Below are 57,671 nucleotides of genomic sequence, written 5' to 3' on the forward strand. Positions count from 1 at the left end.
CCGACGCGCAATACTTCTTCGGTCTCGACAATCTCGGCCGCGATATCCTCTCGCGTCTGATCTATGGCACTCGCACGACGCTGTTCGTGGCGCTGGCGGCAACGATCATCTCCTTCTCGCTCGGCATCATCCTCAGCTTCACCGCTGCCGTCTCGCGTGGATTGATCGACACGATCTTTTCGCGGTTCAACGATCTGATGATGTCGATCCCGACGCTGATCTTCGCGCTGGTGGTGCTGGCCGTGCTGCCGCAGAACCTGATCGTGCTGATCCTCGTCATGGCCATCCTCGATTCCACCCGCGTCTATCGTCTCGGTCGGGCCGTGGCGCTCGATGTCGCGGTCATGGAGTTCGTGGAAGCCGCCAAGCTGCGCGGTGAAGGCAAGATCTGGATCATCTTCCGCGAGATCCTGCCGAATACGCTGTCGCCGCTGCTGGCGGAATTCGGGCTGCGCTTTGCCTTCTCGATCCTGTTCCTGTCCACCCTGTCCTTCCTCGGCCTCGGCATCCAGCCGCCTTCGGCCGATTGGGGCGGCATGGTCAAGGACAACAAGGATGGCATCATCTTCGGCATCTCCGCCGCTCTCGTGCCGGGCTCCGCCATCGCGGCGCTCGCTGTCTGTGTCAATCTGGTGGTCGACTGGCTCTTGAAGCGCACCTCCAGCCTCAAGGGAGGGCGTGGCGATGCCTGAGCTTCTTTCCGTTCGCGATCTCAAGATCGAGGCAACCAGCTATCCGCCGGGCGAACCGCCGAAACGCGTCACCATCGTCGACGGCGTGTCCTTCGATCTCCAAAAGGGCAAGGTGCTCGGCCTGATTGGCGAATCCGGCGCCGGCAAATCCACCATCGGCCTTTCCGCCCTCGCCTATGGCCGTGGCGGCGCCGAGATCACCGGCGGCCAAGTGCTGCTCGATGGAGTGGATATCCTGCCGCTCGGCAAATCCGGCATCCGCAAGATCCGCGGTGCCCGTGTCTGCTATGTCGCCCAATCGGCAGCGGCCGCGTTCAATCCGGCGCACCGGCTCGGCGATCAGGTGATCGAAGCCACCGTCAAGCACCGTCTAATGACGAAGGAAGAGGCCCGAAAGCGTGCGCTCTACCTCTTCCAGGTGTTGGGCCTGCCCAACCCGGAAACCTTCGGCGAGCGCTATCCGCATCAGGTCTCCGGCGGCCAGCTCCAGCGCGCCATGACCGCCATGGCGCTCTGCTCCAACCCCGAGCTGATCGTCTTCGACGAACCGACAACCGCGCTTGACGTCACCACGCAAATCGACGTGCTGGCGGCCATCAAGCACGCGATCGAGGAGACGCACACGGCAGCGCTCTACATCACGCACGACCTTGCCGTCGTCGCCCAGATCTCCGACGACATCATGGTGCTCAGATACGGCAAGACGGTGGAATATGGCACCGTCCAACAAATCATCGAAGAGCCGCGTCAGGATTATACCCGCGCGCTCGTCAATGTTCGTCAGGCGGCGCGAGAGGAGGCTGCTGATCAATCTGGATCCATTCTGAGAGTCGAGAATATCAGCGCGCAATACTCAAACGGTTTCAAGGTATTGCACGATGTTTCTCTACATGTCCCTAAGGGGCAGACGCTGGCCGTCGTCGGTGAATCCGGTTCCGGAAAATCGACGCTTGCCCGCGTCATCACCGGCCTGCTGCCGCCGAGCGACGGACAGATTTCCTTCGACGGCAAACCACTGACACCGGCCCTGAAGAACCGCTCGCGCGAGGAGCTACGGCGGATACAGCTGATCTATCAGATGGCCGATACCGCCATGAACCCCCGTCAGACCGTGCGCGATATCATCGGCCGGCCGCTGACCTTCTATGACGGCTTGCGCGGCTCTGCGAAGACGGCACGCGTGAAGGAATTGCTCGACCAGATCGAGATGGGCAACGGCTTCATCGACCGCTATCCGGCCGAGCTTTCCGGCGGCCAGAAGCAGCGTGTCGCCATCGCCCGCGCTCTTGCCGCCAAGCCGGAGCTCATCCTTTGCGACGAACCGACATCGGCACTCGATCCGCTGGTTGCCGAGGGTATCTTGAAGCTGCTGCTGAAGCTGCAGGAGGAGACGCATCTCTCCTATATCTTCATCACCCACGACATCGCCATCGTACGCGCCATCGCCGACAGTGTCGCCGTCATGCATCGCGGCAAGCTCGTTCGTTTCGGTCCGAAATCGCAAGCGCTGTCGCCGCCGTTCGATGACTATACGGATCTACTGTTGAAGTCGGTTCCGGAAATGGAAATCGGCTGGCTGGAGCGCGTTTTGACAACGCGCAAGATGGAGAGTGCGGGAAACTGAGGGCTCAGCGCGTGAGGCGGTTACCGAGTTCGCGGCCTAGCGTGCCGGCATTGCGCCCGACAATCATGCTCTGGTGATTGCCTGGAACGTCTACCCAGTCCGCATGAACAAGAAAGCGTCCCCAAATGGACTTCGGATCGCAGTCGACCGGAGAGCCTTGAAGACTGCGATAGAAGGTGAGCTCCCCGTCATAACGGCTTGGCTTGTAGACACCTTTCATCCGGAGAAGCTGTCTGGCCGCGGCGTCGTAAAGTGGGGGATAGTCCCCCATCCACTGCGGCGCCAGCTCCGGGTAGTAGGCGGTACATGGATCAGCATAGCGGAAAGAGAGGGGTTTCAGCTTTCTTGCCAGGTATTCTCTTCGCCCGATAGCCGGCAAGCTCGGCCTTGCCTGTGTTTGGCCGCCTGCCGGAGGGCCTGATTTTTTAAGGTTCTTCTTTCTGTTGCGCGCTCTTCGCCAGCGTTGCCACATGAACTTGGACCAGGTCGTCAGCGGCCACTCCTGCTCGCCAAACGGGGTATCGAGCATCCCGAGGAACGCAACCTCCTGCCCCTGCGCCCGCAGCGCACGCGCCAGTTCCAGAGCAAAGACACCGCCGAAGGAATAACCGAGCAATCGATAAGGCCCCTCGATCCCCGCCGACTGCAGCGCCCGCAGCGTGCTTTCAACCTCATCTTGCACGGTTGCCGGATGTTGACGATCGCGGTTGAAGGCCGTCAGGGCGACACCGAGGATCGGCCCCGGGAAGCTGATTTCCTTGATGAGCTGCTGCATTTCCAGAAAGCAGCTTGCTCCCCCGGCAAATACCAGCAAAGGCGCCACATGATTTTGCCCGTTCCGCAGCTCTATAATCTTGTGTGAGGCGGACAGGTCTTCGTGATGGGAAACTGCGAAGCCAAGAGCTTCGAGGGTGCGGTGACGATAGAAGATGTTGACATCCATCTCCTCTCCGGTTTCACCCCACCAGTGCTTTATGAAATTCAAGGCTCGGTTGACTGAAACAGCGTCGGGAATGTCTGCCGCGCGATCCAGATTGATCTTCGCTTCCTGGCGAAGCAGATCGTCAAGATAAGCAGGCCGGCTGGAATCTACATCCGCTCTCGTGGAGAAAAGCATTTAGGCACCCCAAATGTCAAAGCATGCGCCGCCGAACGATATGATAGACAGTATTCTTATAAAGTGATCATTAATATATTGCGTAAAGACGCGGCTTATTCTTCGGTTTTAAGAATTTTCACCGAAGGACAATCGAAACATAAAGTCATAGACGTCTCGGGCATTGCCATGACAAACGCTCCATCACGCAATCTGTGGTGCCCAAACCACACGTCATTGAGCCTCGAAATCTACCCTGGATCGCAGGCCCGTTCGACAATCGTCGGCATCAATACTCTGCCGGCACCGCATAGACTTCGGCGGAAGGGTCCGTGAGAAATGAGCGCACGGTGGGCGGCAGTTTGCGTGACGAGAGCGGCAGCGGCCCGCAACGCGACAGAAGTTCGCGCAGGTCGGGCTCGGCGCCAACATGCCGCCAGATCATCCGCGAAGCATAGGGTAGGTTTTCCTTTCGCCAGGAGACACCCATGGTCGTTCCGCGCAGATAGACCCGCTGGTGCTCGTCGAACGGCAAGAGGATTGTCTGCGACAACATGGAATTCGGACCGATCACACGCTCCGTAATGAAGATCCGGTTCCTATAAAACGCCGCTAAACCCACATATTTCGAAAATTGTTGGATGCCATTTCCAAGATCCCGGAGACGCTCCATGGACTTGACACGCACCAAGCCGCCCTGCTCGCTCAAGCGACTGCAGGAACACACGACCATCCCCGGCCAGGATGGGGAACGATGATAGGTCTGGAAATAGCCGAGATGGCGTCTGAGAGCCGTGAGATTTCCCGGAAAAGCCTTGAAAAGCTCGGAACCTTCGTTGGACCCGACTGACGGTCCCCGAAGCCGTTCGCGAAACAGTTTGGGTGCGAGAAGAAAATCCGCCGCATCTAGATCGAAATAGTTGGCAATGCGAGCGAGGTTATGGGCAGACGGCCTCGTTTCACCGTTGATGTATCGGTTGAATTGCTGCCGATTGATATCAATCGCACGGCAGACATGTGAAATGGAACGCTGCGTGGCACAGGCAATCTTCAGGTTCTCGACCAGGTGAGGCATCGCTAGCTCCGTCTTGATCACACTAGCGTAAACTCGCTTAAAAGTGCGTCAAGTCGCGAAATTGCTTGGATGAAGCCGACCTCTACGTTCCCTCCTAACAAAATTGAAAAAGGGAACTGCAATGACGCATCAAAAAGATCAACTTTCGGATCTGAAAATCGGCCGCCGCCGCTTTCTCGGCGGTGCAGCCGCCCTGGGCGCTTTGCCGGCCCTCACCTCCGGCTTGTTGATGCCACGCGACGCTCGCGCGCAGGCAGTGAAACATGGCGGCCATCTGAAGCTCGGCCTCAAGGGCGGCGCCACCAGCGATGAGCTCGATCCGGCGACTTACAGCGCATCTGTATTGTTCGTCATTGGCCGCCTCTGGGGCGATACGCTTGTCGAATCCGATCCCAAGACCGGCGCGCCTTTGCCGTCATTGGCGACTTCCTGGACGCCATCGGCGGACGCATCCGTCTGGACCTTCAAGATCCGGAACGACGTGCAGTTTCATGACGGCAGCAAGATGACCGTCGCCGACATCATCGCCACGCTGAAGCGGCATGCGGACAAGAATTCGCAATCAGGCGCTCTCGGGCTGATGGCTTCGATCACCGGTATCGAGGAAAAGGCAGGTGACCTTGTCCTGACGCTCTCTGAGGGCAATGCGGACCTACCTCTTCTTCTGACCGACTACCACCTGATCATCCAGCCGAAGGGTGGCGTCGAGAAGCCGGCGGCCGCTATCGGCACCGGTCCCTACATCCTGAAAAGCTTTGAACCCGGCGTTCGCGCTACCTTCGAGAAGAACCCACAGGATTGGCGCTCCGACCGCGGCTTTGTCGACAGCGTGGAAATACTCGTCATCAACGACAACACCGCCCGCATTGCAGCGCTTGCCTCCGGTCAGGTTCACTTCGTCAACAATGTCGATCCGAAGACGGTCCCGATGCTCAAGCGGGCACCGAAAGTCGATATCGTCCGCAACGCCGGCAAGGGCTTCTACTGCTTCCTGATGCATTGCGACACGGCGCCTTTCGACAATGCCGATCTTCGGCTCGCGCTGAAATATGCCATCGACCGACAGTCGATCCTCGACAAGGTGCTGGCCGGCTACGGAACGATCGGCAACGATTATCCGGTCAACTCCAACTACGCGCTTGCGCCGACCGATATCGAGCAGCGCCCGTATGATCCCGACAAGGCCGCGTTCCACTTCAAGAAATCGGGCCTCGACCGTCCCGTTCAGCTGCTCACGTCAGATGCAGCCTTTCCGGGCGCCGTGGATGCAGCGATCCTGTTTCAGGAGAGTGCGCGCAAGGCCGGAATCACGCTTGATGTAAAGCGCGAACCGGAAGACGGCTACTGGACCAACGTCTGGAACAAGCAGCCTTTCTGCGCCTCCTTCTGGGGCGGTCGCCCGACCCAGGATTCGCGCTATTCCACCTCCTATCTTTCGACCGCTGAGTGGAACGACACACGTTTCAAACGCCCTGACTTCGATAAGATGGTGCTGCAGGCAAGATCCGAACTCGACGAGGCGAAGCGCAAGGTGCTTTACCGGCAACTGGCCATGATGGTGCGGGACGACGGAGGCCTGATCCTGCCCGTCTTCAACGATTACATCATGGCCGCCTCGAAGACGCTGAAAGGATATGTCGACGACATCGGCAATGATATGTCCAATGGCTATATCGGCAGCCGCGTCTGGTTCGATGCTTAAACATCCCCGGGATAAATGATCATGGCAGACCGCAACTTCACTACTATCGAAAATCACTGGATCACCCTCAAGGACGGCACGCGGCTCGCCGCGCGTATCTGGATGCCGGATGGCGCAGACAGCGATCCCGTGCCCGCCGTCTTCGAATTCCTGCCCTATCGCAAGCGGGACGGAACCAGCCCTCGCGACGAATCCACCTACCCGGTCTTTGCCGCCGCCGGCATTGCCGGCGTGCGCGTCGACATCAGAGGCTCCGGTGAATCCGACGGCATCATCGATGGCGAATATACCGAACTCGAGCTTGCCAACGCCTGCGAGCTGATCGCCTGGATTGCAGCGCAGCCCTGGTCCAACGGCTCGGTCGGCATGATGGGCATCTCCTGGGGCGGCTTCAATTGCCTGCAGGTCGCCGCTTTGAAGCCGCCAGCGCTGAAGGCAGTCATATCGATCGCCTCCACCGTCGACCGCTACAACGACGATATCCATTACAAGAACGGTTGCCACCTCTCCGCCCAGCTTTCCTGGGCTGCGACCATGCTGGCCTATCAGTCCCGCGCGCCCGATCCAGCCATCGTCGGTGAGCGCTGGCGGGAGATGTGGCTGGAGCGCCTAGAGCAAGAGCCCTTCTTCATGGAGGAATGGCTTGAGCACCAGCGCCGCGACGACTTCTGGCGGCACGGCTCGATCTGCGAGAATTTCGCGGAGTTCGATATTCCGGCCATCGTCATCGCCGGCTGGGCCGACGGCTATCGCAATACGCCGCTGCTGGCTGTCGAGGGCCTCGGCGACAAGGCGAAGGCGCTGATCGGCCCCTGGGTTCACAAATATCCGCATTTCGCCTGGCCGAAGCCGCGCGCCGATTTTCATGGCGAGGCCATCGCCTGGTGGAACCGCTGGCTGCGCGGCGAGCAAAATGGCGCGGAAAACATGCCGTCAGTTCGCGCCTACATCCTTGACGCCATCAAACCCGCTAGGCGACGCGATTTCGATCCCGGCTTCTGGATCGCCAAGGAAGAATGGCAAAAGCCTGAGCTGCAGTGCTTCTATGTCGAGCAGTTCGGTACCCTGATGGAAGGCATGCCGATCCCGCATGCGCCGGAGCATCCCGTCTACTTGCGCTCGCCACTCGACACAGGCACGGCCTCGGGCGAATGGTTCACCCTGAAGCCGGACGCGGAACTGGCGATCGACCAACGTCTTGACGATGCCGGCTCCCTCACCTTCCAGACGGCGCCGCTTGCCGAGGATCACGACTATCTCGGCCGCCCGGTCATCACGCTAACGCTGCGGTGCGATGCCGACACTGCCAATCTCTGCGCGAGGCTAGTTGATATCCATCCGGACGGTACGGCGACGCGCGTCTCCTTTGGCGTACTCAATCTCGCTCATCGCAACAGCAATGCCGAACCAAAGCCGTTGAGCAAGGGCGAGCGAACCACAATCACGCTAACGCTTGATGCCTGCGGCTACCGTTTCCGCAAGGGCCATCGCATTCGCCTGTCCCTATCGACGTCCTACTGGCCAATGGTCCTGCCGCCACCGGAAAATCCGGGCCTGACAATCGATCTGGCTTCCATCGGCCTTGGCCTGCCAATGCTCGGCGCACATGAACTCATCGACATCAAGCAGCCTGATAATCCCGATCCGCTGCCGAAATACATCGAGCATGCGCCGGGATCGACGAAACGGCAGGTGGTCCGTGATCTCTCAGCGGGGCGTACTCGCTATGAAATTCAAGAGGATACGGGACTTTTTGAACATCCAGCTACAGGTCTTTCAACGCGGCAGATGCGTGAAGAGGTCTGGTCCATTGCACCGGATGACCCGCTCTCGATGACGGGTATCTCGATCTGGACCTGCGACATGAAACGCTCGGATTGGTTTGTCCGCACGGTCGCGACATCGGCCATATCCTGCACGGCAACAGACTGGATCATCAGCGCCTCGGTCATTGCCCATGAAGGCGAGACGCAGGTCTTTGAGAAGATCTTCGAGGAGAAGCGTATCCCCCGCGATCTGATGTAGATCATCGCGAACCTGCAAACCGGCTTGCCGCCGCACATATGGCGGCAAAGCCGGCGCGGGCTCCCTCGCTCATGTGCCTTGCCCGCAGCCAGGCGTGTACCATCTGCGGCTCCTCACGGAACCAGACCTCAACGCCCGCCTGCGCCAGCCGCGCCGCATAGTTGCGGCCGTCATCACGCAGCGGATCGAAATGGGCGACCGTGATGAACGTGGGCGGAAGGCCGGCAACAGAAGGCAAGGCAAGCGGCTCGGCAACGGGATTGCCTGACGGAGCCTGCAAGACGCTGCGGTAATAGCTGACATCGGCTGTTGTCAGCCCGGGTGCTTCCGCCATTTCCAAATATGAGCCGGAAACGAGATCGCCGCCGAGTGCCGGATAGATCAGGATCTGGCCGACAATTCCCGAAAGGCCCTCGGCCTTGGCTCGGATGGCCAATCCGGCCGCCAGATTGCCGCCGGCGCTATCGCCGATCAACACAATCTCTTTGCCCTCCGCGAGCAATTGTCTGAGGACACTGAAACAATCATCCGTCTGTGCCGGCCATCGATGATCCGGGGCAAGACGATAGTCGACCGAGACAAGTTCCGCCCCAACATGGTCGGCAATCTCGGCACAGATCGCATGATGGCTATCGAGCGAGCCGACGACGAAGCCGCCGCCGTGGAGATAGAGCAGGCAGGTCGCGGTGCGGGTCTCTGCCGGATGATACCGCCTGACGGGAATTGTCCCCGACACGACCTCGTCACTTATACGGATGCCATCCGGCAACGGCCGATCGAAGCGAGCGCATAACGCATCATACCATTGACGCTGCTGTTCTATCGAGGCTGAGACGGCATCCGGCGGATAGAAGGAGTCTCCAATCTCCATGAACTGCAAGATGCCTGCCTCGGTCGGCATGGGACGCTGCGGAGACTCCATTCGAAATCCTCATATGTGCGGATCCACTCGATAACATGGCTCCGCTTTCAAACGCTTATCTGCTTGCGGCTGCGGTCGTCACCGTACCGACATTGTGGATCGAGGGTGCGGCGATTGCTCAGAAACATAAAGCTTCAGGTAGAAGGCAACATTGTACACTTCCCGCCTTCCTGTCCATTTCACGCAGCAATTTCCACCGGGAAATGCAGGGTTAGGAACGCATTAAGCTTCTTGGAGCACTTACCGATGCGAAAATACTTGGTGTCGGCAGCAAGATCATTCCTGAAATCAAGTCGCTTTATCGATTTTACATCGTCCAAAACGCATCAATTCACGTCATGGAATTAGGAGACTTTCACATGAAAGCCATGTCATTGAATTTCGGCTTCGAAGCAACGGCTGTACTTACCGCGATCGATAAGTCGATGGCCATCATCGAGTTTGATATGTCCGGGAAAATCCTGACGGCGAACGCCAATTTTTGCCGCGCTTTCGGGTATGATCTGAAGGAAATCATCGGCCAGCATCATCGCATCTTCGTTGCGCCCGAGGAAGCGGCGGCGCCGGAGTATGCCCAATTCTGGGCAAAGATGGCACGAGGCGAATTCGACAGCCGCCAGTACAGACGCCTGGGCAAGGGCGGCAAGGAAATCTGGATAGAAGCTACATACAATCCAGTGCGCAGGGGCAAGAAATTCCATAAGGTTGTAAAGATCGCCGCCGATATCACCGCTGCCAAATTGAAGAGCATCGAGGACGCCGGCAAGCTCGACGCGCTATCGCGCTCGCAAGCCGTTATCGAGTTTACACCGGATGGCCGCATCCTTGGCGCCAACGAGAACTTTCTGCAAACCTTGGGCTACGAGCTGTCGGAAATCCAGGGCATGCACCACTCCCTGTTTTGCGACAAGGCCTATAGCAGCAGTAACGAATACCGCCAATTCTGGAGCAGGCTTGCCCAGGGCGAATTCATTGCCGACGAGTTCCTGCGCATCGGCAAGGGTGGCCGCAAGGTCTTCATCCAGGCATCGTACAATCCGATTTTCGATACGGATGGCCGGGTCTTCAAGATCGTGAAATTTGCGACAGACGTGACCGGCCGCGTCAACAACGTCGAAGCGCTCGGTGGCGCACTCGGACAGATGTCCGATGGTGATCTGACGCAGCATCTGGCAACACCGTTCATTCCGACACTCGAAAGATTGCGCACCGATTTCAATGGTGCAGTCGGCAAACTGCATGCGGCCATGCAATCCGTTGCGCGCGCCGCCGGCACGATTTCCTCGGGCACCCAGAGGATTCATCAAGCATCCGACGACATCGCCAAGCGCTCCGAGCAGCAGGCGGCTTCGGTGGAAGAGACGGCCGCCGCGCTGGAGGAGATCACCACCACCGTTGCCGACTCCAGTCAAAACGCCGATGCTGCCGGCAGGCTTGTACGGGAGACTCGGGAAAGTGCGGCCCATTCTGCAACCGTCGTGCGTCGCGCGATCGATGCCATGGGTCGGATAGAGACCTCCTCCCAGGAGATCACCAATATCGTCGGCGTGATCGATGAAATAGCCTTCCAGACCAATCTGCTCGCCCTGAATGCGGGCATAGAGGCTGCGCGTGCCGGCGATGCCGGCAAGGGCTTTGCCGTTGTTGCCCAGGAGGTGCGTGAACTTGCGCAGAGATCAGCGGTCGCCGCCAAGGAGATCAAGGATCTGATCGCGCTTTCAAGCGGCAATGTGCAGAGCGGCGTGGCTCTGGTTATGGAAACCGGCTCTGCCCTTGCGACAATCGAGTCCCAGGTTCAGAGCGTCGATGGCAATGTCTCGATGATCGTGGGTGTGGCCAAGGAACAGGCGGTAACCCTCAAGGAAGTCAGTAGCGCTGTTGGCGTGCTGGATCGGGGTACGCAGCAAACGACGGCTCTCGTGCAGGAATCAGCGGCGGCTGCGCTTGTCCTCGCGGCCGAGGCTGAAAATTTGTTCGAGCTGCTGAGCTTGTTTCAGTTGGAACGCCCTTCGGTGACGCAGGCACATTCCGACCTTGATGCCGCAGGAAGGCTGCCGCGCAGAGCAGTGGGATAACCTCGGCCTCTTACGGCCTCACCCGTTTCTGGCGACGGGAATGTTACGGATCATTTCCCGTGATACTGCTCGTCGGTCACGTGCTCCATCCAGTCGACGACCTTGCCGTCGAGATGTTCGTGGATGGCAATGTGCGTCACGGCCGTGGTCGGCGAAGCGCCGTGCCAGTGCCTTTCGCCCGGCTCGAACCAGACGACGTCGCCCGGACGGATTTCTTCGATCGGCCCGCCTTCGCGCTGAGCGAGCCCAAAGCCTGCCGTGACGATCAGTGTCTGGCCGCGCGGATGCGTATGCCACGCGGTGCGGGCGCCCGGTTCGAAGGTGACGCTGCTGGATGCGGCGCGCCGAGCTTCGTTTTCGGCAAACAATGGGTCGATACGCACAGTGCCGGTAAACCAGTCCGCAGGGCCCTTGCCCGATAGTTGCGAGCCGTTCCTCTTGATATCCATGGTCCACTCCTTTGTTGGGATGGGCCGCATGCTGCGGCGGTGAACCTGTAATCTAGTTTATATGCCGCCGCAGCATAGATGCCGAATGACGTTTGAAGCTATTTTTGAACAAGATGCCGATCTCGCCTCCGTCGGCTTCAGCGATGGAGGCGAGTTGATGACATCTACGACGCCATAAGCGAGCGGATGCTCCGGTCGGCCGATTGCAGAAGTTCGAATGCGGCATAGCGACGTTCGTGTTGCGTCTTGATAGGCCCGTCGGCCGGGACAAACACTTCTGCCAGCCTCGACATCGCCGCCATCGCCTCGGTCAGAGAGCCGTAGCGCTTGCCTGCCGTGGCACCAAGCATGGCAGCGCCGAGCAGAACAGGTTCTTCGGTATCGGTGACGGCGACCGGTCTATTGGTCGTATCGGCCAGAAGCTGGCGCACGAGGCCACTCTGGGCCGCACCACCGCTGGCGACGATGAGATCGCAGCCGATGCCATCCTGCGCCAGCTTTTCCAGCAACTGCCGCAAGCCATAGCCGATGCCGCAAAGGCCGGCGACGTAAAGTGCTACCAGATCGTCTATCGCTGTTTCCAGTGCCAGACCGGAGATAACAGCGCGAGCATCAGGGTCCGCATAGGGAGATCTGTTGCCGAGGAATTCCGGCACGACCTGAATGGATTTCGTAAGCGCAATCGCATCCGACGCATTCTTGCTGGCCGCAGTCGCCTGTCGGTCGAGCCAGGCAACAAGAGAGAGCCCTTCGGCCTCGGCCTTAGCACGCGCTTCGGCTGCTGCCGGATGCAGGGTGACGAGATGGTCAATTGCGGCTCCCGCCGCAGACTGCCCGCCCTCGGTCAACCAAAGGCCTGGCACCATCGCCGAATAATAAGGTCCCCAGACGCCATCGACGAAAACCGCCGTCTCGCTGGACGCCATCGAGCACGCCGAGGTGCCGAAGACATAAGCGAGTCTCTTTCTGATATCGGCGTTGCCGTCAGCATCCTGGCCACCCAAAGTGCCGACACCGCCGGCATGGGCATCGATCAGCGACGCACCAACGGGCGTGCCGGCAACCAGACCCAGATCGCGCGCGGCGGCTTCACTCAGCCCATCGGCCAAGGCGGCGCCGGGCTCGACGACTTCGGTGCCGATCCGCGCGAAACCTTCATCCGCCAGCTCTCCGAGGCCGATATCCCTGAAGTACTGAGCATCCCAACGCTTTTCATGCGCAAGATAGGTCCACTTGCAGGTCACCGTGCAGACCGATCTCTGCAATGAACCAGTGGCGCGCCATGTCAGATAATCGGCGAGGTCGAAGAAATGATCCGCCGCTGCGAAGGATTGCGGCAGGTTGCGCTTGAGCCAGAGGAGTTTCGGGGTCTCCATCTCCGGCGAGATGCGGCCGCCGACATAGCGCAGCACGGCGTGATCGCCGGCATTGATTTCCTCGGCTTCGCCGGCGGCGCGATGATCCATCCAGACGATGATGTTGCGTGCGGGATCGCCCGAGGGGCCGACGGCGATAGGCGCACCATCTGCCTTGACTGCCACCAGCGAGCATGTCGCATCGAAGCCGATGCCGGCAACGGCTGATGCCGCTATTCCAGCCGAAGCGACGGCTTCCTTGACGCTATCGCAAACGGCCTTCCAGATCTGCTCGCTGGACTGCTCGACGATGCTGCCGGCCTCGTGCCAGATGGTGATTGTACGCTTGGCCGATGCGAGCAGATGTCCGCTCGCGTCGAAGACGCCGGCGCGGGCACTGCCGGTCCCGACGTCAATGCCGATGAAATAAGATGCCGTCATCAGAGGTCCGTACTCAATGGCAGGATCACCAGATCCCGAATGACAATGTTGCGCGGCCTCGATAGCATGAACAACACAGCCTCCGCCACCTCGGATGCCTCCATCAGGCCGCCGGCGGCAATGGCCTCATCGAGCTTTGCCTGCGGCCAATCGCTGATGAGTGCGGTCACCACCGGCCCCGGTGCAACGGCGCCAACGCGGATGCCATGCTTGGCAACCTGGCGGCGGACGGTATGGACGAAGGCCTGAACAGCATGCTTCGAGGCTGTGTAGATCGGCTCCCAGACTACGGGAACGAGACCAGCAATCGAGCTGGTCATGATGATGTCGCCGGTCTTCCTCTCGACCATGTACGGCAGGACCATCCGCACCGAACGGAATGCCGCATTGATATTGAGATCCAGCATCCGATCCCAGGCGTCCGGATCGCCCTCCACCACTTCGCCGCCGATATAGGCACCGGCATTGGCGTGGAAGATGTCGAGCTTGCCGAATTTTCCCAGGATCTGCGGCATCATGGTGGCGACACTTGCGGGATTCAGAAGGTCAACGACGACCGGATGGGCATTCGGTCCGAGTTCGGCGCAGAGGCTTTTCAGAGTGTCTTCGGCCCTATCGACAAGGGCGACGCTGGCGCCCTCGTTCAGAAGCGATTTGGCGCATTCCAGGCCAATCCCGGAGGCGGCCCCGGTGATGGCGGCGACTTTACCGGTAAAATCCTGTCTCATATCAATCCTTACCTTGTGATGAAATCAGCCGCGCCCATGGGAAGCGCGAGAACGGCGGGCCAGCGAGTCGACAATCACGGCAATGGCAAGAACAGCGCCGGTGATCATGTAGCGAAGCGCCGATGACAGATCGAGCATGGTCAGACCGCTGGCGATCGACTGGATAACGATGATGCCAAGCAGCGCCGAATAGGCATTACCGCGACCGCCGAAGAGGCTGGTACCTCCGATGACGGCTGCGGCGATTGCATTCAGGTTGACATCGCCCGTGCCGGCCTGCTGGCTGGCAGATGCCAGCCGTGCCGCCGCCAGCACGCCGCCGAGGGCTGCAAACATGGCGCAGAGCACGAAGGCGCTCGTATAGATCATCCGCACATTGATGCCGGCGCGCCGCGCAGCTTCCCGGTTGCCACCTACAGCCGACATGGACCGGCCCCATTGGGTACGCGTCAACGCGTAATCCATGATGATAACGAGCACCACGAACAGGGCGAACATCCACGGAATGCCGCGATCCTGGTTGAGGTAGAAGGCGACGAACTCCAGCGCGACCGTGATGGCGACAGCCTTCGCAACGAGGCCGCCGACCGACGGGGTCGACAGGTTTGCCTGCTGACGACGGCGAACCATGCTAAAGCCGGTAAACAACATCACCGCGCCGGGAACAAGCGCCAGCACATAGGCAAGCGGTCGCGGAATGACCAGGAGCTGGCCGAAGTTCACGAGCCCCGAACCATAGGGCAGATTGATGGAGCCTGTGGCGCCGAGCAGATAGAGCTGCATGCCGAGCACCGCCAGAAGTCCCGCCAGCGTCGAAACGAAGCTCGGCATACCCAGACGATTGAAGAGCAAGGCGTAGATGATGCCGATCACGCCGCCGAAGACAAGCGCGGCCAGAATAGCGAGAGCCACAGGCCAGCCTTCGTTGACCCAGAGCATGCCGACCATGGCCGAGGCAAAGCCGCTGATCGAGCCCACGGACAGATCGATCTCGCCGACCATCAGCACACAGACGATGCCAAGCGAGATGATGCCGACAGTCGAGGCGTCAAACAGCAGATTAGCCAGATTGCTGCTGGAAAGGAATGTCGGATTGAGCGTGCCGAACACCGTCCAGATGATGACGAGGCCGACGACGACAGGCAATGAGCCGAGATCACCTGACCGCACCTTGTCGATGGATGAACGGATCGTTGCGGCAATGCCGGTATCATGACTGACGCGGACGTCGCTGCGGTCGAGCAATGCCGTCGGCTGCTTCGTATCCTGGTTCATAGCTGGCTCCCATCTCTTTGTTCTTGTTGAGCCTGAAGCCGCCCCGCACGCCGCGACACGGAATTTTCCGTGGCACCGGTGATGGCGCTAACAAGCTCCTGGTTCGATGTGTCGGGATAGAAAATGCCGTTGTTGCGGCCGAGGCGCAGCACGACGATACGGTCGGCAACGGCCCGCACATCCTCCATATTATGGCTGATCATGATCACGCCGAGCCCCTTGTCGCGGACGCGCTCGATGAGGTTCAGCACCTCCGCTGTCTGCGCCACGCCGAGTGCGGCTGTGGGCTCGTCCAACATGATGAGCTTCGGCTCCAGCAGCAGCGAGCGGGCAATCGCCACCGTCTGCCTCTGGCCGCCGGAAAGCGAGGCGATCGGGATGCGTACGCTGGGGATGCGGGCCGCAAGCTCATTGAGCAGCGTCCAGGCACGCACTTCCATCGCCGTTTCATCGAGCTTCAGCGGGCTGAGCTCCCGACCGAGAAAGATATTGGCGACCACATCGAGGTTCTCGCAGAGCGCCAGATCCTGAAAGACGGTGGCAATGCCGAGATCAAGCGCCGTGGCGGGATCGCTGAGCGTGACCGGCTCACCTGCAAATGTAATCGTGCCGGCGCTCGGCTGGTGGACGCCGGCCAAAACCTTGACGAGCGTCGACTTGCCGGCACCGTTGTCGCCGACAAGCGCCACGACTTCGCCGGCATGCACATCGAGGTTGATATCGGTCAGTGCCGAGACGGCGCCGAAGTGCTTGGAGACACCTCGCAGGCTGAGCACAGGTTCACCTGTGGGGCTTCTTTGATCGGAAGCGTCAATCATGGTTCGCCACCCTCTCGGTTCGGATTGCAATGAGATTTGGTTTGTTGCCGGCCGCCGAAGCGGCCGGACCCTGTCGAAGAGCTATGATCAGCCGCCGATACCGAGCTTCTTGCAGCCTTCAGCGTAGCGATCGGTGCAAAGCTGGGCCGGTGTCTGGATCGGCTTGCCGGCGACAGTCTTGTCGATGATCTCGGCCTTGAGATTGTCTGATGTGACAAGCGCCGGCGTGAAGAGCTTCGTTGGCGTATCGAAGAGTTTCGTGTCCGCCTTTGGCGTTTCGCCCGACAGTAATTCTATCGCGACATTGGCGGCAGCAGCGGCGACGATCTCGCTCGGCTTGGAGATCGTGTTGTACTGGTCGCCGGAAATGATGAGCTGCAGGCCGGCGATGGTGGCGTCATTGCCCGTGACCGGTGGCACCGGATCGAAGCCGGCCGCCTTGAAGGCCGCCACGGCTGCGCCGCCCGTGCCGTCATTGGCCGCGACCACGCCGAGGATCTTCTTGCCGAAGCGAGTGATCTGACCACTTGCCCATTGCTGTGCCTTCGGCGGCGCCCAATCCGGCGTGTCGAATTCCGCCAGCACGGGATAACCGCCCTCGGCGAGACCGGCATGGATGCCCTTTTTGATAAGACCGGCGGCGGCATCGGTCGGCGAGCCGTTGATCTCCAGCAGGCCGCCATCCCCAGCCTTGACGTTCTTTGCCTTCAGGTGATCGACTAGTGATTTCGCGATCATCTTGCCGATCTCTTCATTGTTGAAGGACACATAGTAATCGGCCGCAGCCGACGGGATCGGGCGGTCATAAGCGATGACGCGAACGCCCTGGCTCTGCGCCATCTTGACCAATGAGGCCGCTGCGGTGGAATCGACCGGGTCGAGCACGATGGCCTTGGCGCCCTGCGAGATCGCCGAGTTGAACTGCTGCTGCTGGCGCGAAGCATCACCATTGGCATTCTGGTAGATGACCTTGCAGCCGGCGCAGAGCTTCTTCATCTCCGCCTGGAAACCGGGGAAATCATGCTCTTCGTAACGCGTGGAACTCTGGTCGGGCATCAGGAAAGCGACGGTTGCGTCCGTCACCTTGGCGGATTGCGCGAAAGCGGATGTGCCGCTCATAAGCCCGACCGCAAGAGCGGCTGCGCCGGCAATTTTCAGTGCGAAATGGTTCATTGGAAATTCTCCGTTCCAAATGGTAATGGTTTCCCTCGATCATCACGGCTGTCCGCACGCGATGCTCTTGTTTGGCGTCCCCTGAGACGATCATCCGACCAGGGTGACGGCTACTTTTCGGACAAGCGTTCTCCTTCGGGCGACAGAGGTGCCCGCTCGCTTGGCCGGAATTGTTGTCTTTCCTCCCCTTCCTCCTTCGGTTAAGCGGCCTCCACCGCGCGCGCATGCTGTGCCAATAGTGATCTGAACCGCGAGGGCGCCATGCCCTTCTGATCCAGAAAACGGCGATTGAAATTCGAGATATTGTTGAAACCGGCGGCAAAGCAGATGTCGGTGATCGACATATCAGCCTTGCTCATCAGCAGATGGCAGGCAAAGTTGACCCGCAGGCGGTTGACATATTGCACCAGCGCCATGCCGGTATGGCGGCGAAAGCTGCGCGAAAAGGCGCTCGGGCTCTGGCCGGTCAACTCGGCAAGATCGCATTCGCTGAAAGGTTCGGTCAGATGCGCATTGATATAGGACAGCGCCTGATTGACGCCTGCTGACATGAAGCCGGAAGGGTCCGGCTGATAGCCCGCGCTGGCGAGCGAACGGGTGCCCTCGGCACTGCTCATCGCGTCGAGAATGTTCATGAAAAGCTCGATACGCCGAATGCCGGACGCCTGGACCAGCTCGCCGAGGATAGGCCCGACGACAGCTGCGGTTTCTGGTGTAAAAAGCGCGCCGCGGCGGCTGGTCTCCAGCATCTCGGCGCAGGCCGATAATTCCGGGAAGATCTTGCTGGCATCGGCAAAGAAGGATTCCGAAAATTGCAGGACACGGCAGCGCAAGGGAAGCGTCACACCGGCCGGGACGTTGCTCACCCAGTTATGCGGCAGGTTCGGCCCGGTCAGAATCAGATTGCCGGGTTCGAACTCACCGATGAAATCGCCAATGAAATATTGGCCTGTCGTGGCAACGACGTGATGGATTTCGTATTCGGGATGAAAATGCCAGCGGACCGTGCGGTAGGGATAGCCGTGCTCCCAGGCCTTGAAGGACTCGCCACTGCCGATCGCCACAACTTCCAAATCGGGGTTCATCAGCCAGCCTCCTTTCGTCCGTCCGCACGCTACCAAGGCTGCGGCGCCTCCTCCCAGAGGCCATCACGTCTTCCATGAGGTCAAATCTACGCCTTGCGGCAACCTGCCGCTACTACGCCTTGTACGCTCGACCGATACTTTTTTGACATGAAGGGCGGCTTATTTGGTCAAATGTGCAGTGCGGCATGGGCACTGCGATGCCGAAGCATTGATATCCGGCGCGGAGTGCAGAGATTTCTGCCGGGAGCCAAAAAGGGCCTACGACCGGTGTGCCGCTGGCCAGCCGCCAGCAACGGTTCGCCGGTTTCGTTATTTCTTCTTCCCTTGATCGTGATGCCACTTGATGGCGAAGTACATGCCGGTGCCTAGCACGACAACCTTGAACACAATGAAGACTATAGGGAACCAATCCACCATTTTGAATATTTCCAGGCTATGACTTGAGACTATCTATCGTGAGGGGCAGCGGCTCGAAACATCGTCGAATCCAACTTCCATCATGGAATTCCCATCCCCGCAGACCTTAGTTCGCTGAATGCGGCGTCTCTGCTTCCGGCAGGCGGACGAGCTTGCCCTCTTCGGCCTTGTAGAAATACTGGCTTGCGACCAGCCAGCCTTTGAGCGGCCGCAATGGTGGAATGCAGGTTGCCAGCATGAACGGCCCAGTCAGAACGAAATGGACCCAGATCGGCGCGGAAAAGGCGACTTCGAGCCACACACCGAGCAGCACGCTTGGAATGCAGGCAAAGCAAATGACGAAGAAAGCCGGCCCGTCAGCAGGATCGGCAAAGGAATAATCCAAGCCACACGCTTCGCATTCCTTGCGCAGGGTCAGGAAACCATCAAACAGACGCCCTTGACCGCAACGCGGGCAACGACATCTCAAGCCGGTCTGCAACGGGCTCAGCGGCGGATATTCGGTATCCATAGCAATCTCGCTTTCAAATGAAACCATTGATGCGATGCATTCAATGGCTGTATTGGTTACATTCAATATAGATACATTGAATGTAAGATGCGAGTCCATTCGCCAGAATGACGCAGCCTACTGTGAAGGCTCGGGCGGCAAAGCCGCGCTGAACCGAAATCCATTCATTGCGCATTCAATTTGTGCGCGGTGATAACTTACTGAGATCAGAAGAAGGAAGCCGCCATTTCCGGCGGACCTTCAAGGGCATGCGCCATGAAGTCCAACGCGACTTTCAATCTCTCGCGGCTGACCGGACCGCCGAGGCAGACGCGCACGGCCTCCGGCGCCGGTCCCGTAACCGTAAAGGCATCGCTTGCCACAACGCCGATACCAGAATTGCGCATATGGCTGCCGAAGGTCGAGCGCGTCCATCCTTTGGTCAAAGGCAGCCAGATGTTGAAACTGAGTGGATCGGCCCGATAGCTGCCGGACGGAAATATGCTTGCCACCATCTCCTGACGGGCGGCGGCTTCCGCGCGGATGAATCGCAGAATACCATCGGCCGTGCCATCCTCGATCCAACGGGTCGCCAGCGCCATATTGAGCGGCGAGGCCATGACATTGCCGGTGCGCATGGCGCTGACGAACGGCCACACCGATTTGGTATCGGGTACGACGACATAGGCAAGCCGAAGCCCGGCTCCGATGCATTTTGCAAGCCCGCCAATATGCCAGGTCAAATCCGGTGCAATCGCAGCAAAGGGCAGCGGTCCCTGCGCGAGGATGAAACCATAGGCATCGTCTTCTATGATCGGCACCCGATGTCGGCGGGCAACGGCGACAATCTCCTCGCGACGCTTCTCGGGAATGGTCAAGGTCAGCGGGTTTTGCAGTGTCGGATTGAGATAGAGCGCCTTCGGCTGCCGCCCTTTACAGGCTTCTTCAAAAGCTTCCGGCAGGATGCCCTCCTCATCCATCGCCACACCGGCAAGGTTCAGGCGAAGCTGGGCTGCGATCGAGCGCATGCCGGCGTAGGTGATATCCTCGCAAAGCACCACCTCGCCGGGCTTTGCAAGTATGCCGAAGATCGCAAGCAGGGTCGGATGAGCACCCGGCGTGACGAAAATGCGCTCCTGTGGCGGCGCCACTCCACGGCGGCCGAGCCAGGTGGCGGCAGCCTCCTTGTCCATCTCCGAGCCGCCGAAATCCTGATAGCGCAGCAACGATGTGAGATTGGCGGCTACCGCGGACATTCCCTCATGCATGCGCGCAACAAGGTCCGGATCAGTGAGATCAGGCGGCAAGTTCATCGAAAAATCGACGGCAGAAGCGCGACGCGGATCGGCAGCCATATCAAGAGAGAAGCCTCGACGCTCCCTGCCCGTGCCGCCGGCGACGAAGGTGCCGCGACCGACATGCGAATCCACCAGCCCGCGCTTCTGTGCCTCGACATAGCCGCGGGCGACAGTCGTGAAATCGATATTCAGGCGCTTGGCCAGTTCGCGCTGCGGCGGCAGCCTATCGCCCGCAGCCAGGACGCCGCTGCGCAAATCAATCTCGATCAGATCGGCGATGGCGATATAGCGCGGGTTTGTGGAGCGGCTAAGATCAGGGTGCCAATTCTTCATGTCTGCGCTCCGGAATCTGGTTCGGATGGGAACCGACCCAACCGACATTGATGGTACATTGTTGCATAACACATACGTTATGTAAAAATGGCGGCCGTCTCTCGATAGCCGAATGACCAAATGTCGCAGCGCTGTATCCAGATTCGGCTTCGAGAAGACGAAGCCGGGATTGAATGCATTGTGATCTACATTGAATGTATACCCGCAACGGACACGAAACAGCACGCCGGTCTAGTCGGCGTGCCGTGTTTCCAAGCGAAGCCGTCGTGAGGCATTGGCCTGACAATTATTGCCTCTGCGTGTCGGAGGCTTTCTCTTTTGCTCTATCATCGACGAGCTCGTACCACATGGCATTGAGGACGGCGAAAGCGGCGGCAAGCGGAAAGCCGAGAAGCCAGGCGAAGTACCACATGCGAAATCTCCTTGAAATCAGTAGGCGTGACCGCCCTTGTCGTTGACGGTCTTCGCGTCGACCTTGCCCCACAGCACGCGGTAGACCCAGGCGGTGTAAGCCAGGATTATCGGCAGGAAGATGATCGTGACGACGAGCATGATGAACAGCGTCATGTGGCTCGACGAAGAGTCCCAAACCGTCAGGCTGGATCGCGGATCGAGCGATGATGGCAAGAGGAAGGGGAACATCGACAAGCCAACTGTCGAGATGATGCCGAAGATCGCAAGCTTGCTGAACAGCAGCACCGTCACTTCGCGCCGGCCGAGCAGCGCAAGCAGGGCGGCGGCCGTGCCGACAAAGCCAAGGACCGGGGCAACGATCATCCAGGGATGCGCGCTGTAATTGGCAAGCCAGGCTCCCGGACTATGCTCGGCGGTTTTGAGCAGCGGGTTGGACGGTCCGGTCGCGTCGATGACGCTGGAGATGCGATAGCCGTCGATCCCAATCCAGAGAAACACGCCACCCAGCGCGAAGAGCACGATCACCACCAAGGCAGCGATACTGCCGTAACGGCGAGCACGTTCCGCGACAACACCATCCGTCTTGACCCGGAGCCAGGCAGCGCCATGCATGACCAACATCGCGACGGACAGAACACCACAAAGGAGAGCATAGGGGTTGAGAAGCGCGAAGAAGGACCCTTCGTAATAGATCCGCATATCGTCATCGAACCTGAAGGGAACCCCCTGGAGAACGTTGCCGACCGCCACGCCGAAGATCAGCGAGGGAACGAAGCCGCCGATGAACAATGCCCAGTCCCAGCCGGTTTTCCATGCGGCACTATCCCGCTTCGACCGATACTTGAAGGCGACCGGTCGCAGGATCAGAGCAAATAGGATGGCAAACATGGCGAGATAGAAGCCGGAGAAGGATACCGCGTAAAGCGGCGGCCAGGCAGCGAAGATGGCGCCGCCGCCAAGGATCAGCCAGACCTGGTTTCCTTCCCAGGTCGGGCCGATCGAGTTGATGGCAATGCGCCGCTCCGTATCCGTCCTTGCGACGAATGGGAGAAGCGTGCCGACGCCAAGGTCGAAACCATCGGTGACAGCAAAGCCGATCAGCAGCACGCCGAGAAGCAGCCACCAGATGATGCGCAGGGTCTCGTAGTCGATCAATTCATGCAGGATCATGATAGGTCACTCCGCAGCCGGAACGAGGTTTTCGGAGATCAGCTTGGCCTCCGGCTTGTCATCCGGATCGGGGCCTTTGCGGATCGCCTTGATCATCAGCGTCATCTCGATGACGATGAGGGCGGTATAAAGCGCGGCAAAACCGAGAATGGTCAGAAGCACGGTGCCGGCGCCGAGATTGGAGACCGCAGCCGCCGTCGGCAGCACGCCTTCGATGATCCATGGCTGGCGGCCAAACTCGGCAACCACCCAACCCAGTTCGATGGCGACCCAGGGCAGCGGAATGGCGAAGACCGCGACCCTCAGCAGGAGCGGATATCGGTCAAGCTTGCGCCGCGCCGACAGCCAGAAGAAGACCGCCGTCAGCAGGATGAAGAACATGCCGAGCCCGACCATGATGCGGAAGGACCAGAACAGCGTTGGCACATGCGGAATGGTATCGCGCGTCGCCTGTGCAATCTGCTCCTCGGTCGCCTGGCGCGGGTCGTTGACATAGCGCTTTAGCAAGAGCGCGTAGCCGAGCTGATGACCGATATCCTCAAAGGAGGAGCGCGCCTCGGTGATGGCGACATCCTGCGTGGTTTCGCCCGCAGTTGCCGGCTTTGCGGCACGGATCTTCATCAGCGCGTCATAGGCCTTGATGCCCTGGCGAATATTGTCCTTGGCCTCGGCCTCGAGCTTGTCGATACCGGGAATTTCCGTCGTCAGCGAGCGGGTGCCGATCAGGCCCATGACCCAGGGGATGTGCACGGCGTAATGCGTCTCGCGCGCCTCCTGATCCGGAAAGCCGAAGGCGGTGAAGGCGGCCGGTGCCGGCTCGGTCGTCCACATGCCTTCGATTGCCGCGAGTTTCATCTTCTGATGCTCCGTCGTCAGATAGCCGCTCTCGTCACCGAGCACGACCACCGAAAGCGCCGAAGCAAGACCGAAGGATGCCGCGACCGTCATGGAGCGTTTCGCCAGCTCGACGCTGCGGCCCTTCAGCAGATACCAGGCAGAGACGCCGAGTACGAAGATGGAAGCACAAACGTAGCCGGCCGAAACCGTGTGGACGAATTTCGCCTGCGCCACGGGGTTGAAGACGACATCGAAGAAGCTGGTGATCTCCATGCGCATGGTCTGCGGGTTGAGCGCCGACCCCACAGGGTTTTGCATCCAGCCATTGGCGATTAGGATCCAAAGCGCCGAGAAATTCGAGCCGAGCGCGACGGCCCAAGTGGCCACGAGATGCCCGACCTTGGATAGCTTGTCCCAACCGAAGAAGAACAGGCCGACGAAGGTCGCCTCCAGAAAGAAGGCCATCAAGCCTTCGATCGCAAGCGGCGCGCCGAAGATGTCACCGACATAATAGCTGTAGTAGCTCCAGTTCATGCCGAACTGGAATTCCATCACAATGCCGGTGGCGACGCCGAGTACGAAATTGATGCCGAAGAGCGTTCCCCAAAACTTCGTCATCTGCCGCCAGATCTGACGGCCGGTCATCACATAGGTCGTCTCCATGATGGCAAGCAGCACGGAAAGGCCGAGCGTCAGCGGCACGAACAAGAAGTGATACAACGCCGTCATGGCAAACTGCAGGCGCGATAGCGCCACGATATCAAGTTCCATAGTCTTTCTCCCACCCCCTACGGTGTGTCTGACAGGAATGCGGCGCCATTCGACGCGCCGCGGGCATGTTGTCTGCTCCTCAGTCCGGCCGAAGCCGGGCGAGAAGCGTTTCGAATTCCGGTGTTCCGCGCCGTGCTGTCGCGGTGATCTGACCGCCATCCAGAAGTACGATGCGGTCGGCTATTTCAGCCTCGCGGCGAATGTGGGTGGCGATGACAAGGCTGCGACCGGCCGCCGCTGCGGCCAATCTTTCAATAACCGCGCGCGCCGTCTTCGCATCAAGGCCTTCCGTCGGTTCATCGAGAAGCCAGATGGGTGTTTCCCGCAGCAGAAGTCTGGCGAGCGCCAGCTGGCGCAACTGTCCGCCGGAGAGACCACTGCCGCCCTCGCCGAGCCGGGTCGAAAGACCATGCGGCAAGGCTTCGATGTCCTCGCATAGCCCCGCCGTCGCAAGCGCTTCCAGCAGTCGGCTATCGTCAGCATCCGGCGCGGCCAGCTGCAGATTGCCGCGCACAGTGTCCTGAAACAGCTCGCTGCGCTGCGTCAACCTCGCCGTCGACAGACAGGCAATAGAGCCGCTGTTCGCAGCGATCTCGCCCGCCAGCAATGCCAAAAGTGTCGATTTTCCCACTCCGCTCGGCCCGACGACGGCCAGTCGTTCGCCGATTGCCAACGACAGAGACAGACCCGGCAGAACGGGCCGTGCAGCACCTTCATGCCCGGCGACGGCATTCTCGACTTTGAAGGCCCAGCCCGCCTCCGGCACAGCTATCTTCTGTGCCGTGGCAACAGGGCTCAACCGTGGAGCTATGCGCTTGGCGGCAAGCAAGGTGCGCCCGAGTTCGAGGGCGCCGCGTCGCATGGCCGCAAACGGCTCCGTGGCAGCGAAAGCAATGAGGAGTGCGAAGGCAGCAGCAGGCGCGCCGATGGTTCCCGCTTTGGCAAGCAGCGCGACGGTCAGCAGGGTCGCAGTCAACAGCAAGGTCGACGCCAGAGAGAAGCCGGCCGCAACCGCGCTGTCGATACGGTTGAGAGCATCATCCGCCTGCGTCAGACGGCGATCCGCCTCGGCAATCGTCTGCTGTTGCGCCTGCAACTGCGCGACCATTGCCAGCTCGGTCTGACCGGCCACAAGATCGATACTGCGGGCCCGCAAGGCCTCCATCGCATGAGCGCGCCGCCGCCCCGGCTTCAGCGCCATGCGCGCAGCGACAAGCGAAAGACCAAGACAGATGGTCACGAGCCATAGTCCCGCAAGGCCGCCAAGCATCGGATCGATGAAACAGAGCGCGATCGTGACGGCAATAGCGGCAAGGACAGCGACAACGGCCGGCACCAGCACGCGCAGATAGAGGGAGTCGAGCGCATCCACATCATTCGTCAGCCGAAAGAGCAGCTTTGCCGGCCGGCGGATCATCGATGAAGCTGCGGCAGGCGCGGCCCAACCGCGAAACAGCCGCTCGCGCAGCGCCGCAAGCGCCTTGAGCGTGGCGTCATGCGTGACGATCCTTTCGCCGTATCGGGTGGCTGTGCGGCCGATTGCCAGCATGCGAATGCCCGCCGATGGCGCAAAGACATCGAAGACCATGGCGCTTGTGACCGCCAAGCCGGCGAAAGCCGAGGCGGTGATGAACCAGCCGGAGAGCCCCAGCAGTCCGCCGCCAGCAAGCATCGCCAGGGCCGAGAGGCCAGCACCGAGCGCAAGACTCGCTCCGCGTTCGATCCAGAACAGCTTGATGACAGGAATGAGAGCCGTCAGCGATCGTTTCATGCGGCCGCCCTCCGCGCCTGTGCATCCAGGCTGATAATGCGGCCCAGACGTCCGGCCAGAACCGGATCATGGGTGGCGACGATCAGGATGCGTCCCTCGGCAAGCGCAAGCAGTGCATCTGTCACGGCCGAGGCCGTCTCGGCGTCGAGATGTGCTGTTGGCTCATCCGCGAGAATGATATCGGCCTGTTCATCGACCATCATCCGCGCCAGCGCCAATCGCAGCGCTTCACCGCCGGAAAGACCAAGACCTCCCTCCCCGACTGCCGCTACGCGCTCGGCAGTGAAGACCCGATCGAGAGCAACACCTGCAAGGGCAGCCGTAACCGCGCCCCGGTCGATATTGGCGCGTCCAAGAGCGACATTGCGCATGACACTGCCGGCAAAGACATGGGGCGATTGGCCTATCCAGGCCATGCGACGGCGCAATTCATCTGCAGTATCGTCCCTCAACGGCATGCCGCCGATTCGAATGATACCCGCCTCGTGGCGCGCCAGTCCTGCGATCAACGAAAGGATGCTGGTCTTGCCGGAACCGCTCGCGCCCCACAGCGCCACATGTTCCCCTGATGCGATCGACAGATCGAAATGATCGATGACAGGTTTGCGCTCCGGCTCGTGGCGAAAGACCACCCCTTCCATGTCAACCGAAGCAGGGCCATTGGACACCAAGGATTTCGCATCGCTGCCGCCGAGAATGGTCTGTTGCGATGTCGCCAGATCTTTCAACGCCGCAAGAGCCGCCTCGCCATTGGCGCGGTCATGCCAGACAACAGACAATTCGCGCAGCGGCTCGAAGAAAGCCGGAGCGAGCAGAAGGATAAACAGCCCCTGCGTCAGCGTCAGTCGGCTCCCCCAGATGCCGACATCGATCGATCCAAGCAGGCTGAAACCCACATAGACAGCAGTGGCGGCAACGCCGAGGGCGGCGAAGAATTCGAGGACCGCCGAGGACAGGAAGGCGATCCTCAGCACAGCCATGGTGCGGACCCGCAACGATTCCGCATCCGCCCGCAGCCGCAACGCCGTCGCATCGACAGCGTCGAGCGCACGAATGGTGGCAAGGCCACGCAGCCGGTCGAGCAGAAAGGCGTTGATACCGCCGGTTTCGGCAAGCTGCTTTTCGCTCGCAGCCTGCGCACGCCAGCCGATCAACGCCATGAAGATCGGGATCAACGGCGCGCAGAGAGCCAGGACGAGCGCTGCGACCCAGGAAATCGGCAGAATGCAGGCGAATAAGACCAGCGGCACGGCGCTCGCCCTCAGGCGGGCGGGACGAAACCGTGCAAGATAGGGAACTATCGCCTCGGCCTGCTCACCCACAACGCTTGCCGCCAGCCCCGATGCCGGCCTGGAGCTATCGAGCGGCGAACGCCGCGCAAGCGATGCTGCGGCAGCGGCGCGATGGACGCTCAATTCGCGGCGAGCCGCGCGGAAACACAATCGGCCACCAACAGCATCCAGTGCAGCGCGCAAAATACCAAGTCCGGCAACGACCGCGGCGGGAACTGCCACCTCGCTCACGCCGCCGCCCTGGCTGATCGCTCCGACGCCGATTGAAAGCATCGCGGCCTGACCGACCCACAGCAGCGAGGAAAGACAGAGAATGGCTGACGCTGGACCCAGGCCGGCAACCCGCTTCGTGGATCGATCTGACGCGGCCTCGGGAGTATTGTTGCTTGCCGAAATGCTCGAACCCTGAGCCTCTCGTCTTTCCAACATTCCATCGCTGGCGGAGGAAACACTCACCTTGGCCGACCCTTTCCAATCTCGTACCATCAAGGATGGGTCCGTCGACGGCCGAAGAACGCGTGATCCGCTTCGCGGACGCATCTTTCCCTCGCCGAACCCAGAACAAACTTGCCGCAATCGAAGATATCGGACCGCTAATATGACTGGCTTTCCAGCTCTTGTCAGCGACAAGAGTAACATAGCCCGTCTCGCCGCCAGGTTGATAAGGCAGCAAGTTGTTCGCGACATGGTTCTAGGCGGATTGTGCACTGCGCAAAAGCGCACAGGATGTCGCAGGAGATGTTCAGGGCGATGACAGATTGACGCAGAACACCCTGTTATCGTTTCGAAATAGCGAAATCGGCAGCTCGCATCCGCATCGTCAGAACCCAACCGGTGGCCGGGACAATTTTGCAATGCAACATAATGTCGCGACCTGTGAACACCGGCTAAATGAGCAATGGAGTGCCGCGCGCATGTCCGAAAGGTCGGGTTGCTCGCGCTACAAGCATATGTGACAGCGGTGATTTTTGACCGCAATGATTGTTCTTCCGGACACGGATCGCCGAATCACCCCTTCGCAGCCATACTTCCCGTTGCGTTCGTTTTTGATAACAGCAAGCGTTCTCGAACGCGGTGCGGCCCATGTCGACCCTCACGAGAGACTTGACGGGCGGCGCCATTATCGATGTGCTGGACAAGCGACTAATTATGCAGGCAAATTCAGCCTGAGATCGCGAACGGAATTTGCGGACGGTTCGGATGTCCAGGCGTTTAGGGAGATTGGGATGTATGACAGGGTTATGTGTGCGATCGGGCTCGGATCACGCGAGCGTGCCGAGCATCTGCTGCGCACGTCCCAGGCCCTCCTCAAGCCGAACGGCCAGCTGACGGTAGTCCACATCGTCGAACGCTTTCCCTCGGGACATGAAAGCCCGGACGAATGGGCCGTGTCGGTGATCGGAGAAGCCGAGGAAAAGCTCAATACCCTTTGCAGGCGTCTCGGCATCACCGCGACGATCGATGTGCGCACCGGCACGGCGTCGAAAACCTTGCTGATCATTGCCAAAGAGAGGAAGGCGGATCTGATCGTCCTGGCGACGCATGCCTCCGACATTCTCGATCGCATCTTCGGCTCGACCGTGGAATATGTCATCCGACATGCCGAATGCTCCGTCCTCATCGATCGTGCCGAAAGGTCGGTAACAGCAGGCAAAAACTAGCGAACTTCGCCTCCTATCGCGCAATAACCTTGTGACTGCTTGCTTTGCGGTTTGAGAGTGTTACATACCCGCTTCCATCCGGCACCCAAGATGATCTGAATGACCGAAGCCGCCATCACCTGGAGTATTGCCGGACTGACTGCCCTCGGCGTCGTTGCTCGCCCGTTCCGGTGGCCGGAAGCCGTTTGGGCGGTGCTTGGTGCCGCCCTGCTCCTTGCCTTTCAGTTGATCGGCCTCGCCGATGTCTGGGCAGGCGTATCCAAGGGCTTCGATGTCTATCTCTTCCTGATCGGCATGATGTTGCTATCAGAACTTGCCCGCCGCGAGGGATTGTTCGACTGGGTCGCGGCGATTGCCACTTCCCATGCCAAAGGCTCACCACGGCGGCTGTTTCTGCTCGTCTACGTCGTTGGTGTTGTCGTTACCGTGTTCCTCTCGAACGACGCCACCGCGGTCGTCCTCACACCCGCGGTCTATGCCGCCTGCCGCGCGGCCCGGGTCAAGGACCCCATGCCCTACCTGCTGGTCTGCGCCTTCATCGCCAATGCCGCCAGCTTCGTCCTGCCGATTTCAAATCCGGCCAATCTTGTCATCTTCGCCGGCGGCGAAATGCCTCCGCTGTCGCGCTGGATGGCAACATTCCTGCTGCCGTCGATCGTCTCGATCGTTGTAACCTTTGTCTGCCTGTACTGGACGCAAAGACAAGCGTTGGCCGAAGACACCATCGCGCCCGGCGTCGAACAACCGGCCCTGTCGCAAAGCGCCAGGCTGGCAGGATGGGGACTTTTGGTAACGGCGCTGATCCTGATCGGCGCATCGGCCATGCATCTCGATCTCGGCATCCCCACCTTTGCTGCCGGTATCCTCACGACAGTCATCGTTCTTGCCATCACACGACAAAGCCCAATCGAGACCATCCGGGGGATAAGCTGGAGCGTGCTGCCGCTCGTTGCCGGACTGTTCGTCATCGTCGAGGCGGTCAACCACACCGGCCTCACCTCTCTTCTATCCGAAAGGCTTGCGTCTCTCGCGGCTCAATCGCAGGCGCAGGCAATCGGGGCGGCAGGGCTTTCTGTCGCGATCGTCTCCAACCTCGTCAACAATCTGCCGGCTGGCCTCTTTGCCGGCAGCGCGGTGCAGGCTGCCCATGTTCCCGATGCGATTGCCGGCGCCTTGCTGATCGGCGTTGACCTCGGCCCCAACCTTTCCGTCACCGGTTCGCTCGCCACCATTTTGTGGCTAGCCGCCTTGCGCCGCGAAGGCCTTCACATGGGCACCTGGGCTTTTCTGAAGCTCGGTATCGTCGTGATGTTCCCGGCGCTGATCCTGTCTCTGGCAGCCCTTCTGTTGATATAGGACCAAACAAGGACCGCCTTGTAGACGACCGGTCGATTATTTGTTACCCACTGGCCATGGTGACCAGAAAGAAATCCGATCTGACACGCAATCATATTCTCGAAATCGGGCGGGAACTCGTATTGCGTAAGGGTTTTGGCGGCGTGGGGCTGAAGGAACTGCTCGAGCAGAGCGCAGTGCCGAAGGGATCTTTCTATTATTACTTTGCCTCCAAGGAGGCGTTTGGCTGCGCCCTGCTGAAAGACTATTGCGCTGACTATGCCCAGCGCCTTGATACGCTTTTCGGCTGGAAGGGAACCGGTCGCCAGCGGTTGATGCACTACTGGAACGCATGGCTTTCGGACGGCAATGCCGGCAGCCTTGCGGATCGGTGCCTCGTCGTGAAACTCGCCGCGGAAATCTCCGATCTTTCGGAAAGCATGCGGGTGATCCTGCTCGGCGGTGTCGACGATCTCCTTCGACGCATCACTACAACGCTTACCGAAGGGCGCGCGGACGGCTCCATCTCCCCCGCTTGCGTCCCGGAGAAAATGGCTCGCTCGCTCTATAGCCTTTGGCTCGGTGCGGCGATCCTGGCCAAACTTGGAAAAGACAAGACACCACTCGATCAGGCCCTGTTTGCCACCGAGCAAGCCCTTTCCGCTCCCGGCAGTCTTTGACCCAGGCCGGGACCGACATATCAACATGCAAGGAAATCAAAATGCGTAGCGCCATTCACGAAGTCTTCGGCGACCCGGCTGCAGTTCTTCGTCTTGCCGAAATGCCTTTGCCGCAGCCGGACGCCGGACAAGTACGGATTCGCACGATTCTATCCCCCATCCACAATCATGACCTTTGGACGGTGCGAGGCGCCTATGGCTACAAGCCGGTCCTGCCAGCCATTGGCGGCAGCGAGGCTGTGGGTATCGTCGATGCGATCGGCGCTGGCGTCGATGCGGCGCTGATCGGCAAGCGCGTCGTCGTGGCCGGCGTTCATGGAACCTGGGCCGAGCACTTCACCGCACCTGCCGCAAGCCTTGTTCCCGTGCCTGACATCATCAGCGACGAGGCCGCTGCACAGCTCATCGCCATGCCATTCAGCGCCATCGCGCTTCTGGAGTTCCTCAACGTCGAGAAGGGCGATTGGATCATCCAGAACGCGGCAAATGGGGCCGTCGGCAAGACCCTGGCCATGCTGGCGCATAGTCGCGGCGTCCATATCGTCAATCTCGTTCGGCGCGACGCCGGCGTCGAGGAATTGGCCGAATTCGGCATCGAGAATGTCGTCTCGACGGCGTCGCCTGATTGGAAGGCCAAGGTGCGCGCCATCGTCGGGGACGCCCATATCCGGGCGGCGGTCGATTCCGTTGGCGGTGTTGCAAGCAACAATCTGGCCGATCTGCTGGGTGAGAACGGCGTCCTTGTTTCCTTCGGCACGGCCGCGGGCAAGCCGATGCACATTGCCTCGGGTGCGATCATCTTCAAGCAGCTGACCATCAAGGGGTTCTGGGGCAGCAAGATCAGCGCGGCGATGCCCACCGAAGAGCGCAAGCGATTGATCGGCGAACTGATCTCACGCGTTGCCTCCGGCGACGTCAAGCTGCCGGTGGAAGCGGCCTATGACATGACGGAGATTGCCGAGGCGGTGAAATCTTCCCTCGCCCCCGGCAAAGTGGGCAAGGTTCTGCTGAAACCGTAATCTCACTCCTATGTGACTCCCGTGGCATCTCACGATTCTTTAGACCCTGATCAGACTTTTGCGTTATCACACGCAAAAGTCTGATGAGTCGGAGAAGCATTGGTGAGCGCCGTGACATTGGAAGAGGTTGACGATCAAATCCGCAACGGATTTCGGCTACTTCGTTTCAAACCGGCTATAGAGTCGCTCTTCCTCAAAGACTATGCGGTAACCCGCGTCAGATTGGCGCCTGTCTGGGCCATCGTCGGCACGTTGATCTATGATCTGGTCTATTTCGGCGACCGCACCATGATGGCGGACGTCTTTTCGCAGCTTGTGCTGGTGCGCTTCGGCATTTTCACGCCCTTTGCACTGTTCAGCGTCGTGGCATTGCGGCGATGGCCGAGTGCTTTGAATTACGACCTTCTCGCCATCGGCGTGGCCGTGCTTGGCGTGCTGCTGCCGATGTCGGTCGCCATGCACAGCGGCAGCCCGTATCTGTTCGTCTATCAGAACGGCAATGTCGCCGCCTTTCTGTTCTTCGTCATCGCCCTCAGGCCCCGGTTCGCGACGATCCTTATCGGGCTTGTGTTGATGTGTACGGTGCAGTTCACGACCACGAAGCTCAGCGGCGCCTTCGATGATGTCGTCTACACCGGCATCATCACCTTCTATGTGACTTTGGCGATCTTCCTGGTGCTGAGCGCCTATTTTACCGAGCACAAGGACCGGCTGAACTTCCTCAATCAGCTTCGCGGCAGCCTGCTGCATGTGCAGCTGGAGCAGAAGTCGGAACGGGACGAACTCACCGGCCTCTTCAACCGTCACTCGCTCGACCGCGTGCGCTCATCGATCTGGCGCGCGAACGGCGAGATTGCGTCTGTCGCGATCATCATGCTCGATATCGACCGGTTCAAACTGTTCAACGACGTCCATGGGCATATGGAGGGCGACGATTGCATTCGCGCCGTCTGCCAGTGCATCTCGCGGGAGATCGGCGCCAACGGGACGGCATTCCGTTTCGGTGGAGAGGAAATTCTAGTGCTATTGCCCGATACCAATTGCGAGGTGGCCTACGCCATCGCCGAAAGAACCCGGCGCTCCATCGAAGCCCTCGGGATTCGCCATCGTGGGCTCGACGACGGGCATGTGACCGCCAGCCTTGGCGTCACCTGTGGCAAGACCTCGCAAGAGTCGCTCGAGGACCTCCTCAAGACAGCTGACGCCGCACTTTATGAGGCAAAACGGGCGGGCCGAAACACTGTTACCGTGGCACATGTTCCGATGAAGAGCCACAGCCATGAGACCTAAACGTCTGACCAACATGGTATTTTGGTGAATTCCCACCATTCGCAGGCGCCATGCAAAAATCCTAAAATTCGCTCTTGTCTCTCTAGTAGCTAGAGGATGTAGCAATGGTTCCAACAGCGAAATTGGAACCTGAACATGACTTCGACAACACAACAGAGCCGCTATCGCGTGGAGGGCATGGACTGCGCTTCCTGCGCCACGAAGATCGACATCGCCATTCGGCGCATGCCGGGAGTAGAAGACGTGTCCGTGTCTGTCACGGCAGGTACGATGACCGTCAAGCATCAGGACGATGCCACCCTCGCGCCGGCCATTACCAAGCGGGTTACCGGCCTGGGCTACAAAGTCATCCCGCTTCCCCAAAGCGTGGCGCCAACAGTGGTGAAGGTCGAGGAAGACGGCCACGCCCGCGGCTGCTGCCACGATCATCATGACAACAAGGCGCATGACCATGAAGGGCACGATCATGATCACGAGCACGGCGATCATGATCATGGTGCGAGCGACCACAGGCATGATCATGCCGGACACAGCCACGGCTCCCAGGAGCAAGAGGCGGCTGTCGCAGGTCTCCATGGTCATGATCATGGGCCGACCACGGGGCCCTGGTGGAAATCGTCGAAGGGTCGTTTGACCATAGCCAGCGGCGCAGCCGTTGCAGTCGCCTGGATCATCGGCAAGATGGTGCCTGGGCTGGATGCCTGGATCTTTACCGCCGCCATGCTGGTCGGCCTCATTCCGATTGCGCGCCGCGCCTTCATGGCCGCTATGGTCGGAATGCCGTTCTCGATCGAAATGCTGATGACCATCGCTGCCATCGGCGCTGTCATCATCGGCGCGAGCGAGGAGGCAGCAGCCGTCGTCTTCCTGTTCCTGATCGGCGAATTGCTGGAAGGTGTCGCGGCGAGCAAGGCACGCGCCAGCATCCAGTCGCTAACGGATCTCGTGCCTAAGACCGCGCTCATCGAGGAGAATGGCAAGACCCGCGAAGTGCAGGCTGAAAGCCTGGCCGTCGGCGCCACTATCCTGGTTCGCCCCGGCGATCGAATTCCGGCTGACGGTATCATTTTGTCCGGCGAAAGCGCCATCGACGAAGCGCCCGTCACCGGCGAAAGCATACCTGTACGCAAGGGCACTGACGCTACCGTCTTTGCCGGCACCGTCAACGGCGATGCGGCGCTTCGCATCCGCGTCACCGCCGCCGCCGCCGACAACACCATCGCCCGCGTCGTCAAGCTGGTCGAGGAAGCACAGGAATCGAAGGCTCCAACCGAGCGGTTCATCGACCGTTTCTCGCGCTACTATACGCCGGGCGTCGTCGTTGTCGGCGCGCTCGTCGCCGTCATCCCGCCGCTGTTTCTCGGCGGCCCTTGGGGTGAATGGGTCTACAAGGGTCTGGCAATCCTGCTGATCGGTTGCCCTTGCGCCCTGGTTATTTCGACGCCTGCCGCCATCGCCGCTTCGCTATCATCGGGCGCACGGCGCGGCCTTCTCCTCAAGGGCGGAGCCGTGCTGGAAAACATCGGCAAGGTGACCGCTGTTGCATTCGACAAGACGGGCACGCTGACGGAAGGCAAACCGAAGGTCACAGACATCGTCGGCCTCGGCATGGACGGCGCCGCGGTGTTGCGGCTGGCGGCAGCTCTCGAAACCGGCTCGAACCACCCGCTCGCCCGCGCAATCCTTGATCGGGCCGCTGCAGATGGCATCGACATCCCTCAGGTCATCGATGCAAAGGCAATCGGCGGCAAGGGTGTGAGCGGCACCGTTGAAGGTATCGAGGTTTTCCTCGGCTCGCCACAGGCGGCGGCAGACAGGGTTTCACTGTCCGAGGACCAGTTCGTCCAAATCGCCAAGCTCAACGACGAGGGCAAGACCGTCTCCCTTCTCCTGGTCAAAGGTGCTGCCGCCGGCCTGCTCGCGATGCGTGACGAGCCGCGTGCCGATACGGCTGCAGGCCTGAAAGCGCTCACGGATGCCGGCATCAAGACGATCATGCTGACTGGTGACAACAGACGCACCGCGGAGGCCATCGGCAAGACGCTTGGCATCGAAGTCAGGGCAGAACTGCTGCCCGAGGACAAGCAGCGGATCGTCGGCGAGTTGAAGCGCCAGGGCTTCCGCGTCGCCAAGGTCGGCGATGGCATCAACGACGCCCCGGCGCTCGCTGCCGCCGATGTCGGCATTGCCATGGGCGGCGGCACCGACGTCGCGCTTGAGACAGCGGATGCAGCCGTACTGCATGGCCGTGTGGGCGACGTCAGCGAGATGATCGACCTTTCGAAGCGGACCATGAGCAATATCGGCCAGAACATCACCATTGCGCTCGGCTTGAAGGGTGTGTTCCTTGTTACCACGATCATCGGCATCACCGGCCTGTGGCCGGCGATCCTCGCCGACACCGGGGCAACAGTGCTGGTCACCATCAACGCCCTGCGGCTCCTTCGCGTCAAACGGCGGCGCGTGGCGGCCTAAAACAGGAGGATATCCTCTGCGGACGCCGAACGAGCTTCGGCGTCCGTCAGGATTTCCTGACGGAAAAATACCGACGTGGCGACAGGCCGAATGCTTTCCTGAACATGGCGATGAAACTGCTGGCGCTCGCATAGCCCAGGCCATCCGCCACTTCGATGATCGATTGGCCCGCAGTCAGATATTCGAGTGCAAGCAGCAATCGGGCTTGCTGCCGCCAACTGGCAAAGGACATGCCCGTTTCCACATTGAACAGCCGCCTCGCCGACCGCTCGGAGATGCCGGCCTGCTGCGCCAGTTCATGAAAGGTTTGCTCGCGGGCGAGATCCGCGAGCACGGCTTCGGCAATACGGAGCACGCGCCGATCCGCGGGCATGGGCAGATGCAGACTTTCGGTCGGCGCCGCGCGAACCTCATCCATCAACACAGCAGCAAGACGGCGCTGCGGCGGCGAAAGCCTTTCCTCCCAATGCCAGGTGGCGGTCCTTTGCACCAGCGCGCGCAAGACCTCGGTGACGCTCAGAACGCATGGGGTTTTCGGCAAGCCGGCGCTCGCCGCTGGCGTCAGCAAGATCCCCCAGCCGCTCAAGACGCCATTGGTGCTTGCCTTGTGCATCACACCAGGCGGAATCCAGCCTGCTCGGCGCGGCGGAAGCAACCATGAGCCCGCCGGCGTGCGCATGTGCACGAGCCCGCTTTCAATACAGAACAGCTGGCCGCGCGCATGGCAATGCCAGTCATATTCGAAGGTCCCGAGACGGAATGGGCTGCCGGGCTCATCCGACCCCCAGAAGGTAACAAGCGGCGGTCCATCAAGGCTGTCGCCAATGTTTTCAAGGTCCACGTTTGTTTGACCGGTTTGCGATATTTATAGTCCGAATGTCATTATCACGTTCACGGCTCCCTGCGCTATCGTTCTTGCGAACTGAGTTTGCAACCGGAATGGAACCGAAGAATTCATGCAGGATTTTCATGTCGTCATCGTCGGCGCGGGCCTTGGGGGCCTGTGCCTCGCACAGGGTTTGAAGCGTGCTGGCATCGGTTTTGATGTCTATGAACGCGATCCGGCGCCCGATAGCCGCATTCAGGGCTACCGCATCCGGATAGACGCCGACGGGCAAAGAGCGCTGCGGGCGTGCCTGACACCCGAACTCTTTGACCTCTTTCGAGCGACGGCCTCCGTCAGCGCCTCGGCCGGACGCTTCCTGACGCCACAGCTTCTGCCCATCTCAGGCCGAACGCCCGCAAGCTGGACCACGGATGAGGACGAGGACGCAGGCGATGTGAGCGTCAACCGGCAGACCCTTCGCGAAATCCTGCTATCTGGGCTCGAAGACCATGTTCATTTCGGGCATGGATTCACTAGATATCGCTGCATGGGTGATGGATCTGTAGAGGCTCTGTTCGAAGGCCTCTCTCCAATATTCTGCAACCTGCTGGTCGGCGCGGATGGCGTGAATTCGGCGGTGCGTCGACAGTTGATCCCCTATGCGGAACCGATCGATACAGGGTCGATCTGCATTTATGGCAAGATCGAGTTGCCACTGGCGATGGATTCCGACGTGTTCAGCGATGGCACCACCGTGATCTTTGCCGATGGCTGCACAGCGATCTTCGACGCCATGCGTTTTGCCGACGATTTTTCGAAGCTGGCTGCAGGGCATGCGCCCCGTTGCAAACTGACGCCGATGGCCGACTATCTCTATTGGGCTTTGATCGGCCCGGTTCAGCGACTGGGTCTGAAGAACTACGATCACGCGCAAGACCTGCCGATCCTGCTTCGGACTGCGCTGCGCGGCTGGCATCCAGATCTCAAACAGATCATCACCCGCAGCAAACCAGAGGCCGTGGCTGCCCTGCCCGTTCGAAGCGGACGCCCCGATGCCCTCTGGCCGTTCGGCTCTGTGACGCTTCTGGGGGATGCGATCCATGCCATGAGCCCGGCTGGAGGCCTTGGCGCGAACACGGCGCTCGAGGATGCGCGTGTGCTGGCGAAAATCCTTGCCGATGCCCGCGCGGCCGCAAGGCCGGCCAATATCGCGCTGCTCGACTACGAAGCCGATATGCGCGAACGAGCGGGCCGCGCCATCGATGCGTCCGAACGCGGCGCAGCAATGCTGTTCAAAGATATTGCTTGAGGGAAAAATACCATGACAATCGACACAACCACCTTCACCTTTCACGATGTCTCCCTGTGGCCGATCGTCCGCCAGAGCGCTCAATCGGTACGGCCGGGCTATGCTGCACAATGGGAGCGGGAGATGGATACTTTCCTCGCCATCTCCATGCCCTTCGTCGTGATCATGGAAGGCGACCAGCCGGCCGAAGATCATGAGGATCGTAAGACAAGAGGCATCTGGCTGAAGAGAAACAAGACGGCTCTTGCCACGGTCTGCAAGGCCGTCATCGGCATCGAAGCCAGCGCCATCAAGCGCGCTGCCATCCAGGTTCAGATGAGCCTGGCGACGAAAGCATTCGGCACCCGCATGGAAATTGTCGCCTCGCCGAACGAGGCGCTCGAACTCGCCGAGAAAATCCTCAAGGCAAAAGAGGACCGAGCTACTGGCTGATATCTGCCCCGGCTCCTGTAACAATACGTTGCTCAATGGCAACAGATGTTTAAAAACATGAAATTTATAGTCAAGATAAGTCCCGGCCGCGCGGCAAGCGAGTCGAGCAAAAGCAAGCACTTATCGGGGCGGCGCGCTCATAACCATGGAGCGCGCACCTCAATTTTAGAAACGATCTAATAGATTGAGATTGCGGGGAATTTATCGATCACCTACAGCCGACATTCAGGCCTTTCGAGGCTTGAAGTCTGGATGAAGTCGATGAATGCCAAGACCTTTGACATCGCTGGTTTGTACGTTTCCGAACAAGGGCGCCTGCGCCAGCTCGTCAGACGCCTTGTCGGCAACAGGGCGACGACGGAAGATCTCGTCCATCAGGCTTTCATCAAGCTGCTCGCAGCCGCGGATGCCGGCAATCTCGACAATTGCCCGGCCTATCTGACGACGACGGCGCGCAACCTCGCGCTCAATCATCTCCGTGATCTCAAGCGGCACGGCGAAATCGGCATTCCGGACGCAGAGCTCCACGTCGTACCCGACGCCCGCCCCTCGCCGGAAATGACGGCGGTTTATCGCTGCGAGTTGCGGCGCGTTCTGCAGGCGGTCGCATCGCTGCCGCCGAAACGCCGCGAGGCCTTCGTCCTCAACAAATTCGAGGGCATGAGCTACGACGAAATCGCCGCCCGTCAGGGCATTTCCCGCAACACCGTGATTTCCCACATTGTTATCGCCCTTGCCGATCTCGACCGGAAGATCGGTCGCAATTAATCCGGTTTCCCATTCATTAGATTGCTCGCCTGAAGTGTCATTGGGAATAGAGGCCTTGACACACCGGAGCGGGCCGAACGCCCGGACTGTGAAGCGATATGAACGAGGACGCCACCGATCCGATCGTCATGGAAGCCTTGGAATGGTTCGTGCGGATGCGCGACGACAAGGTTACGGCGGCCGACCGACAGGCCTTCGAGGCCTGGCTCACCGCGAATGACGCCCATGTCGCGGCCTGGAAGCACGCACAGGCGCTCTGGGCACGTTTCGACATCATGCAGCCGGAATTCGATCGAATGCGCCGCGGCCGACCGCTGCTGTCACGACGCAATTTCGTCCTGGGCTCCGTCGCGATCATCGGCGGACTTGGAGGCCTCTATGCCATCAATCAGCCAGGCCTCTTTGCCCAATACAAAACCGATATAGGCGAACGCCGGACGATCGGCCTGGCCGACGGCAGCACAGTCGAGCTTGGCAGCTATTCGGCGCTCTCGACGCATTTCAGCGAGACTGAGCGGCGGATCGAGCTTTATCGCGGCGAAGGCTTCTTCGATGTGTCACCCGATCCGGCTCGCCCCTTTCTGGTCGATGCCGGCGGTGGCAGCACTCGGGCGCTCGGGACGAAGTTCGATGTGAAGTTCGTCGAAGATCTGGTCACCGTCGCGGTCAGCGAACATGCCGTGCAAGTGCAGGGAGGCGGCTTTTCCAACCTGCGACTGGAAGAGGGATGGCAGGTCAGCTATGGCCTCAACGGCCTCGGCCAGCCGACCGAGGCAAGTCTCGACACCGTCGAAGCATGGCGCAGCGACCGGATCATCTTCCAGGACGTGCCCCTGCGACGCGTATTGGCGGAGCTGGAGCGCTATCGGCGCGGACGCATCATTCTCGTGGATAGCAGCATCGGCGACATACCCGTTACGGCGATTTTTGAAACGGCCCGTACCGAGAGCGCTTTGCAGACGATCGCAGACACACTTGGCATCCGCCTCCTGAACGCGGCCAATTATGTCACGCTCGTCTACCGCTCCGGCTAAGTTCCAAAAACATGAATTTTCTTCTCAACTCATTCATTAGCTCCGCCCACTCGGGTGTCTAACTTTTCGAGGCCATCGAACCGAGGCCTTCTTGAGCAGCAATCCCGCATTGGCGGGCACAGGATGCAGGTGGGCGATGCAGTACCGCGGACATGATACTCGGAGATCTCAGCAAAACGACGGAGCCGGCAAATTGCGCCGTAACCGCTCCCTTGCATTCGCGCTGCTGGTCACGACCGCGCTCGGCACCATCATTGCTGCCCCTGCGCCAGGATTCGCGCAAGCGGCCGAGAAAACCGGCCGTGCGGCGTATAACATCCCGCCGCTGCCTCTGTCCCAAGCTCTCGTTCAATTTTCGAAGGTGACCGGCATCCAGCTTTTCTTCAGCGCCGATGTCGCGCGCGGCATAGGCTCGAGAGGTGCCAGCGGATCGCTGACCCGCACCGAAGCGCTGGACAAGATACTGGCCGGATCAGGCCTGACCTATCATTTCACCAACGCAACGACAGTGACGATTTCCAACCCGGCCGCTGCAGCTGCAGGAGCGGCGGCGGCCAATGGAGCAACGACGCTCGCTCCCATCGTGGTGCAGGCGGCCAAGCAGAATGGTTTCGTCTCGAGCGACGGCAATGTCGCGTCGAAGTCGGGCATCCCGTTGCTGGAAACGCCGCAATCCGTGCAGGTCGTCACCAAAGCTCAGCTCGAGGTTCAAAAGCCGCAGACCGTCCGCCAGGCCATTGCCTATTCGGCCGGCGTGACCACGCCTGACAGCCCTGACAACCGGCTGGACAATTTTCTGGTTCGCGGATTCCAGATCGACCAATATTATAATGGCCTGAAGCTCCAGCAGGGAACCTGGGCCGTGCCGAAGGTCGATCCCTTCTTCCTCGACAGCATCGAAGTCCTGCAGGGTCCGGCCTCGGTTCTCTACGGCCAGGGATCGCCCGGCGGTCTTCTCAACATGGTCGGCAAGAAGCCGACGGATGAACCGCTGCATGAGATCCAGTTTCAGACCGGCAGCTACAACCGCGCCCAGGCAGCCTTCGATTTCAGCGGACCAGTGAACGACGATGGCACATTGCTCTATCGCCTGACCGGATTGGGCCGCACGACCGGCACCCAGGTCGAGAACCAGCGCGAAGAGCGCGTCGAGATTGCCCCATCCGTGACGATCAAGCCGGACGAAGATACCAAGCTGACCATCCTCGGAGATTACCTCAACGACCCGAGGGGCGGATTCTGGAGCCGTCTGCCGGGAACCGGAACCATATTGCCCACCAGCCGTGGCACCTATTTCCCGACCGATCTCTTCACGGGCGACAAGGATTTCGATCACATGCGGCGCCAGCAGCAAAGCATCGGATACGAATTCGAGCACCGCTTCAACGATATCTGGACCATACGGCAGAATGTGCGCTTCCAGCACATGAGCGTCGACTATGCCGAATTGCAGGCCGCCGCTCTAGCCGCCGATGGCCATACATTGAGCCGATCGGCCTATACGGCGCAGGAACAGCTCAACACGCTTGCGATCGATAACCAGGCCGAAGCGGACTTCGATACCGGGCCCGTCGCGCACAAGGCCATTCTGGGATTGGACTACCAGTATAAGAACTGGAACAATCTCACCCATTATGGCGCAGGCCCGTCGCTCGATCTCGACAATCCCGACTATACGCAGGCCGTGAAGCTTCCCCCCATTTTCCAGAATGCCAGCCAGAGACAGCAGCAGTTCGGCATCTATGCGCAGGACCAGCTCAAGCTTGATAATTGGGCGCTGCTATTGTCCGCTCGCCAGGATTGGGCTTCGACCGACAGCGACAACTACCTGAAAAACGCGACCACCGATCAGAACGACCACGCCTTCACATGGCGCGCCGGCCTGACCTACCTCTTCGACAATGGCTTAGCGCCCTATGCGAGCTACGCAACCTCCTTCAACCCCACGCTCGGCGTCAACGCCTCCGGCGACCCCTTCAAGCCGACCACCGGCGATCAATATGAGGTCGGCTTCAAATACCAGCCGACGGGCTATGACAGCTTCATCACCGCGTCGCTCTACGACTTGAAGCAACAGAACTTCCTGACCAGCACCCTGACGACACCCGTGGTCCAGACACAGGTCGGAGAGGTCAGAAGCCGGGGCGGTCAGATCTCCGGCGTTGCCAGCATCAATGACGAGCTCAATCTGACAGCCTCCTACGCCTATCTCAGCAACGAAATCCTGAAGGCGAGCGACGGCACGGCGGGCAACCGCATCGCCAATCTGCCTGCCAACACCGCATCGCTATGGGCCGACTACAAGTTCCAGGATGGAACGGCCGACGGACTGGGCCTCGGCTTCGGCGTCCGCTACATCGGCAGCCGCTACGTCACCAATGCCAACACGGTGAAGATACCCGACCATGTGGTATTCGATGCGGCGGTGAACTACGATCTCGGAAAGCTCTCAAACGAGATGCGCGGAGCGACATTTGCCTTGAACGTATCGAACCTGTTCGACAAGCACTTCATCAGCGATTGCACCGCGGCTGGTTGCGTGTACGGCATGCGCCGCACCGTCTTCGCCACGCTCGGGTACAAATGGTGACGAGAATAGCAAAGGGCTCCATGGCCGGCATCGGGCGACGCGCGGTGCTGGCAGGTCTCGTAGCCACATGGGCGGGCGGCATATCCCTGCGGGCGGCCGGGCTGCCCGACGCTCCAGCGGCAGACGCTCCACGCATCGCCGCCTTGGACTGGGGCATTGCCGCGACGCTTATGGCTCTGGGTGTCGTGCCGGTCGGCGTGCCCGCACCACGCTGGTGTGACCGCTACGTCGTCGACCCGGTGCTGCCGGCTTCCGTCGTCGATGTCGGGCTGTTGTTTACGCCGAATTTCGAGGTGCTGCTGGCGCTTGCTCCCAGCCTGATCGTCACCACGCCAACCTTGCAGCAGGCAGCGCCGATGCTTCAGCGCATCGCACCCGTCTATGGCGACCTGTTGTTCCAGCCGGCACCCGACGTTCTTGAAATCGCCGAGCGCGGGACACTCGGCCTTGCCGACAGGATCGGCATCCGCGATGCAGGCGAACGCCTCGTTGATTCCACGCGCGTCGAACTGAACATAGCTCGCCAGCGCCTCTCGGGCTATGCCGGAAGGCCCGTGCTGCTGGCAAGTCCGCTTGATAACCGGCATGTCAGCCTGTTCGGCCTCAATAGTCTCTATGGTGGCGTGCTGCGGCATATCGGCCTGCCGCTCGCTGAGCCGAATATATCGGGTGAATTCATGATCGTCGGGCTTGAGAAGCTCGGAGCCTATAACGACGCCACGATGGTGCTGATCGATAGCCCGCTTGCTCCGGGTATGGGGAGCCGGCTGACGGAAAATCGTCTATGGCGAACGTTCCCCTTTGTCCGCGAGGGGCGATTGCGTGCGATACCCACCGTGCTGGGCTCCGGCGGATTGCCATCCGCATCTCGTTTCGCGCGTCTGCTCGCCGCCGCGTTGAGCGACAATGGCAAGGAAACGCCGTGATGCTGGCACAAGACAAGTTTCGTCCAAGTCCGGCCGCGATCATCCTATGCCTGTTTCTGGCCGCTCTGGTTTCCGCTGCAATGCGGCTCTCGGACTTGCTGCCTATGCACGATTGGTGGCAGGTAGCCTCCAATCCCGATCTCAATTCCTACGTGCAGGTTCTCGTTCACGACAGCGTCCTGCCTCGCTTCCTCATCGCGCTGGTCGCCGGGGGTGCGTTGGGACTTTCGGGCACGATCTTCCAGCAGGTGCTGCGCACGCCGCTTGCCGATCCATCGACGCTCGGCGTTTCGGCCGGTGCCTATCTTGCGCTGGCGCTTGCAACCCTTTGGTTTCCCGCCTTGGCATTGTCGGTGCGCGAGCTGATTGCTCTCGCCGGCGGGCTGGTGGCTTTCGCGCTCGTTTTCCTGATCGCATGGCCCCATCGTCTTTCGCCGGTGGCGCTGATCCTCGCCGGTCTCGTTGTCACTTTCGTATGCGGGGCGGTCTCGGCCGCCGTCAGTCTGTCCTACAGTCTGGGCATGACCGGGCTGTTCGTCTGGACGAGCGGCTCGCTCACGCAGAATGATTGGTCGGCGGTTTCGCGCTTGTTTCCCTGCACGCTGTTCGGTTGCGTCGCTGCTGCGTTTCTGACGCGGCCGCTCGAATTGCTGTCGCTCAACGACGAAGGCGCGAGATCACTTGGCCTGCCGCTCTTTTACGTGCGCCTGCTGGCAATCGTCCTCGCCGTCCTGCTCGCCGCCTTTACCGTCAGCGCCGTCGGCGTCATCGGCTTTGTCGGGTTTGCCGCGCCGTTTATCGCGCGCGCGGCGGGCGCTCGCAGATTGCCGCACCGCATGGTCGCCAGCGTCGCGATCGGCGCGATCCTGCTGCTTGCCGCCGACGAGGCGCTCCAGCAAGCCGCGCGTTTCATGCGCGAAATTCCAGCCGGTGCCGCGACTGGCCTTCTCGGCGCGCCCCTTATCGCCATCTTCCTGCGGCGCCTGCCTGTCGTGGAAACACCCACCGCGCCAATCGCCGAGAACCGCAACCATCGCCCCCTTCTCTACCTCGCAATCACTGCAGCCGTGCTGCTTGTGGTGATCTGGGTTTCGCTGTCTCTCGGCCCTTCGCTGGGTGGCTGGAGCTTCGCATCGCCATCACAGATGCAATCGCTATTGATCTGGCGTCTGCCGCGCCTGGCGGCCGCTGCTTCTGCCGGCATTCTCTTCGCGCTCTCGGGAACGATCATCCAGCGCATGACGAGCAATCCGATGGCAAGCCCCGAAGTCATCGGCGTCAGCACGGGCGCCGCCCTCGGCATCCTGCTGCTGGTCCTGCTCGCACCAAGTTTCACGCCGCTATCACAGCTCGCCGCTGCGGCTGCCGGCGCAATCGTCAGCCTGATCGCCGTTCTGCTCATGGGGTATCGCAGCCGTTACAATCCCGACCATGTGCTGCTTTTCGGCATCGCGATCAACACCGCTTTCGCGGCCTTGATTGCGGTCCTGCTCGGTACAGGATTGCCTAGGGTATTCGGGGTCATGCAGTGGATGGCGGGTTCGACCTACAGCACGACCCCGATGCAGGCGACGATCGCAGTCACCGTTGCCGCCATCATATTGCCGATCGCGCCATTCTTTACCCGCTGGCTCGATCTGCTGCCGCTGGGCGCTGCGTCCTCGAAGGCGCTTGGCCTCAGCACATCGGCCAGTCGGGCGGCACTTCTGCTGCTCTCGGCCATTTCCGCTGCAGCGGCGACCCTGCTCATCGGCCCCTTGAGCTTCGTCGGCCTGATGGCGCCGCACATTGCGCGAACGCTCGGCTTCCAGCGCGCGCTTCCGCATATGATTGCCGCCGCTTTGACTGGAGCCGCCATCACCACATGTGCTGATTTCATCGGGCGCGTCGCGCTTTTTCCAAACCAGCTGCCGGTCGGCATCGTCGCAACGCTGATTGGCGGCCCCTATTTTCTCTGGCTGATGCGAAAACAAGTGCGTTAAACTCAAGAATAACTATAGCAATGCGGACGCATATCTTGGTAGGACGTGAGCGTACCATCGAGTGTCCGCCAGCGGGTCGACCGGTGCGAAGAGACGAAGGACTATGAATGATGATGACGAGTGGTTCCGAAGCACGCGCCGTGCCTCCTGTCGACATTTCGGCAATGGGTGGCGAAGATCTTTTCCGGCTCGAAGGGGTCTCCTTTGCAGTCGCCGGCCGGACGTTGCTACAGCCGCTCACCCTGACGCTCGCGCCTCGGCAGATCGTCGGCCTCATCGGCCATAACGGTTCCGGCAAGTCGACGCTGCTGAAACTGCTCGCCCGCCAGCAGCAGCCGGCCGGCGGCATCATCCGCTTCGAGGGCAAGCCGCTGACGGAATGGGGCGATCGCCCCTTCGCCCGCAAGGTCGCCTATTTGCCCCAGGCTACGCCAGCTGCCGCCGGCATGCTGGTACGCGAACTCGTTGCACTCGGACGCTATCCCTGGCATGGCGCGCTTGGCCGTTTCGGCCAGACCGATCGCGACAAGGTCGAGGAAGCCATGAAGCTGACCGACGTCGCCGGCATGGCCGACCGGCTCGTCGACACGCTCTCGGGCGGCGAGCGCCAGCGCGTCTGGCTTGCCATGCTGGTTGCCCAGGACGCCGAATGCCTGCTGCTTGACGAACCGATCTCGGCGCTCGATGTCGCCCATCAGATCGAGGTACTGTCGCTTGTGCAAAGCCTGAGCCACGCGCGGGGCCTCGGCGTGGTGGTCGTGCTGCACGACGTCAACATGGCCGCGCGCTTCTGCGACCACATCATTGCCCTGCATTCGGGCAGGATCATCGCCAACGGACCGCCGGAAGACATCCTCACCACCGAGGCGTTGCGCGCCATCTACGGCGTCGACATGCACATCATCCAGCATCCGGCCTCGGGCCACCCGGTCGCCATCCCGACCTGATTGATCGCTGAGCCAGACGGACAGAACGCATCAGTGAATGTTCTCGCCGATGCGTTCCATAAAATACTCGGTCTTTTGATGATCAGGACGCTGCCCGGTGCAAGATGGGCGCGGCCTTCCACCCCAATTCCGGCGCGATGATCGTCACGAAATCGTGGAGGATCTGCCGGTATTCCTCGTCATGGAATTCGTAAGGCAGCTCCAGCCGGAATTCACTGACATAGGGCAGGATCGGATCGGCATAGAGACGTTCGAGGATCTGTTCGGATGTCCCGACAATGTCCTGCGCAAAAAGCGTGCGGCGTTCCCCCTGTGGAGAAAGTGTGCGTTCGTAGCGGCCGGCGGCATAGTCGGTATAGCGCTTGCGCGTCACCGCATCGGCGCTGTCGAACGGCACAATAACGCGGCCGAGCGCCACCCGTCGCGTCTCGCCGCCGGAGGCACGGTAGGTTTCGAGCTGACGAGATTGCGCCAGGAAGAAATCATTCGTCTCTTCGCCCGTCGTCACGTTGCCGATCAGAAGATTGAAGCCGTTCTTACCTGCCCAGGCGGCCGAACGCAGCGAACCGCCGCCGTACCAGATGCGATCGATCAGCCCCTTCGCATAGGGCTGCAGACGCGGGCGCTGCGGACCGAAGGGCGTCTTGATGACCGTTTGCTGATCGCCGATGTAGGTACCTCGCAGATTGTCGGCAAAGCGCAGCACCCTCTGATGCGAGAAATCATGGCTTTCCCAATCGCCATCGAAGGCAAGCGGGCCAATGAGATCGGCATGCAAGGGGCGACCGGCGCTCAAGCCGATATTCAACCGCCCGCGCGACAGGACATCCACCGTGGCAAGGTCTTCCGCAAGGCGATATGGGCTCTCATAGCCGATCGGAATGACGGCGGTTCCAAGCTCGATATGGCGCGTCCGCTGCGTCGCCGCCGCAAGGAAGGCGCTGGCCGAGGAGATGCCGGGCTCGAGATGCCGCTGGCGCACCCAGGCACTGTCGAAACCCTTGCGTTCGCCATGTTCGAGAAGCTGCAGGGTCTGCTCGAGGCCAGCCAGCGGATCTTCATCCGGATAGTTGCCTGGTGTCAGAAAGCCGATATGGCTGATCGATGGGGCTGGATGGCTCATATCGCTGTCTCCTCAATATTTCGGCAAGCCGGGCGGGTTGGTTTCCGACGCTGGCAAGGCTTCCTCGGCAAGATGCCAGTGATCCAGGATGCGGGCATAGGTACCGTCCTTGATCAGCCCATTGGTGGCAACGGTGAGCGCGTTTGCAAGACCACTCCCCTTGCGCGTGGTAATCGCGACATCGGACCGATCCGGCCAGCCGGCGCTCAGGGTGCCGACGCGTCTGATATTCTTGTCACGGGCGGCGATGTAGACCAGCTGGGCATGTGGCTGCACGATGACGTCGGCGCGGCCGGACTGGAGGGCGAGAAGGCTCGCCGCATCATCGTCGTAATACTGCAGTTCGAGCGGCTTCAGCCCGGCTTTGACATCCTCATCGCTCCATTTCAGCAGGATCCGCTCCTGATTGGTGCCCGCGCCGACGATGAACCTGAGGCCGGCTGCATCCTTGGGCTCCTTGATCGAGGTCACCTTGCTGTCGGTCTTGACGAAGAAGCCGTGCAGGCCCTGGCGATAGGTGGAGAAATCGAACTTCTCCTTGCGCTGCTCGGTGACGCCGACATTGGAAATGACGGCATCGTATTTGCCCGAAGTCAGCCCGAGCGGCCAGTCAATCCAGGCGACAGGAACGAGTTCCAGCTTCAGGCCGAGCGCATCGGCAACGGCATAGGCATAGTCCGGATCGGCGCCGACCACGGTCCTGGCGTCGGTCGCGTAGGTCGCAAGCGGCGGTCCGCCTGGCGCGACCGCGACGGTGAATGTGCCCGGCGTCACAAACTTGAAATCCTTGGGGATCGCAGCGACCGCAGCATCATTCTTTGCCGCGTGAACACGACCGGGCTGCTCCGGACTGAGATCGAAATTGTCAGCCGCCTTTGCCGGGCCGAGGCCAATCAAGACGGCCGCAGTCACAGCGGCAAGCATGGTTCTAAAGTTGGGAAGGATCGTCACGAGCACTGTATCTCCATGGCAGAAATGGGAGCGGACCGGCGCGGGCCCCACCGGCACCGGTCCGCTCGACCAACTTTACGAACCGCTTTTCGGCAGGCCCGCAGGGTTGGTCTTGGATTGATCGACCGCTTCGGCGCTCAGGCTCCAGTGCTTCAGCACTTCGCCATATTTGCCGTCCTTGATCCGATCATTGATGGCGAGCGTCAGAGCATCGGCGAGGCCGGCGCCCTTTTTCGTCGTGACGGCGATTTCAGCCGTAAGCGGCCAACCGCCCGAGACGGTGCCGACAAGCTTCCTAGTGCCGTTGATGGCCGCCTTATAGGCCTGCGTCGCATTCGGATTGAACTCGACATCGGCGCGACCCGATTGCAAGGCGAGATCGGCGGCGGCGCGGTCGTCATAGTACTGTATGTCGATCGGCTTGAGGCCGGCGGCTACATTCTGGCGATCCCATTCGAGAATGATCTTCTCCTGGTTGGTGCCGGCTCCGGTGATCACCTTCAGACCCGCGACATCCTTGGGCTCCTTGATCTCGGTGATCTTGCTGTCGGCCTTCACGTAGAAGCCGAGCACATCACGACGATAGGTGGAGAAGTCGAATTTCAGCTTGCGCTCTTCAGTCACCGTTACGTTGGAGATGACGGCATCATATTTGCCCGAGGAGACGCCGAGCGGCCAGTCTTCCCAGGCAACCGGCACCAGCTCGAGCTGAAGACCAAGGGAATCGGCGAGCAGCTGTGCTATATCCGGATCGGCGCCGACAACGGTCTTTGCATCCGTGGCGTAAGTAGCGATCGGCGGATCCCAGGCGTTGATAGCCACCGTGAATTTGCCGGGATTGACGAACTTGAAGCCGGGTGCGATCGCCTTGATCGCCGCGTCATCCTTCTCCGCCCTCACGCGATTGGACGTATCCGGGCTCAGATTGAATTTCTCGGCCGCATTGGCGACCGCGCCGCTCATCACCACAGCGGCGACGACCCCTGCCAGCATGTACTTCGCTCTATTAAAGAATGTCATTTCCCTTCTCCAATTCATCCTAAGGTTGTTATTGTTGTCGTTGTCTTCCGAGTGCCCGTCACGGCCCGGCATTTTTCACCAGCTTGTGTCTGCTAGAGAACCTTGGCGAGGAATTCGCGCGTGCGCGGATGCCTTGCATCGTTGATGATCTGTGTCGGCGATCCCGCTTCGATAATATGGCCGCCTTCCATGAAGACGACGGTATCGGCAACCTCTCGGGCAAAGCCGATCTCGTGGGTGACGATGACCAACGTCGTCCCGGTGCGGGCAAGCTCCTTGATCACATCGAGCACTTCGCCGACGAGTTCCGGATCGAGCGCCGAGGTCGGCTCGTCGAACAGCAGCACCTTTGGCCGCAATGCCAAAGCCCGGGCGATGGCAACGCGCTGCTGCTGGCCGCCGGAAAGCTGGCGGGGATAGGCGTCGATCTTGTCGCTGAGGCCGACACGCGCCAGCAATTCCTGCGCGTAGGCCACAGCCTCGTCGCGGCTCAGGCCGCGCACCTGTATCGGCGCTTCGATGAGGTTTTCCAGAACGGTCAGATGCGGGAAGAGATTGAAGCTCTGGAAGACCATGCCGATATCGGTCCGGCGCTTCAGGATGTCCTTCTCCTTCAGCTCGTAGAGCACCTCGCCCTTTTGGGTATATCCGACAAGCTCGCCGTCCACGGAGATGAAGCCGCTATCGACGCGTTCCAGATGGTTGATGGAGCGCAGCAGCGTCGACTTTCCTGAGCCCGACGGGCCGATAATGGCGGTCACGCTGCCGGCCGGCAGGCTGAGCTCGATATCATCGAGCACTTTCAACGTACCAAAGCTCTTCGATATGCCGTGAATACGCACTGCGCCGCCCTTGGCGCGAAGACCCGTCACGCTGCGAAAAGCAGCGAGCCTTCCATTGTCCACAACAGCGCTCGTGGCAACAATAGGCAGCGGGCGACGGAAGCGTTGGAAGAAGGCCTGGAAGGGCAAAGGGGTGGGATTGCGCAGCGCCCCGCGGGAAAAATAGCGCTCGATATAGTGCTGGGCGATCGACAGAACCGTCATGATGACGAGATACCAGACCGTCGCCACCATCAGTAGCGGAATGACTTCCAGATTGCGGCGATAGATCACCTGCACGGTGTAGAAAAGCTCCGGCAGGGCCAGCACTTAGACCATCGACGTGCTCTTGGCGAGACCGATAATCTCGTTGAAGCCCGTGGGAAGAATGGAGCGCATGGCCTGCGGCAGGACGATGCGAAATGCCTGGCGGCGTCGCGACAGGCCGAGCGCGGCGGCCGCTTCCAGCTGCCCCTGGTCGACCGACAGGATGCCACCGCGCACGATTTCGGCGAAGAAGGCCGATTGGTTCAGCGTCAACCCGAGAAAGGCCGCCGCAAACGGCGTCAGAAGCTGCGTTGTCGGATAGTCGAACAACACCTTGTCGGTGAAGGGCACGCCGATGGTGATCGTCTCATAGAGATAGCCGAGATTGTTAAGCACAAGCAGCAGCACGATCATCGGGATCGAGCGCAGCAGCCAGATATAGCCCCAGGAAAGACTGGAGAGCAGCGGCGATTTCGAGACGCGCGCCAGAGCCAGCGCCGTGCCGAGGATGGAGCCGGAGACGGCAGCAAGTGCCGTCAGAAGCAGTGTCCTGCCGAGGCCCACGAGCACCGGCTCGGCAAAGAACCACTGGGCAAAGACGCCCCAGCCCCATCGGGGATTGGTGAAGGTGGAATAGAGGACGGCTGCAAGAACGAAGGCGGCGAATATCGTACCCGCCGTGCGCCAGGGATGGCGCGCCGGCACGATGCGATAGCGCGCATAATCGGTCTTAGTCTCGTTGCTTCCGGCAGCAGGATCGATACCGGCGAAATCCGTTGTCAGTGCCATGATGCTTGCCCCTTATGATTATTGTTGCTTCGATCCGCCGTCAGCGTCCCGCCGCGGCCAGTCGCGGCGGTGAGCCGGAGGTCTCGACGGAATAGGACGGAGCCAGATGGCTGACGTCCTTCTCGAAAGGCAGGCTCTTGTAGATTTCAGGATCGACCGTCGTGTCGAAGAGAGCGGTGTAGCCATTGGTCAGATAAAGACCGACTGCCTCGGGTTGGCGAAAGCCCGTCGTCAGATAGATGCGCTCATAGCCTTGCCTGGCGGCCTGTAGTTCCAGCTCGAGCAGGAGCTTGCGTGCCAGCCCCTGACGCCGCAGATCATGCCGCGTCCAGATGCGCTTGAACTCGGCGGTCCGCTCGTCATAGCGCTTGAACGCGCCGCCGCCGATCGTCTCTCCATCACGCAGGAGAAGCAGGAAATTGCCGTTCGGCGGCGCGAAAGCCTCGGGCGGATAGCGGTTCAGTTCCGCCGCCGCACCTTCGGCGTTGAAATAGGTGCCGTAGCGGCTGTCATATTCGAAAATCAATTCGTCGATCAGCGGCTTGGCGCGCGGGTCGAGCGTGGTCGTATAGAGAAACGTGTCGCTCATGTCGTTCGTCACCTGTTGTCATCCGCAAGGAAGGTTTCGGCGAGCCGCACCCAGTAGCGGGCGGCGGGCGCGATGATGGCGTCGTTGAAATTGTAGTGGGCACTGTGCAGCGGAGCACTGTCGCCATTGCCGACGAAGAGGTAGCTACCGGGCTTGGCTTCGAGCAGGTAGGCAAAGTCCTCGCTAGCCGTGCGCGGCCGGAAATCCGCCTCGACAGCCGCCGGGCCAAGCGCTTGCACCGCGACGCTGCGGGCAAAGGCTGTCTCGTCTGCATGGTTGACCAAAGCTGGAAAGCCCAAGCGATAATTGACCTCAGCCACGGCGCCGAAGCTTTCTGCCTGAGCGCGGGCAAGCGCCGGAATGCGCTCCTGAAGCGTCCCGCGCACTCGTTCGCTGAAAGCGCGCATGGTGAGCTTCATCTCGACGCTTTCCGGAATGACGTTCGATGCGGAGCCAGCATGAATAGAGCCCACCGTCGCCACGGCCATGTCCTGCGGATCGATATTGCGCGAGACCACGCTTTGTAGAGCGGTGATGAAGGAAGCCGACGCCAGCACGGGGTCGACGGCCCGATGTGGCTCGGCACCATGACCGCCCTTGCCGACGATCTTGATCACCGCCTGATCGACCGAGGCCATGGCCGGACCGGCAACAAAGCCGAATTGCCCCTCGGCAACACCGGGCCAATTGTGCAGGCCGAAGACGGCATCGACCGGAAAGCGATCGAAAAGCCCCTCGGACAGCATCTTGCGGGCGCCCGCACCGATCTCTTCGGCCGGCTGGAAGATCAGCCGCAGCGTGCCGCTGAACTGGCTGCTCTCGGCGAGATAGCGAGCGGCGGCGAGCAGGATCGAGGTGTGCCCGTCATGGCCGCAGGCATGCATGACGCCGGGATTGCTGCTGGCATAGTCAATCCCGGTCGCCTCGTCGATCGGCAAGGCGTCCATGTCGGCACGGATGCCGAGGCTGCGCTGCCCATCGCCCCGCTTCAGGGTCGCGACAACGCCAGTTCCGGCAATACCGGTCTCGACTTCATAGCCCCAGTCAGTCAGGAGCGATGCCACCCGCTTGGAGGTCCGGTGTTCCTGAAATGCCAGCTCGGGATATTGATGAAAATCGTGCCGCAGCGCGATGATCTCGTCGAGATAGGCGACGATCCCCTTCTCGACGGGATCATTGAGCGAAGCAGTATTGACGATGGCGTTCATGGGGATCGGTCCGGGCTCAGGCGCCAACGGCCTTTGCGGGTTCGATATGATCGGACTGCGCCGCGTGACGGCTCTCGCGGAACGGCAGGCCGAGATGGTCGCGCAGCGTCTCGCCCTTCAGTTCCGGATCGAAATAGCCGCGGCTCGTCAGGATCGGCAGTACATATTTGGCGAAGTCGTCAAAGCCTTCCCCGATGACCGGGAAACCGAGGACGAAACCGTCGGCACCTTCCTGATCGATCCAGCGGATGATCTCATCGGCGATATGGTCGGCAGTCCCGATGAAGGTGGTGCGCGGCGTCGCGGCGTCGAGCGCCACTTCGCGAAGGGTCAGCCCCTTTTCCCGCGCAGTCTTCTTGATGCGGTCGGTCGTGGCGCGGAAGTTGTTGCGGCCGATATCGCCGAGATCCGGGAAAGGCTCGTCCAGCGGATAGGCGCTGAAATCATGATGGTCGAAGAAGCGGCCGAGATAGGCCAGCGCCTCTTCTACCGTGACGAGGTTGCGGATTGCCTGGTACTTGGCCTCCGCCTCCTCCTGCGTTGCGCCGACGATCGGGCCGATGCCGGGGAAAATGCCGACCTCGGCAGCACTACGGCCATGGGCGATCGCACTCTGCTTGACCTGTTTGTAGAAGACCTTGGCATCCTCAAGCGGGCCGCCATTGGTAAAGACGGCATCGGCATGCTTGCCGGCAAGCCTGATACCGGAATCGGACGCACCGGCCTGGAAGACCACGGGCTGCCCCTGCTTGGATCGGCCGATATTCAACGGTCCTTCGATCCGGAAGAAGCGACCCTTGTGGTTCAAACGGTGAAGCTTGGCCTTGTCGGCATAAACTCCCGTTTCGCGGTCGCGAGGGAAGGCATCGTCATCCCAGGAGTCCCACAGGCCCTTCGCCGCATCGAGATATTCATCGGCGATCTCGTAGCGCAGCTCATGCTCGGGATGCTCGCGGCTGTAGTTGCGGCCCGAGCCTTCGAGCGGTGAGGTCACGGCATTCCAGCCGGCACGGCCGCCGCTGATCAGATCGAGCGAGGCGAACTGGCGGGCGATGGTGAAGGGATCGCTGTAAGAGGTGGAGACCGTGCCGACCAGACCGAGCTTCGTCGTAAAGGCGGCCAGCGCGGACAGGATCGTCAGCGGCTCGAAGCGGTTGAGGAAATGCGGGATCGACTGTTCGTTGATGTAGAGCCCGTCGGCGACGAAGGCGAAGGCGATGCCGGCTTCTTCCGCCTTGCGCGCCGTCTTGACGAAGAAGTTGAGATTGGTGCTGGCATCAGCCGGGACGCTCGGATGCTTCCAGGCATTCATGTGGCCGCCCGGGCCTTGCAGCATGATACCGAAAGTGACGTGTTTTTGAGCCATGATTGGTCCTCCTGGGACAGGCTGTTCAGGCAACGAGGGAAAGCCGCTCTTTGGCGAGCAGTTCAATTGAAGTGAGCCGTTCGGCGGAAGTCAGCGCCGGCGCATCGAGCACGAATTCCTCAACGCCATAGCGGCGGTGGAGCGCATCGAGTTCGTCACGGATCTGTGCCGCCGTGCCGTGCAGCACGCTCGGCACCTTCTCTTCTGTGCGATAATCCGTGACGCCGGCCTGACGAGCGAATTCAGCCGCCTGCTCCAGGCTGCCGACATTGACGCTCTGCCCGTTGGGCAGGAAAAGCTTGACGATGCGAAGCTGGCCGACACGCTCGCGGGCATGAGCCTCGCTTTCAGCGGCAAAGGCTGCGAGCGCCAGGATCGGAACCTTGCCACCCGTCGCACGCCCGTATGCCTCGAAAGTTTTTCTCAGATTTTCGGGATCGCCGTTCAGATGGCCCGCGAAAACCAACGTCCAGCCCTTCTCCGCCGCAAGCTCGGCGCTTTCGACACTGGCACCAAGCAGGAAGCGCTCCGCTGCGCGGGGCGGAAACGGTGTCGCCAGGGCGCTGTCGGATTGTGAGTCGGCGGCGAGATAACGGTTCAGATCGGACAGCTGCTCGGCAAAGCTTGGCTTCTTCTCCGGATCGATGCCGATCTGCAATGCGCGTGTTGAGAGTGGAAAGCCACCGGGCGCCTTGCCGACACCAAGATCGATGCGGCCGGGCGCGAGCGACGCCAGAAGATTGAAGGCCTCGGCGACCTTATAGGCGCTGTAGTGTTGCAGCATGACGCCGCCGGAGCCGATGCGGATCTTCGAGGTTCTGGCGAGAAGATAGGCGATCAGGACTTCAGGCGCCGAACTCGCGAGGTTTGCCATGTTGTGATGCTCGGCAACCCAGAAGCGATGATAACCGAGCTCTTCGGCTCTGACGGCCAATCGCGTCGTGGCGCTGAGCGCGTCGGTAGCGCCAAGGCCCTGCTCGATCGGGCTCTTGTCGAGAAGGCTGAGAAGATAGGACATGCCGTTTCATTTCATCCATATTTGCAACCAATGCCGACCACTGGCGCTATAATCTATAAAAAGCATAGATTTTAAGGAATTTAAGAAACAGCTTTCTTTTTCTTCACGCAGATGCGGAAAAAATCGGCAGTCGACTACATCGTGAAATATTCGACATGCTTCAATATCAGCCAGACTGATGAAACATCTTAAAGGATCTGGCGAAACACCACCTCCGGCGATCTTGTCGAAAAGAACGGCCAGTTCCTCCGCCGATGCGGGACCTGATCGCCGGACGGTGTGCGAAAGACACGAACAACTACGCGTTCATCGCCGACAGCCAGAACCTAAGCTCGGGCGATTTCTCCTCCTCGCCATCAATGTATCGCTTCTGCCACGAAGGGTCGGATACGAGCGGTTTTCCGAAAATTTCCGGATTCTTTCGCAGCCAGTATCGCCATGCATAGTGGTCATAGAGATCGAGAACATGGCAGGCATAAGCCTGCGCGAGATCCTTGTTTCCGCGAACTATGACGAAGTTCTCATCGTTGTTGTGGGAGGCGCGATAGCCGAGATTATGCGAGCCGGTGATCACCGTGCAATCCTTGCTGAAAGGATCGATGACGACGATTTTGTTGTGGATGATCGCATGGCCATAGATGTACATCTCGGCCTCCCAGGCTCCGAAGACGTCGTTCTTGCTGATCGCACCCGCCGGGATCGACCTGTAGTCCGGTTCCTGCTTTTCCGCTTCGCCTTTCTTCTTCGGTTTGCCTGGCTCGCCGATCACCGAGACGTGCATTCCCCCTTCGTCCGGCTCCTGCTTCTTCTGCTTCTTGAGAGCCTCTGCAAAGTTCGACGCACGCTGCGTGCTCGTCAGAGCTCCTCTAACGAAAAGACTGGGATTGTTCGCGAGCGCCCTTCCCGCTGCATCAAGGATCGAATTGTTTCCCGGATCGAATGCCAGGAAGAGCACAGCGTGTTTTGCGCCCTCCATCAGTTTGAAGACATATTCCATGTCCTCCGGATGCTCCTTGGGCGGGCTTTTCAGGAGATCTACGGTGCTGGGCGCAAACAGGACTTGGATGCTCACATCATCATCGAGTTTTATTGGGTCTGCGATGGACTTTTCGTTTTCCTCGCGGGCGAACTGCCTGAGGGCCTCCGCCTGAAGCTCGTCCTGGTCGCCACCAGACTGATCGACGTCGCTGTTCAGCTTGTCCCAATAGTTCATGTAGTGCCGCGCCACCGCTGGGGACTCGATGACGAGCGAGTTGTTCGTCTGCGTACAAAGACCGCTGCTGGTCCAGTTGGTCGAACCCGTCATGACAGCGGTAGGCTTGCCCTTCTCACTCAGGATGAGTGATTTGTTGTGCGGGATGCTGCCACTCTTGAGAATGCGGTCTATGACGTTGACACCCGCCTTCTTCAGATTTTCCCTGTTCTCCGCATCACCATCCTCGATCTCCGGATGATCCTCTGTTTTGGATATGCGGGCGTTACCCAGGATGACCGTCCTGCTTTTTGGATTGCCATGGTCGGCGGCCTGCAGACGGCGCTCCAGCCCGTCTGGATCGTCGAGCTCGTACAGAGCGGCATGGATCTCTCCGCCATCCTTATCCGCACGATCGAGCAACGAAGTGACACCTTCGAAAAGCTGACCCATGAGGCGCTGACGGATCGGGTCTTTCGGGTTCACGATATGCGGCCTAAGGGCGTTGGCGCTAGGTTTGTGATTCAGGGCCTTGCTAAGGGCCTGCGTGGCGACAATGCCGCGGTTGAAATATGCGTTGAAGAACGGTCCGCGCTTCTCGGTCAACGTGATCTTGTTGCTAAGCAACGGTGCGACGCCGATGAGCGGCTCCAGCTTCTTTCCCGCAGTCCCCCCATGGGAACGATGCGATATTGATACGTGCCTCCGCGTTTCGCGAAGAGATC

The 57,671-nt window shown here is 60.4% G+C and carries 46 protein-coding genes and 1 pseudogene (2 of these 47 only partly in view); 19 read left to right on the top strand and 28 right to left on the bottom strand.

Translation table 11 applies throughout. The features are described from left to right. A protein-coding gene (locus tag A6U86_RS15520; RefSeq protein ID WP_068392743.1) for an ABC transporter permease crosses the window boundary here: on the top strand, positions 1-692 show its 3' portion. The gene continues 136 nt to the left of window position 1, outside the view; 692 of the gene's 828 nt are visible here — the last part of the coding sequence; its start codon lies off the left edge, out of view; its stop codon occupies positions 690-692. After that, positions 685-2,316: an ABC transporter ATP-binding protein gene (locus tag A6U86_RS15525; protein WP_068393978.1), complete on the top strand. Its 1,632-nt coding sequence runs from the start codon at positions 685-687 to the stop codon at positions 2,314-2,316. The genes A6U86_RS15520 and A6U86_RS15525 overlap by 8 nt, the downstream gene beginning before the upstream one ends. A gap of 4 nt (positions 2,317-2,320) precedes the next feature. Here the strand turns inward: A6U86_RS15525 and A6U86_RS15530 are convergent, their stop codons facing one another. Both A6U86_RS15530 and A6U86_RS15535 read right to left on the bottom strand, forming a co-directional pair. Next, positions 2,321-3,433 (bottom strand): thioesterase domain-containing protein, encoded by a 1,113-nt coding sequence (locus A6U86_RS15530; RefSeq protein WP_068392745.1) that lies wholly within the window; start codon positions 3,431-3,433, stop codon positions 2,321-2,323. Between the two features lie 268 nt (positions 3,434-3,701). Beyond that, positions 3,702-4,487, bottom strand: coding sequence for a helix-turn-helix transcriptional regulator (locus tag A6U86_RS15535; protein WP_068392748.1), 786 nt, complete (start codon positions 4,485-4,487; stop codon positions 3,702-3,704). A 121-nt stretch (positions 4,488-4,608) separates the two neighbouring features. On the opposite strand from A6U86_RS15535, the gene A6U86_RS15540 reads away from it, so the two are divergent. Next, complete coding sequence (locus tag A6U86_RS15540; protein ID WP_068392751.1) at positions 4,609-6,189, top strand: ABC transporter substrate-binding protein; 1,581 nt, start codon at positions 4,609-4,611, stop codon at positions 6,187-6,189. Positions 6,190-6,210: 21 nt separating this feature from the next. Further along, entirely contained in the window at positions 6,211-8,214 is a 2,004-nt protein-coding gene (locus A6U86_RS15545) for a CocE/NonD family hydrolase (protein ID WP_068393980.1), read from the top strand. Between the two features lies 1 nt (position 8,215). Here A6U86_RS15545 and A6U86_RS15550 read toward each other — a convergent pair whose 3' ends face one another. Further along, a complete protein-coding gene (locus tag A6U86_RS15550; RefSeq protein ID WP_068392755.1) occupies positions 8,216-9,136 on the bottom strand; it encodes an alpha/beta hydrolase in 921 nt (306 codons plus the stop codon). Between the two features lie 359 nt (positions 9,137-9,495). On the opposite strand from A6U86_RS15550, the gene A6U86_RS15555 reads away from it, so the two are divergent. Further along, entirely contained in the window at positions 9,496-11,211 is a 1,716-nt protein-coding gene (locus A6U86_RS15555; protein WP_068392757.1) for a PAS domain-containing methyl-accepting chemotaxis protein, read from the top strand. Positions 11,212-11,261: 50 nt separating this feature from the next. Here A6U86_RS15555 and A6U86_RS15560 read toward each other — a convergent pair whose 3' ends face one another. The 14 genes from A6U86_RS15560 to cydD form a co-directional block, all read right to left on the bottom strand. Then, positions 11,262-11,660 carry a cupin domain-containing protein gene (locus A6U86_RS15560; protein ID WP_068392759.1) on the bottom strand — a complete coding sequence of 133 codons (399 nt, stop codon included), beginning with the start codon at positions 11,658-11,660 and terminating at the stop codon, positions 11,262-11,264. 164 nt (positions 11,661-11,824) lie between these two features. Then, positions 11,825-13,456 carry an FGGY-family carbohydrate kinase gene (locus tag A6U86_RS15565; RefSeq protein WP_068392761.1) on the bottom strand — a complete coding sequence of 544 codons (1,632 nt, stop codon included), beginning with the start codon at positions 13,454-13,456 and terminating at the stop codon, positions 11,825-11,827. After that, a complete protein-coding gene (locus A6U86_RS15570; RefSeq protein WP_068392763.1) occupies positions 13,456-14,184 on the bottom strand; it encodes an SDR family oxidoreductase in 729 nt (242 codons plus the stop codon). Before A6U86_RS15570 ends, A6U86_RS15565 begins: the two co-directional genes overlap by 1 nt. Positions 14,185-14,208: 24 nt before the next feature. Continuing rightward, positions 14,209-15,459: a sugar ABC transporter permease gene (locus tag A6U86_RS15575; protein WP_068392765.1), complete on the bottom strand. Its 1,251-nt coding sequence runs from the start codon at positions 15,457-15,459 to the stop codon at positions 14,209-14,211. Continuing rightward, positions 15,456-16,277, bottom strand: a complete 822-nt coding sequence (locus A6U86_RS15580) for an ATP-binding cassette domain-containing protein (protein ID WP_068392766.1) — start codon at positions 16,275-16,277, stop codon at positions 15,456-15,458. The genes A6U86_RS15575 and A6U86_RS15580 overlap by 4 nt, the downstream gene beginning before the upstream one ends. Positions 16,278-16,364: 87 nt before the next feature. Beyond that, a complete protein-coding gene (locus tag A6U86_RS15585) occupies positions 16,365-17,450 on the bottom strand; it encodes a sugar ABC transporter substrate-binding protein (protein ID WP_068392768.1) in 1,086 nt (361 codons plus the stop codon). A gap of 200 nt (positions 17,451-17,650) precedes the next feature. Then, on the bottom strand, positions 17,651-18,535 hold the full coding sequence (locus A6U86_RS15590) for an AraC family transcriptional regulator (protein WP_068392770.1): 885 nt from the start codon (positions 18,533-18,535) through the stop codon (positions 17,651-17,653). Positions 18,536-19,058: 523 nt separating this feature from the next. Continuing rightward, on the bottom strand, positions 19,059-19,463 hold the full coding sequence (locus tag A6U86_RS15595) for a DUF983 domain-containing protein (RefSeq protein WP_068393982.1): 405 nt from the start codon (positions 19,461-19,463) through the stop codon (positions 19,059-19,061). 206 nt (positions 19,464-19,669) lie between these two features. Then, positions 19,670-21,073, bottom strand: a complete 1,404-nt coding sequence (locus A6U86_RS15600) for a PLP-dependent aminotransferase family protein (protein WP_068392772.1) — start codon at positions 21,071-21,073, stop codon at positions 19,670-19,672. Between the two features lie 286 nt (positions 21,074-21,359). Next, positions 21,360-21,485: a cytochrome bd-I oxidase subunit CydX gene (gene cydX / locus A6U86_RS15605; protein ID WP_068392774.1), complete on the bottom strand. Its 126-nt coding sequence runs from the start codon at positions 21,483-21,485 to the stop codon at positions 21,360-21,362. A gap of 17 nt (positions 21,486-21,502) precedes the next feature. After that, positions 21,503-22,657, bottom strand: coding sequence for a cytochrome d ubiquinol oxidase subunit II (gene cydB / locus A6U86_RS15610; protein ID WP_068392776.1), 1,155 nt, complete (start codon positions 22,655-22,657; stop codon positions 21,503-21,505). A 6-nt stretch (positions 22,658-22,663) separates the two neighbouring features. Continuing rightward, entirely contained in the window at positions 22,664-24,265 is a 1,602-nt protein-coding gene (locus A6U86_RS15615; RefSeq protein ID WP_068392778.1) for a cytochrome ubiquinol oxidase subunit I, read from the bottom strand. 79 nt (positions 24,266-24,344) lie between these two features. Continuing rightward, entirely contained in the window at positions 24,345-26,036 is a 1,692-nt protein-coding gene (cydC, locus tag A6U86_RS15620; protein ID WP_068392779.1) for a thiol reductant ABC exporter subunit CydC, read from the bottom strand. Then, positions 26,033-27,757, bottom strand: coding sequence for a thiol reductant ABC exporter subunit CydD (gene cydD, locus A6U86_RS15625; protein WP_068392780.1), 1,725 nt, complete (start codon positions 27,755-27,757; stop codon positions 26,033-26,035). Before cydD ends, cydC begins: the two co-directional genes overlap by 4 nt. 797 nt (positions 27,758-28,554) lie before the next feature. Here cydD and A6U86_RS15630 point away from each other — a divergent pair. From A6U86_RS15630 to A6U86_RS15655, 6 genes are all read left to right on the top strand, one after another. Further along, positions 28,555-28,989 (top strand): universal stress protein, encoded by a 435-nt coding sequence (locus A6U86_RS15630; protein WP_068392782.1) that lies wholly within the window; start codon positions 28,555-28,557, stop codon positions 28,987-28,989. 99 nt (positions 28,990-29,088) lie between these two features. Then, a complete protein-coding gene (locus A6U86_RS15635; protein ID WP_068392786.1) occupies positions 29,089-30,345 on the top strand; it encodes an arsenic transporter in 1,257 nt (418 codons plus the stop codon). Positions 30,346-30,401: 56 nt separating this feature from the next. After that, positions 30,402-31,004, top strand: a complete 603-nt coding sequence (locus A6U86_RS15640) for a TetR/AcrR family transcriptional regulator (RefSeq protein ID WP_068392790.1) — start codon at positions 30,402-30,404, stop codon at positions 31,002-31,004. Positions 31,005-31,045: 41 nt separating this feature from the next. Continuing rightward, positions 31,046-32,023, top strand: coding sequence for a zinc-binding dehydrogenase (locus A6U86_RS15645; protein WP_068392793.1), 978 nt, complete (start codon positions 31,046-31,048; stop codon positions 32,021-32,023). Between the two features lie 102 nt (positions 32,024-32,125). Next, the gene (locus A6U86_RS15650) at positions 32,126-33,313 is read left to right on the top strand and encodes a diguanylate cyclase (protein WP_068393985.1); all 1,188 of its coding nucleotides are present in this window, start codon (positions 32,126-32,128) and stop codon (positions 33,311-33,313) included. Between the two features lie 135 nt (positions 33,314-33,448). Continuing rightward, positions 33,449-35,788 (top strand): heavy metal translocating P-type ATPase, encoded by a 2,340-nt coding sequence (locus A6U86_RS15655; RefSeq protein ID WP_068392796.1) that lies wholly within the window; start codon positions 33,449-33,451, stop codon positions 35,786-35,788. Between the two features lie 46 nt (positions 35,789-35,834). On the opposite strand, the gene A6U86_RS15660 is transcribed toward A6U86_RS15655, so the two are convergent. Then, a complete protein-coding gene (locus A6U86_RS15660) occupies positions 35,835-36,629 on the bottom strand; it encodes a helix-turn-helix domain-containing protein (RefSeq protein ID WP_068392800.1) in 795 nt (264 codons plus the stop codon). Between the two features lie 115 nt (positions 36,630-36,744). Here A6U86_RS15660 and A6U86_RS15665 point away from each other — a divergent pair, with 115 nt between their 5' ends. The 8 genes from A6U86_RS15665 (at position 36,745) to A6U86_RS15700 (ending at position 46,602) form a co-directional block, all read left to right on the top strand. Beyond that, complete coding sequence (locus tag A6U86_RS15665) at positions 36,745-37,923, top strand: NAD(P)/FAD-dependent oxidoreductase (RefSeq protein WP_068392803.1); 1,179 nt, start codon at positions 36,745-36,747, stop codon at positions 37,921-37,923. A 12-nt stretch (positions 37,924-37,935) separates the two neighbouring features. Next, on the top strand, positions 37,936-38,355 hold the full coding sequence (locus A6U86_RS15670) for a hypothetical protein (RefSeq protein ID WP_068392805.1): 420 nt from the start codon (positions 37,936-37,938) through the stop codon (positions 38,353-38,355). A 261-nt stretch (positions 38,356-38,616) separates the two neighbouring features. After that, positions 38,617-39,123, top strand: a complete 507-nt coding sequence (locus A6U86_RS15675) for an RNA polymerase sigma factor (protein ID WP_068393986.1) — start codon at positions 38,617-38,619, stop codon at positions 39,121-39,123. 98 nt (positions 39,124-39,221) lie between these two features. After that, a complete protein-coding gene (locus A6U86_RS15680) occupies positions 39,222-40,157 on the top strand; it encodes a FecR family protein (protein WP_068392808.1) in 936 nt (311 codons plus the stop codon). A gap of 193 nt (positions 40,158-40,350) precedes the next feature. Beyond that, complete coding sequence (locus A6U86_RS15685; RefSeq protein WP_068392810.1) at positions 40,351-42,747, top strand: TonB-dependent siderophore receptor; 2,397 nt, start codon at positions 40,351-40,353, stop codon at positions 42,745-42,747. Then, positions 42,744-43,673, top strand: a complete 930-nt coding sequence (locus A6U86_RS15690; RefSeq protein WP_158008758.1) for an ABC transporter substrate-binding protein — start codon at positions 42,744-42,746, stop codon at positions 43,671-43,673. The genes A6U86_RS15685 and A6U86_RS15690 overlap by 4 nt, the downstream gene beginning before the upstream one ends. Continuing rightward, on the top strand, positions 43,673-45,655 hold the full coding sequence (gene fhuB / locus A6U86_RS15695) for a Fe(3+)-hydroxamate ABC transporter permease FhuB (RefSeq protein ID WP_068392815.1): 1,983 nt from the start codon (positions 43,673-43,675) through the stop codon (positions 45,653-45,655). The genes A6U86_RS15690 and fhuB overlap by 1 nt, the downstream gene beginning before the upstream one ends. A 164-nt stretch (positions 45,656-45,819) precedes the next feature. Beyond that, entirely contained in the window at positions 45,820-46,602 is a 783-nt protein-coding gene (locus A6U86_RS15700; RefSeq protein ID WP_244509976.1) for an ATP-binding cassette domain-containing protein, read from the top strand. An 82-nt stretch (positions 46,603-46,684) separates the two neighbouring features. Here A6U86_RS15700 and A6U86_RS15705 read toward each other — a convergent pair whose 3' ends face one another. The 10 genes and pseudogenes from A6U86_RS15705 to A6U86_RS36075 form a co-directional block, all read right to left on the bottom strand. After that, positions 46,685-47,725, bottom strand: coding sequence for an LLM class flavin-dependent oxidoreductase (locus A6U86_RS15705; protein WP_068392818.1), 1,041 nt, complete (start codon positions 47,723-47,725; stop codon positions 46,685-46,687). 12 nt (positions 47,726-47,737) lie between these two features. Then, positions 47,738-48,649 (bottom strand): ABC transporter substrate-binding protein, encoded by a 912-nt coding sequence (locus A6U86_RS15710; RefSeq protein WP_068392821.1) that lies wholly within the window; start codon positions 48,647-48,649, stop codon positions 47,738-47,740. A gap of 102 nt (positions 48,650-48,751) precedes the next feature. Continuing rightward, complete coding sequence (locus tag A6U86_RS15715) at positions 48,752-49,696, bottom strand: ABC transporter substrate-binding protein (protein WP_068392824.1); 945 nt, start codon at positions 49,694-49,696, stop codon at positions 48,752-48,754. Positions 49,697-49,788: 92 nt separating this feature from the next. After that, positions 49,789-51,573: pseudogene (locus A6U86_RS36030) on the bottom strand (amino acid ABC transporter permease/ATP-binding protein). 40 nt (positions 51,574-51,613) lie between these two features. Continuing rightward, on the bottom strand, positions 51,614-52,174 hold the full coding sequence (locus A6U86_RS15730) for a GNAT family N-acetyltransferase (RefSeq protein WP_068392829.1): 561 nt from the start codon (positions 52,172-52,174) through the stop codon (positions 51,614-51,616). After that, on the bottom strand, positions 52,171-53,370 hold the full coding sequence (locus tag A6U86_RS15735) for a M20 aminoacylase family protein (RefSeq protein WP_068392832.1): 1,200 nt from the start codon (positions 53,368-53,370) through the stop codon (positions 52,171-52,173). The genes A6U86_RS15730 and A6U86_RS15735 overlap by 4 nt, the downstream gene beginning before the upstream one ends. A gap of 16 nt (positions 53,371-53,386) precedes the next feature. After that, a complete protein-coding gene (locus tag A6U86_RS15740) occupies positions 53,387-54,736 on the bottom strand; it encodes an LLM class flavin-dependent oxidoreductase (protein ID WP_068392835.1) in 1,350 nt (449 codons plus the stop codon). A gap of 25 nt (positions 54,737-54,761) precedes the next feature. Continuing rightward, positions 54,762-55,754, bottom strand: coding sequence for an MsnO8 family LLM class oxidoreductase (locus A6U86_RS15745; protein WP_068392837.1), 993 nt, complete (start codon positions 55,752-55,754; stop codon positions 54,762-54,764). A gap of 298 nt (positions 55,755-56,052) precedes the next feature. Further along, complete coding sequence (locus tag A6U86_RS15750; protein WP_343287070.1) at positions 56,053-57,432, bottom strand: phospholipase D-like domain-containing protein; 1,380 nt, start codon at positions 57,430-57,432, stop codon at positions 56,053-56,055. Between the two features lie 116 nt (positions 57,433-57,548). Continuing rightward, positions 57,549-57,671 carry the 3' end of a hypothetical protein gene (locus A6U86_RS36075; RefSeq protein ID WP_343287071.1) on the bottom strand. 210 nt of this gene lie beyond the right edge of the window, so 123 of the gene's 333 nt are visible here — the last part of the coding sequence; the start codon falls outside the window, past its right edge — the gene reads right to left on this strand; it ends in the stop codon at positions 57,549-57,551.

Source organism: Rhizobium sp. AC27/96 (genome assembly GCF_001692325.1).
Taxonomy (GTDB): Bacteria; Pseudomonadota; Alphaproteobacteria; order Rhizobiales; family Rhizobiaceae; genus Rhizobium.

Bases quoted from the DNA above. Each gene is read 5' to 3' on its own strand.
- A6U86_RS15525 (WP_068393978.1), top strand. From the start codon at position 685: ATGCCTGAGCTTCTTTCCGTTCGCGATCTCAAGATCGAGGCAACCAGC.
- A6U86_RS15530 (WP_068392745.1), bottom strand. From the start codon at position 3,433: ATGCTTTTCTCCACGAGAGCGGATGTAGATTCCAGCCGGCCTGCTTAT.
- A6U86_RS15535 (WP_068392748.1), bottom strand. From the start codon at position 4,487: ATGCCTCACCTGGTCGAGAACCTGAAGATTGCCTGTGCCACGCAGCGT.
- A6U86_RS15540 (WP_068392751.1), top strand. From the start codon at position 4,609: ATGACGCATCAAAAAGATCAACTTTCGGATCTGAAAATCGGCCGCCGC.
- A6U86_RS15545 (WP_068393980.1), top strand. From the start codon at position 6,211: ATGGCAGACCGCAACTTCACTACTATCGAAAATCACTGGATCACCCTC.
- A6U86_RS15550 (WP_068392755.1), bottom strand. From the start codon at position 9,136: ATGGAGTCTCCGCAGCGTCCCATGCCGACCGAGGCAGGCATCTTGCAG.
- A6U86_RS15555 (WP_068392757.1), top strand. From the start codon at position 9,496: ATGAAAGCCATGTCATTGAATTTCGGCTTCGAAGCAACGGCTGTACTT.
- A6U86_RS15560 (WP_068392759.1), bottom strand. From the start codon at position 11,660: ATGGATATCAAGAGGAACGGCTCGCAACTATCGGGCAAGGGCCCTGCG.
- A6U86_RS15565 (WP_068392761.1), bottom strand. From the start codon at position 13,456: ATGACGGCATCTTATTTCATCGGCATTGACGTCGGGACCGGCAGTGCC.
- A6U86_RS15570 (WP_068392763.1), bottom strand. From the start codon at position 14,184: ATGAGACAGGATTTTACCGGTAAAGTCGCCGCCATCACCGGGGCCGCC.
- A6U86_RS15575 (WP_068392765.1), bottom strand. From the start codon at position 15,459: ATGAACCAGGATACGAAGCAGCCGACGGCATTGCTCGACCGCAGCGAC.
- A6U86_RS15580 (WP_068392766.1), bottom strand. From the start codon at position 16,277: ATGATTGACGCTTCCGATCAAAGAAGCCCCACAGGTGAACCTGTGCTC.
- A6U86_RS15585 (WP_068392768.1), bottom strand. From the start codon at position 17,450: ATGAACCATTTCGCACTGAAAATTGCCGGCGCAGCCGCTCTTGCGGTC.
- A6U86_RS15590 (WP_068392770.1), bottom strand. From the start codon at position 18,535: ATGAACCCCGATTTGGAAGTTGTGGCGATCGGCAGTGGCGAGTCCTTC.
- A6U86_RS15595 (WP_068393982.1), bottom strand. From the start codon at position 19,463: ATGGATACCGAATATCCGCCGCTGAGCCCGTTGCAGACCGGCTTGAGA.
- A6U86_RS15600 (WP_068392772.1), bottom strand. From the start codon at position 21,073: ATGAAGAATTGGCACCCTGATCTTAGCCGCTCCACAAACCCGCGCTAT.
- cydX (WP_068392774.1), bottom strand. From the start codon at position 21,485: ATGTGGTACTTCGCCTGGCTTCTCGGCTTTCCGCTTGCCGCCGCTTTC.
- cydB (WP_068392776.1), bottom strand. From the start codon at position 22,657: ATGATCCTGCATGAATTGATCGACTACGAGACCCTGCGCATCATCTGG.
- A6U86_RS15615 (WP_068392778.1), bottom strand. From the start codon at position 24,265: ATGGAACTTGATATCGTGGCGCTATCGCGCCTGCAGTTTGCCATGACG.
- cydC (WP_068392779.1), bottom strand. From the start codon at position 26,036: ATGAAACGATCGCTGACGGCTCTCATTCCTGTCATCAAGCTGTTCTGG.
- cydD (WP_068392780.1), bottom strand. From the start codon at position 27,757: ATGTTGGAAAGACGAGAGGCTCAGGGTTCGAGCATTTCGGCAAGCAAC.
- A6U86_RS15630 (WP_068392782.1), top strand. From the start codon at position 28,555: ATGTATGACAGGGTTATGTGTGCGATCGGGCTCGGATCACGCGAGCGT.
- A6U86_RS15635 (WP_068392786.1), top strand. From the start codon at position 29,089: ATGACCGAAGCCGCCATCACCTGGAGTATTGCCGGACTGACTGCCCTC.
- A6U86_RS15640 (WP_068392790.1), top strand. From the start codon at position 30,402: ATGGTGACCAGAAAGAAATCCGATCTGACACGCAATCATATTCTCGAA.
- A6U86_RS15645 (WP_068392793.1), top strand. From the start codon at position 31,046: ATGCGTAGCGCCATTCACGAAGTCTTCGGCGACCCGGCTGCAGTTCTT.
- A6U86_RS15655 (WP_068392796.1), top strand. From the start codon at position 33,449: ATGACTTCGACAACACAACAGAGCCGCTATCGCGTGGAGGGCATGGAC.
- A6U86_RS15665 (WP_068392803.1), top strand. From the start codon at position 36,745: ATGCAGGATTTTCATGTCGTCATCGTCGGCGCGGGCCTTGGGGGCCTG.
- A6U86_RS15670 (WP_068392805.1), top strand. From the start codon at position 37,936: ATGACAATCGACACAACCACCTTCACCTTTCACGATGTCTCCCTGTGG.
- A6U86_RS15675 (WP_068393986.1), top strand. From the start codon at position 38,617: ATGAATGCCAAGACCTTTGACATCGCTGGTTTGTACGTTTCCGAACAA.
- A6U86_RS15680 (WP_068392808.1), top strand. From the start codon at position 39,222: ATGAACGAGGACGCCACCGATCCGATCGTCATGGAAGCCTTGGAATGG.
- fhuB (WP_068392815.1), top strand. From the start codon at position 43,673: ATGCTGGCACAAGACAAGTTTCGTCCAAGTCCGGCCGCGATCATCCTA.
- A6U86_RS15700 (WP_244509976.1), top strand. From the start codon at position 45,820: ATGGGTGGCGAAGATCTTTTCCGGCTCGAAGGGGTCTCCTTTGCAGTC.
- A6U86_RS15705 (WP_068392818.1), bottom strand. From the start codon at position 47,725: ATGAGCCATCCAGCCCCATCGATCAGCCATATCGGCTTTCTGACACCA.
- A6U86_RS15710 (WP_068392821.1), bottom strand. From the start codon at position 48,649: ATGCTTGCCGCTGTGACTGCGGCCGTCTTGATTGGCCTCGGCCCGGCA.
- A6U86_RS15715 (WP_068392824.1), bottom strand. From the start codon at position 49,696: ATGACATTCTTTAATAGAGCGAAGTACATGCTGGCAGGGGTCGTCGCC.
- A6U86_RS15735 (WP_068392832.1), bottom strand. From the start codon at position 53,370: ATGAACGCCATCGTCAATACTGCTTCGCTCAATGATCCCGTCGAGAAG.
- A6U86_RS15740 (WP_068392835.1), bottom strand. From the start codon at position 54,736: ATGGCTCAAAAACACGTCACTTTCGGTATCATGCTGCAAGGCCCGGGC.
- A6U86_RS15745 (WP_068392837.1), bottom strand. From the start codon at position 55,754: ATGTCCTATCTTCTCAGCCTTCTCGACAAGAGCCCGATCGAGCAGGGC.